The sequence below is a fragment of the Kitasatospora sp. NPDC057015 genome, assembly GCF_042673745.1.
In the GTDB taxonomy this organism is placed as follows: Bacteria; Actinomycetota; Actinomycetes; order Streptomycetales; family Streptomycetaceae; genus Kitasatospora.
Genome location: NZ_JBHUSG010000020.1, coordinates 1 through 56304 on the forward strand (window position 1 = coordinate 1; position 56304 = coordinate 56304).

Genomic DNA, 56304 nt, shown 5'->3' on the forward strand with positions numbered 1-56304 from the left:
TGGACGAGCGGGGGCGGGCCGTGGGGCTTCTCGGGGATCGGGACCTCCGTGAGTGGCGGGTGGTGGTCAGCGGGAGCGCCGCTGCTGGGGAGGGGACTGGGAGAGCGACGAGGCTAGCGACTGGGGACCTGTCCGGGGCGGGCCGGCCGTGCTGCGGGTCAGGGCGGCCTCCCGGCGGTCCGCAGGTTCGACGGTGATCCGATGTGCGTGGTGGGCGGGGATCTCGTCGGGCTGGCGCAGCGCGTGGCCGCCGGCCAGGGCGGTCGCCATTGCGGTGATCAGGGCCGGGGGCGTCTGGAGCGACATGGTGACGTTCCAGGCGAGGTCGCTTGTTGTCTCCAGCATCGAGAAGCTCAGGGGCCGCCAGGGCTGTTCCGGGTGGTACAGCACAGCGGTCTCGCCTCCGGGGGAGCCGATGGCGGTGCGGCAGGAATCGTGCTCGACTGTCCAGTCGGCGTCCGACAGCAGCTCGAGCACGTCCGTGGGCGGCCGCTCGGACAGGACGCTGTCCGGGTCGGCGATGAGGAGTTCGGCGGCGCCCAGGACGAAGGCGGTGGTGAGTTCGTAGGGCGTCCGGGGGCTGAAGGCGGCCCACCACTGGTCCTTGTCCCCCGGGCTCCGGCGGGCGGCGAGCACCAGGGCATCGTTGAGCCGGCGGTTGCCGATCGTGCGGTCGCCGCGCTCCAGGGTCATCCGCAGGCACGGGCTGACCAGCAGCGTGCGCGTCCCCGGGGCGGCGAGGGAGAACCAGCTGTGGTCCTCGGCGAAGCGGGCCGCCAGGTCGAACGGCGGCGTCCCGGGGCCGGCGAGTGCGAGCGGGCGGACGGTGACCAGCTCGGGTCGGGGTTCGTCGCTCATCGGGACCTGCCCGACGGCTCCGCCTCGGCGGCGACGCGCGCCGCGTCCGCCGACGGGGTGGTGGACCCGGTGGCTGCGGCAACCGGTGCGGGGACGGGGGTGGTGCTGCGACTGCGAGCGGCCTGTGCCGCGGGCGAGAGCTGCTCGCCGGTGTCCGGGACGAACGCGTTGATGGTGAAGAGCTTGGCGGAGAAGGTCAGCTCCCGGACGGCTGAGGTGCGCAGCAGCGGTTCGGGGGAGGCGAGTTCGCGGGTGAAGGCCGCGAGGACGCGGGAGGGGGTGCCGGCGGTGACGTGGGCTTCCCAGTAGCTGTTCGGGCCGTAGGAGGCGATGGTGGCGGCGGGTTTTCCGCGTAGCTCGTGCAGGGCGGAGGGCACGGTGACGTGGGCGTTGGCGTAGCGGTCGGGCGGGCGGAAGGTGACGGCTCCCCGGGGGGTGATGTCGTCCAGCCGGCCCGGGCGAGGGGGAGCAGTCCGAGGGCGAGGATGCCGCGGACGAACGGCTCGCGGGGGTCGGGGGCTTCGGCGAGTACGGCTTCCGCTTCGGCGATGGTGGCGGCGAGGATCTCCGGGGGGAGGGCCGCCTGGACGGTGAGGCTCCAGGCGACTTCGGCGCCCCGGTGCTGGGCACCCCACAGCGTCCACTCGTGTCGGGCGTTGTCCGGCCGGTGGAGGCCGAGGCGCCCGCAGTGCCGGGTGAGCCGGTCCTCGCTCTGGCGCCATCCGCGGTCGAGGAGGAACTGCGCGATGAGCTGCTCGGCGCCGGGCCCCGGGCCGACGACGTGCCGGGGGCCGACGGTCACCATGTCGGGCGGTTCGAACCAGTCCTGGCGCTCGATCAGATCACGGAGCAGGTCGGGCATGGAGGTCTCCGAAGGCAGGGGAAGGGGCGGTCAGCGGGCGCGCCGGGGCCGCGGGTCGAGAAGGCCGGAGGGTCTGTGGTCCTCGGCGGCGCGGGGTGCGGTGACGACGGTGGTGGCCGGGCTGCGGCTGCGTGATGCCCGGGCGGCCGGCGAGAGCGGGGCGTCGGCCGCCTCCAGGCGGACGGTGCCGAGGAACTGGGCCGGGACCCGGTCGACGCTGCGGGTGACGGGGGCCGGGTCGACGACGGCTGCGGAGAGTGCGCGGACGAGGTGCAAGGGAGTGTGGGGCGACACGGCTGCGCGCCAGCGGTGGCCGGGTGCTCCGGTGACGTCGACGGAGGCACCCCAGTGGGCGGTCCGCGTGCAGGCGTCGGCGGTCGTCGTGCCGGGGGTGAGCAGGCCGTGGGTGATCCGGGCGGTGGCGTGGCCGTCCGGCGAGACGAGGTGCAGGTCGGCGCCGTCGGTGTGGGTGACCCATCCGGCGGCGGTGAGCGGCTCGACGGCGTCGCCGATGCTCATGCCGGGCCCGGGGGTAAACGTGGCCCGGGTGCCGAGGTCGATGTCGGCGGCCACCGAGTCGGTGAGGCTGTCCAGCCAGGCACCGGTGATCTCGGGCGGCACGTCGCGGGTGAACTCGGCGCTCCAGCCGAGCCGGTGCTCGGGACCGGACGGCCCCGCGGTCACCAGCACGCCCAGGTCCGGCCCGGCCTCGACCCGCACCCGACCGCAGGAACTCTCCGCCCGGCCGCGCCTGGTCCGGTGCCACAGCGCCGAGACGTTCGCCAGCGGCGGTGCGGCGGGCTCGGCCGAGCCGGCCAGGTGGCGGGGCGAGACGAGCGCGCGGTGCACGGGCCGCGACGGCACCGCTTCGACCAGGATCCGCTCCCGATGCGTGGTGGGCAGGTCGTCGAGCGGCCGGACGGCGGGGCGCAGCAGGGTGGCGGCGGCGGCCTGGAGGAGGACAGCGGGGGTGCGGGAGCTGAAGGTGATGCTCCAGGTGCCGTGTTCGGCTGCGCCGGTCAGCACGGTGGGAGCGTCGTCGGAGGCGAGGGGTCGGGTGAGGGCGGCGAGACGGTCGGGGGCGAGCAGGACCTCGTGGCCGTCGCGCTGCTGGAAGGCCCAGCCGGCGTGGTGCAGCACGCCGAGGGCGGCGTCCTGGCTGGGCACCGGGTAGAGGAGTTGCAGCGGCGCGTGTTCCAGGCCGTGGGCGAGGGTGTAGAGGAAGGCGGCGGCGATCTCGGACGGCGCGTGGTCGTCGAAGGCCGCAGTCCAGCGGGAGCGGGGCCGGTGGTGTTCGGGTGCGGTGACCTCCCAGCGGGCCGGGGCCGCCCGCCAGGCCAGGTGGGCCTGCCGGTCAGGGCTGACGAGCAGGATCTCCTCGCCGGCGCCCGGTGGGGTGCTCCAGCCGAAGTAGGTGACGAGGTTCTGTGCGAAGTCGGAGGTGCCGCGGCCGGCCAGGTGCAGCGGGCGGACGAGGACGTGGTCGGCGGGGGCAGTGGGCAACACGGGGTCTCTCTGGTGGACGGCCTGGCGGGTCAACGCCCAGGCGCGGACGTGCGGGAGCTGAACGCAGACGGCTGTGTCGGCGGGGCGAGGGGGTGGTCGTGGTTCCGGTCAGCGGGCGCGGGTGCGGTCGGTGACCGGCGGCGGTGCGGCGGGTGTGGCGCCCACGACGGTGCCGGTCCCGGTGCCGCCCTGGGTTTGCTGGCGGGCGGCTGCCGCCTGGGCGCTGGGCGACGGGGCTACCTGCGGGAGGGGAGCGCTCGGGTCCTCGGCCCACGTGCGGGCGGTCTCGATGCTGGTGAAGTGGCCCTCGCGCAGGGTGTAGGTGTCGGCGTCGACCTGATGCTGTTCGTGGAAGACCCGTACCGGCCGGGCAGAGGTGTCGTTGTGGGTGTCGGTGGCGATGACCCAGGTGTCGTACGGCACATCGGCATAGGTGTAGTGGTCGTGGATGGCGTAGCGGTCCGGCTCGGCCTCGCGCAGCAGGCGCTCCACGCGCGTCGTTTCCTGGTCGGCCGCGGTGACGGGGGTGCGGTCGGTGAAGCGGTCCGGGGTGGCGCCGCGCCCGACGAGCCACTGCTGGGCCATCGCGACGAGCGGGTACCGGGCGAAGGCGATCTCGAACACGCCCTCGGCGAGGTCGCGTTCGACGTGCACGGCCAGGACGGACGACAGACCCGGAACGTCGTTCCACATGTGCGCAGTGTCGAACAGCACGTGGAAGCTGCTGATGAGAGCGGTGGTGTGCGGGTTGTCCGTGTGCTGGTCGGACAGCGGCAGCAACTCGTCGGCGATGACGGCCAGGTAGTCGGCGGCGTGTTCGCTGGACGAGCCGTCCGGCTCCAGCGAGCTGATGCCGAAGTCGACTGTTGCACGAATGGGTTGGTGAGGGATGGTGGGTGTCTCCGTTGGTCGGGTCAGCGCCGTCGGGCGGGACTTCTGGCCTGCTTGGTGGCGGCGCTGGGCACCACTTCGAGGGGGATCGGGCCGGTCCGCTGGCCGCTTGGGCGGCGAGCCAGGCCCGGCCTTCGGCGGCGCCGACGGCCCGGTGGAGGCGCACGGTGAAGGTGCCGGCCTTCTGGTCGCGGGAGACGCGGGCCGCCAGGACCGTCGAGGGGCCGGTGCCCAGGTAGCTGCTCGCGGCGAGGCCCATTTCGTGCTCGGCGTCGAACACCAGCTGGCAGTGGAGGAGGACCTGGGCGCCGACGGCGTCGTCCGCGGTGGCGGGCTCCAGCCCCGCCAGTCCGAAGTCGGTGCCGGGTTCGGGCTCGGTCATCGGCGGGGCAACTTGGGGGCGGGCGCCCCGCTGGTCGGCGCGGTGCACGCGGGGACCGCCGCGTCGGCGGCGGCCCGATCCCGGCCGCGGGCGGTGGAGGCAGCTGCCCGGCCGGAAGGGAAGTGGGCGCGGTGCCAGTCGCCGAGCGCGTCGTACACGCCGCCCAGGCGACTGAGCCCGACGATCGCGCCATAGGCGTCGTCGGTAGCTCTACCGTTTGCGTCGGCAGGCCCGAGCGGCAGGCCCGAGCGGCAGGTGAGCGGCAAGTTCCGTGGCGTCGGCGGCGTGGAGAGCGGCGGCAAGCGCCTGGCGGAAAGCCGGGCCGTCCCGCAGCTGGCGGGCCGCCGCGAAGGTGGAGGGGGCGGCGGCGAGATGCACGACCCGCTCGACGGTGATCGCGACGTTCTCAGGCCGCCGGTCTGGGCCGAGGCCGACGCCGAGGGAGCGGGCGGCCAGGACAGCAGAGGTCCAGACCGGCCATAGTTCGCGGCGGGCGTTGGTGCCGGCCTGCCGCTCGATGTCGTAGCTGCCCGTGTGGGCGAGAAGCCGGGCGCCCTGCAGACGGCGAAGGTGCTCCCGGACCGTGTCCTGCGGGATGTCCTCGATCGCGGGTCCGCCGTTCGGCCGGGCCTCGGGGTGCATCTCGTAGTAGCTGGAAGCGAGCAGGACCCGGATGGTGCCGGGCGGCGCCAGCATCTGCAGGGCGTGCTCGATGTGTGGGTCGGGTGTCGTAGTCAGGATGGGTTCCAGGGGTCGGGCCGGTGGCGGGATCAGCGGCCGCGTGCCGCGGGAGCAGTGGCGGGCGGACCCGTCGCCGTTTTCGCTGCCGGAGTAGAGGTGGTCGACGTAGCGACCGTGCGTGACAGCGCGGCCTGACGCCGCACCGTCTCGGCGGGGTGCTCGGCGGCCTGCCGGTACACGTGGATGGCCTAGCCGAGCTGTTCGACGGCGAGGTCGTAGCGGGCGGCGAGCGTCTCGATGTCACTGCCGAGGGTGCGCAGCACGCCCCAGGACTGGATGTCCCGGTGGTCACCGTCGCGGGTCCGGGCCAGGCGCCGGATCACGTGGTCGGCGGTGCGGCGCAGCTGTTCGTCGAAGTCGTCGACGCGCTGCGCCTGGCGGGAGAGCAGCCGGGCGAGGGTGCGCAGTTCACCCGGTTCAAGGTGGCGGTCGGCCAGGCCGTAGGTGTCGAGGCCGAGGCGTTCCAGGACGAGGAGACGTCCGGCGAAGGCGGGCGCGCCGTTGACCTGGCGCGCGGGTGCGGGGCCGGTGGCGGGGCCGTTGGTCATCGCTGTCCCGCGGTGGTGCGGGGCGGGTGGATGCTGACTGCCGCCGGCGGCTCGGAGACCGCCGGTGGCGTGCGGGGGGAGGACGCCTTCCCTGCCGGGGGGATGCCGGGGAGGGAGGCGTGCACGCGGGCGCCGGCGGCGGTGAGCCGGAGTTTCTGCCCGACGTACAGGCTTGTGCTGGTGTCGCGGTCGATGAGCTTGCGCTCGATCAGGGAGTTCACCGACGCGGTGCTGACCTGCACGCCCAGTGCGTAGATCTTCAGGCCGTTGTGGATGCTGCCCTCGTGGACGGTGACCCGGCCGCGGGCGACGGCGTCCAGGACCCGCTGCTGGGCGGAGCTGAGCTTCGTCGTCCGGGGCGGCGGCTCGGTGCCGCGGTGCTCGCTCGCGGTTTGCTCGGCCGTCGGGCCGACGGAGGCTGAGGCGGGGGCGGCGGCGAGGATCTTGTGCAGTTGGGTGAGGCCGTCCAGGTGTTGGTAGAGCTCTGCGCGGCGGGCGACGAGGAGGTCCAGCGACTGGGCGCTGCTGCCGAGCAGGCCGTGGGTCTGGGGCAGGTCGACGTCGTCGCCGGCGATGACGCGTTGCATGTCGCGCCGGATGCTGGTGGCCAGGGTGACGAGGCTCTGCTGGACGTGGTCCAGGCGCCGGGCGGTGCGGTGGACTTCGTCGGTGAGGCGCCCGAGCGGGGTGTCCTCGTCGTCGTGCCAGCCGGCGAGCACGCTGAGGCGTTCGACGCCGAGGGTCCGAAGGACCAGGGCGGTGCCGACCTTGGTCGGGTCCGCGGTCGGTCGGGCGACCGCCGGTGCGGGCGGCTGGGTCACGGGCGCGCTCCCACGCGTTCGGCGACGGCGGCGAGTCCGGCCTCGACGGCCTCCTCCAGGCTGCCGACGAGCGGTGCTCCGGCGGTCGCCAGGCGCCCGGGGCTGTGCAGGCCGCCGGTGTGCAGGACCGGGACGGCGCCGACCGCGCGCGGCGGTGGCGTCGTCGACACTGTCACCGATCACGATCACGGTGGCGGGGTCGATGCCAGGGCCGAGCGCGTGCAGGTGCGCGGCGAGCGCCGGCGCCTTGCTCGTGACCGACGGCCCGATCCGGCCGTCGACCCGCTCCATCAGGCCGGTGATGCCGACATGGCGGACCTCGTGCATCAGCTGCTCGTGCGGGGCGAGGGACAGCAGGGACTGGCCGACGCCCCGGGCCCGCAGGCCCATCATCAGCTGCCGGACACCCGAGCGCAGTCGGACCGGACGCTGGTGGAGGACGGACAGGAAGGCGGCGTCGTTGTCGCGCCACTCCTTGTTGCTGATCTCCCGGCCGAGGAGCTGGTCGTAGAAGGAGCGGATCGGGACGCGGTGCAGGGCGCGGTAGGTGTCCACGGTGACCGGGGTGCCGCCGAGGGCGGGGAGGGTGGCGTTGAGTGCGGCGACGTGGTCGTCGAGGTCATCGCGGACGGTTCCGTTCCAGTCCCAGACGACGCGGGCGGTGGTGGCGGGGTTGGTCAAGCGGTCTTCTCCGGGGGTGTGTTGGCGGGGGTGAGCAGGTCACGGCGCGCGAGCAGGACGAGGGCGGTGACGGCGGCGGAGACGGCGGGCAGGGCGGCGACGGCACCGGTGCCGAGGGAGGCGAGGGGGCCTGCCGCGGCTGATCCGAAGGCCTGGCCGGCGCCGATGACGGCGATCAGCCAGGCGCCGGCCTCGGTGGCGGTGCCGGGCGGGGTGAGCCGGTCGGTGAGGATGAACGAGCAGACCAGCAGGGGGGCCAGGAAGAGGCCGGGCAGGAAGCTGGTGGCGAGCGCGAGCGGCGCGGAGGTGACGTGCCCCAGAGGGATGAAGGCGAGCGCGTAGCAGGTGGTGGCGAAGAGGAGTTGGGTCGCCAGCGGTGCCGGCCAGCGGGCGCGGGCGTAGGCGATTCCGCCGACCACGCTGCCGAGCGAGTAGGCCGCGGGCACCAGCCCGGCGAGCCACCCGCTGTGGTGCAGGTCGCCCAGGGTGATGGCCAATACGTTGAAGGCGCCCAGGCTGACACCGAGGAAGAACAGGGAGGACAGCAGCAGGAGAAGACCGCGCGAGCGCAGCGGGCCCATCCAGTGCACCTGGCGGTGGACGGCCGTGCGCCAGCGGGCCGGGGCGGTAGTGACGACGACGAGGCAGCCGACGGCGCCGACCACCGCGCTGCCCGCCATCGCAACGGACGGGGACAGCAGTTGGGAGAGTGCGGTGGCCGCGAGCGGGCCGACCACGAACACCATCTGCTGGCTGATGCTGTCGAGGGCGAAGGCGGCGCGCTGCTCGTCGGGGTCCGGGAGCAGGCGGGGCCACATTGCTCTGAGGCCGGACTCCAGCGGAGGCGTGAAGGCGCCGGCGACCACGGCGAGGACGGCGGCGGTGAATGGGTGGGTGCTGCAGCCGAGCACCGCGAGCGCGGCGAAGGCGGCGGTGGCGACGGCGGCAGAGGCGGCGGCGACCGGGGCGAGGCAGGTGCGGTCCACCAGGCGGCCGAGCAGCGGCTGGCCGATGGCGCTGGCCACGGCGTACAGGGCGGCTAGGGCGCCGCCGAAGGCGATCGGCCCGCCTTCCGCCCGCACGGTGAGCAGCAGGGTGATGGGTGCCATCGCGGTGGGCAGGCGGCCGGTGAGGGTACCGGCGAGCAGCGGGGTGAGGTGGGGGGCGGCGAGGACACCGCGCAGGCCGGCAGGGCGTGGAGAGGTCAGGTGGCCTGCTCCGTATGCAGGAGCCGCATCAGGCGGGTCAGGCGCTCACTGCCGAGGCTGTAGCCGGCGGCGCGGACGGCGGACTCGACGACGGAACGGCTGGCGCGGCCGTGCGCGGCGACGGCCGGGCGTGCCACGGAGAGGAGCTGGCCCATGGTGGCGCCCGGCGGGCGACCGGTGCGCGCGCGCTGTGGCTGAGCGGGACGCGACTGGGGCTCCTGCTCCGTGCGCAACAGGCCGGCTGCGGCGCCCAGGTGGGCGGAGGCACTGGTGAGCAGGGCGGCGCCGCGCAGGCGGGCGCCCTGGACGAGGGCGGCGGCGTCGGTGACGTCGCCGCCGGAGGGGAGCTGATCGAGCACGGTGGCCATGGAGCCGCTCGCGGACAGCAGGCAGGACAGGGCCTCGCGGATGCGGGCGAGGGAACGCAGCCGGGGCGCGGTGACGGGATCCGCGAGGTCGACGATGGCTGCGGCCGAGGTGGTGGCACAGGCCAGGTGCACCAGTGTGCTCAGCAGGTGACGGCTGAGCAGCCGGGCGGGGTCGGGGGAGTGGAGCGGCAGGTCGAGGGACCGGGCGAGGGCCTGGACCTGCTCGCTCTCCTCCACCAGGCCAGCGACGAGGTCGCCTGCCCGGGCCCGAATGCCGATAGTGGGGGCGGGTGTCAACGGGGCCTCCGAGCAGGATGGTTGGCGGCGGGTGCCGGCGAGCTGAGGATCGGTGTGCCGGGCGGCGCGGCGCTTGCGGCGGCTGGCGGGCCGGTGGAGGTGCGCACGGCCGCGCCCGCGCGGGTGGCTTCCGGCGTGACGTCGAGGTGGTCGTACAGGCCGACGGGGACCTCGCGCAGACGGCGCCGTGCGGGGGCGGGGCTGGCGAGTGAGGCGAGCAGCGACTCCACCAGCAGGTCCGGGCAGGCGGCGCCGCCGAGTTCGGCGTCCCAGTAGTCGCCGCCCGCGCCCGCGAGGATGCGCAGGCTCGCTTCCCCGGTGTCCTGGTCCGGCCCCCACCGCAGTTCGGCCAACCCGTCGGGGGCGGTGGCCAGCACGGCGGCGTCCCGGCGCCGGGCCCCGTCCCACCCGGCCTCCGCCAGGCCCGCCAGCGCGGCGCCGAGGTCGGCCGTTCCGGGCCCTTCCTCGGCGTACTCGACCAGTGCCGCGGCGGCGTGGGCGAGGACCTCGTCCGGCGTCCGCGAACTGAGCCGCGCCTGCCAGGACGGGCCGCCGGCCACCAGGGCGTCCACGGTGCGGGCCGTGTCGGGCGCGCCGAGGAGTACCACGGTCGAGCGGTGGCGGAACTCTGTTCCGTCGGCGACGCGGCTGGGCGTCCACCCGGCCGCCCGCAGGATCCGGGCGGCCGGCACGGCGGAGCGGGCCGTGGGCGGAGCGAGGTAGGCGGGACGGACTGCCACGAACGTGTCGGCGAGAGCGGCCGGCACGCCGGCCAGCAGTCCCGGGTCAAGGCCCGGCGCCGCCTCGACGGCGGCGCGGGTGAGGGGACCGGGCAGGGAGGCCAGGGCGGCGGAGAGGGGATCCATGACGGGGTTCCTAGCGGTGGCGCGCGGGCGCGGAGGCGGCGAGCGGGGCGGGCTGCGCGGGCGCCTGGTGGCTGAAGGCGAGGGCGGCGGCGCTTGAGCGCACGGCCGCGGCCTGGGAGCGGGAGGCTGCCTGCTGGGCCGGGGAGGGTTGCGCGGTGGGCGCGGCGGCCGGCGGCGGGGTGACGGGAGAGGTCGCCGTGGCGGTCTCGATGCGGTGCGCTGCCGGTGCCTGCGGGTGGGCGGCAGGGTCCTTCACGTGGTGCTCGGCCCAGCGGGCGAGGGCCTCCAGCGGTTCGACCAGGGCCCGGCCGGCAGGGGTGAGGCTGTATATGTAGTTGCGGAACTCCCCTTCCCGCTCCACCAGCCCGGCCTCCTCCATCTGGGCGAGGCGCTGGTAGAGGGCGGAGGCGTGCGGGCCGTCGGCGGGCAGGATCAGGTCCTGGACCTCCGACGGGTACACGCTCTCGCTCTCGGCGGCCAGCGCCCACACGGTGGCGACGGTGTGGGCGCGGTTGAGTGAGGCGATGGCCTGCTCGGTGTAGGCGCCCATACCGGTCCCGGTCTCCGGGACGCCCTGGTAGGTGGAGGCCCAGCGGGTGAACGGTGCCTGCAGGCGCAGGGCCTGGCGGCCGGCCGCGGTCATCGACACGACGCTGGCCCGCCCGGACCGGGCGCGGGAGATGAGCCCCGCCCCCTCCATCGCGGCGAGCCGGGAGGTGAGCCTGGAGCCCATCCACGGCATCGCGTCGGCGAACCCGTAGGTCGGCAGCTCACCGCCGTTGCGGTCCAGCGTCCGCAGCACCGAGATGGTGTTCGGCGGGCTGAGAACGGACAGGGCCTGCTGCACCTGCGGGGCCTGGGCGGTGTCGCGCACGACGGAGGTAGTCATGATGGAGAAGTCCTTCGCGATGGTGGAGCGGATGGTGGGAAGTGCCTGCGGGCCGGCCGACGGCAGGTCAGGAGGATCGCGGCGCCCTGGCGGTGAGCAACTGCAGGCGGCGGGCGGCGATGTTGTAGACCTCGTGCCCGCGGCGCGCCCCGGCGGCGATCAGGTAGATCTCGCCGGTGTGCGGCGACAGGGGCCGGGCAAGGCGTTCCTGGTAGACCAGGCGCCACCGCTTGTCCGCATCGAGGCAGACCTTGCGGCAGCCGCTCAGGTCCCACAGCCCGCGTCGCTCCAGGTCCGCCCCGCGCACTTGCGCCCGCACGAGGTGGCGCAGGTGGGTGACGGCGGCCTGGTGGACGGCGGGCGGCAGGCGGTCGAGGTCGGCGAGCGCGTCCGGGTGGGCGTCGAAGCCGAGGAGCACGGCGGTGGGGGCGGTCACTGGCGGGCTCCTTCGGCAGGTCAGGCGGTGCTGAGCGAGGCGGGGTCGGTGAACGGGGGGTGGGGGAGCAGGCGGTGGTGCGGGTGGTCGGGGTTGGTGGTGCAGGCACCGAACGGGCCGTCGGGGGAGCGGAGTTTGAGCAGCAGCGGCTCCAGGTGGTCGCGCTGCCACACGCTCGGGCCGGTCGCCCCCGAGCGGGAGTCGGTCAGCTCCTGCCAGGCCAGCCAGCAGTGGTGGATCCGGGCGAGCGCCTCGTCGTGCCGCGGCCACCATGTGCACCAGGGCCACCCCGAGGTGATCTCCGCTCCGTACGCGCCCAGCAGGATGTGGTCCACCCAGGGCGTCATCGTGCGGATCTCCTCGGCGAGCGCGTCGTCGTCGAAGGCGAGGATCGTCAGCGACGCACCGGCCTCGCCGCCGTCGCCGTCTGCGCCGGTTACCTCGGGATCCGGGGGGTGCGGATCCTCCTCGTCGTCGTAGTCCTGGGCGAGCCGGTCGGCCACGATGGCGAGCGAGTCCCGCTCCGCCTGGAGCGCGGCGAGCGTGGCCCGCCACTCGGCCAGGGTCTCCGCCGTGACCGCCGAACCACTCGGAGGATCGTCGGGATTGGAAGGGGGCAAGGGCAACTCCGGAAGTCGGGGAAAGCGGGGCGACGTGCAGAACTCTGCCGGGCGCCCATGTCCTTGCCCGGGAGATATCGGGTGGTGTATGGGGGGTTAATTCTCGCGGTCAAGGAATTCGATGGTTTCCGCACAGGGGAATTCCGGGCGTCAGCAACGCCAGTGCGGCAGAGGCCTGTTGGGGGACGACGCCGTTTCCGAGTGCGGTGAGCTGGGCGGATCTGGAAAGTCCTGTGATCTGCGTCACCCAGCCTTTTTCGAGGCCCATGACCCATTCCACGAAAGCCGGTGAAAGGCGTCCCCGGAAATCCACGGGGTCCGGGGCGGGGCGCGTTTCGCGTTCCCAGCGGGCGATGGCCGGCCCGTACTCGCCCCAGCGGCTCAGGCCGTCGGCTGCGGCCACATCGGCAGGGGGTCCTGCGGGATCACCGGAGTGGCGGCGGCGGGCTTGCGCCGGCGGCCGGAGGGCCCGGGCGTCAGGCGGGCCGCCGCGCTCGGCAGCGTCAGGTCGCCCCTGCTGCCGCGCTGGTTCGGGCCGCCCTTCGTCCCGTCCGTCGCGCGAGGGGTCGGCAGCAGGTGCTCCACCAGGTCCGACAAATTCGGTCCGTGGCCGCCCTCCTTGCGCCGGTCCGGGTGCTGGGAGCCCCCGATGGACCCCAGGTTGGAGGTCGGGGTGAGCAGCAGTGTGACCACATGCCCGAGGTCCTCCCGTCCGGCGTCCGGGCCCTTGTGGTCCCGCGCCCGGGGTGTCGGCAGGCCAGGCGGTGAGGAAAACACGTTCGCGTCGGTGGGGTGCTCCGACGTCGGAGGCTCGTAGCACCTGCCAGCGTGCATCGAACCTCGCGAGGGCCAGGTCGCCGAGTACGGCACCGAGTGCCCGCAGATGATGTTCATCTCCGGTGTCTCCCAGACACCACGGGCACCGCTCCACGTCGCCATGGGCTGACGAGCGGGCGGGGGTGGAGAGCAGGCCGCGGACATTTTCCAGAACCACCAAGCAGGGTCGCAGAGTTGAGATGGCACGGGCGATGGTGTGCCACAGGCCCGAGCGGGTGCCCTCGGCGAGACCGGCCCGGTTGCCGGCCACCGAGACGTCGGTGCACGGGAACCCGGCGGTGAGGACGCAGACGGGCTCGACGGCGGAGAAGTCCACCTCGGTGATATCGCCCAAATTCGCCACACCGGGCCAGTGATGCTCAAGAATGGCCACGGCACCAGGGGCCGGGTCGGCGTGCCAGGCGACGGTGCCGCCGAGGACGGACTGCACACCGAGATCGAGGCCGCCGTAGCCGCTGCAGAGGCTGCCGATGCGTATGCCGGCCGGGTGCCCGGTCACCGCGCCCGTCCGCTCGCCGCCGCCGCAGCGGCTGTCACGTCCGGCGGCCGGACGCCGGTCGACAGGACCATGGGCGGGCGGGGCCGGGAGCGGGCGGCGCTGGTGGCCTTGGCCCCGGCGGGACGGGAGTTGAGGTCACGCAGGACCTTCGGCTCCGGACCGTGGAGGGCGCGCGAGACGACGCTCAGCGCCCGGGACGCCTCCAGCAGTGCGGCGGCGCAGTCCGTCAGCGCGGCGCGGAACGTCGACAGCTCCTGCGCCGTGGCCGGCTCCGCCCGTCCCTCCAGCTGGACGGCGCTCACCAGGGCCGGGGCGGCGAACAGGTTCGCCCGGGCGGTCAGCACGGCCGCCCAGGCGAAGGCCGCGGTCGCGCGGGCGTGGGCGAGGCTCTCGTCGGGCTGTCCGGGGTCGGGCGCGCCGGGGCCGGTCCGGGCCTCGCCGACGACGTGGGCGTGGGATTCCGCGAGGCCGGCCAGCAGGTCGCTGACGGCGTCGACGCGGGCGATGCCGGGGCTCCGGGCGAGGGAGGTGACCTGGTGACCGCGAGTGCGAAGCTCGGCGGCGGTGCTGGTCAGGCACTCGGCCTGCTGGGGAACGGAGAGGTACAGGAGGTGCTCCGGGGTGGGGGAGGGGTCGTTCGCGGCCGGTCAGCGGCGTGTCGTCGGCGGCGTGGCCCCGGGCGGCGCCGGGGGCAGGTCCATGGCGGTGGTCTTGCGGAAGGGCAGCCGCAGTGCGGTGCGCGGCCGGGCGGCGCCTTGGCGCTCCGTCCGGCCGGGCTCGGCGGCCGGGCGGCGGGTGCGGCCGGTGCGGGGCGGCTGGATGTGCTGGCGAAGGTGGCGCGACGCCGACGTCAGGGACCTGGCGGCGTCCTGGTACAGCCACTGGACGTGCGGCAGGGTGATCTGCGTCGGCGGCTGCTCCCGCCCGGCGAGGACGACTTCCAGGGCCTCGCCCACGCAGTGGTCGGCGAGGGCCGAGCGGGTGTAGGCGCGGGCGGCGGCCCGCGCGGCGCGGCGGGCTCCGGTGGCCTCGTCCGGGGCGGCGAAGGGGTCCATCGCGGCGGTGGAGGCGTGCAGCAGCGCGGTGCGCAGTCCCTGGAGGGAGGCCAGCTGCGCGGCGACGAGGTGAAGGGGTGGTAGCGGACCGATGGTGGGGATGGCCGGCCAGGAGGCGGCGGTGTCGTCCGCGAGGTCGGCCAGCGCCAGCAGGTCGGGACGGTGGGGAAGTTCAGGCAGGGGACACTCCGGGGGTCAGCGGTTGCGGCGCAGTGGGATGACGGGAGCGGTGGGGGGCGGCGGTGTCGTGGCGGGCGTCCGCGGTTGCGGGTTGGACGCTGACGACGCGGGAGCGGCCGAGCGCGGCAGTCGTCTGGGGACCGCGGTGGCGGGTGAGGTCGGCGACCGCGGCGGCGGGATGCGGGGTGAGCCGGTCGGCGGTGGCGGTCAGCTCGTGCGCCGCGGTCGTGAGGAGGTCGCGCGCGACGACGTGGGCGTGGCGGACCTCGGGCAGTGCGCTGCCGGGCGGGGCGGTGAGGAGGCGGTGCGCGGATTCGGCGACGAAGGCCAGCGCCTGGGCGGCGTGGGAGGCGGCGGCGGCGAACGCGGCGAGTACGGCCCGGTCGGCGGCGGGGTCCGCGGTGCGGAACAGGACCTCGTCGCTGGCGTCGGCGGCGATGGCCACCAGGTGGGTCATGGGCCACGCCGTCTCCGCCGGGTGGCTGGCCGCCGCGGGCAGCAGCGTGCGGCTCACGGCCTCCAGCCGGACGGCCAGGGAGCGCATCACCGCCGAGGTGTCGGTGTCGATCAGGGCACTCCGGTGATCAGGAAGGGTCTGGGGTCAGCGCCGGGCGGCGCTCGCGCCCCCGGGGGCGGTGCTGGATGCCGGTGCTGGCGCCGAGGACACGATCCGGGAGGTGCCGGAGCGGCGGGCCGCCGCGCTGGCGGTGGCCGCGGCCTCTTCGGCGAACCCGGTCGGCACGAGGACCAACGGCTCGCGCCGGTATTGGGCGCGCGCGGCCAGGAACCGTGCGGCTTTGCCGTTCGGATCGGCCAGAGCGTCCCGCTCGCGGTCGAGTTCGCGCTTGCGGATCTGGGCGATTCCCGAGCGAGACTTGCGCAGCACGCCGATGGTGTGGGCGAGGCTGGCGTCCGCGGCAGCGAACTTCCCGGCGACGCGCTGGTCGAGGCCGGGGGAGAAGAAGTGGCTTCGGGTCTGCTCCCTGGGCCGGGTCTGGTTAGCGAGGTCGCAGGCGTCGTCGAGGAGTTCGGTCAGCTTGTGCAGGACGGGGCTGGCACGGGTGGCCGCGAAGAACTGCCCCCACATCTCGCCCGCGCCCGGGGCGGAGGGGCCCGTGCGGTGGGACAGTTCGGCGCCGAGCCGGGCGGCGGCGGAGATGTAGTCGGCCAGGCTGGTGATGTCCTGTGCCAGCAGGTCCGGGATCTTCGCGGGCGGCTTCTTGGCGGTGTGCCGCAGGTCGCGTCGGATCTCGGCCAGGTTGTTGGCGAGGTCGGCGAGCCGCTGGATGTCCTCGGCGCTGATGTCGCTCACCGGCGCCGTCCACCGGCCGGCAGTGGCGCGCCCTGCCCGGCGGATGCGGCGGGCACCGGGCGGGACCGCCGGGCCGCGGGTGGCTGCTGCGGTGTGAGGGAAAGGAGTTCGTCGCGGATCGCGGTGATCTCCCGCCAGCCGGCCACGACGGCGTTGTAGGCGCGGGCAACCGAGGTGAGCACCTGGTAGCCCAGCGAGCGCTCGCGCTCCTCGACGCCCTGACCGGGGCTGCCTTCGAGGGTGACGGCGGTGTCCAGCGCGTGGGCCAGGTGGCGGCGTGCGTGTGCCCGGCGCGAAAGCCCCGGGCGGCTGTCTGCCGGGCTGGGTCCGGGGCTCCGGCGGCGAGGGCGCCGGCCCTGGCCGAGCAGTGACGCAGCACGGTCAGGGCGTTCTCGGCCTCGGCCGCCAGGGCGGCGGAGGTGGGGATGGCGAGGTGTCCGGGCATGGTGGGGGCCGCGTTGAGGACTTCGGCTACGTGGACGAGGACGTCCGCGAGCCGGGTCAGCTCGGTGGTGAAGTCGAGGGTGGCCGGTGTGGTGATGGCTCGCTCCGGGGGGCGGGTCGACGTCATCGGCGGGGGGCTGTGGGCGGGAGGGCTGCGGCTGGGGCCGCGGTGGCCGACGGGCCGGTGAGCACGGGCGTGGAGCGCGGGCCGGAGCTGCGGACGAGGGCGGCCCGGGGGCGGACGTGTGGCGGCTCGGTGACGTCTTGGCGGGCCCGTGCTTCCCGGCGCAGTCCGTCGCCGGCCTCGTTCAGGGCGAGCCGCGTGCGGGACAGCGACAGGTTCAGCTCGCGGCCGGCCCGCTCGCGCACGACCTCCGCGCGGGGGCCGTCGAGGCCGTCGACTTCGTGGATCCGTGCGGCCATCGCGCTCGCCCGGCTGACCGTGGCCAGAGCCTCGCCGACACGCGAGCCGGCATCGGCCAGCGCGCGGGCGAGAGCCCGCTGCGCGCTGTCGGCCAGCGGGGCGCCGCCCAGCGCTGCGGCGGTGCCCAGCAGCAACTGGTGCTGTTCCCCGATCCGCAGCGCCTGCCTCTGGAGCTCGCCGAGCGATGGCGGTCCCTGCTCGCGGTAGGCGCCGGGCACGGCGGTGCTCAGTGCGTCGATGGTGTCGGCGACGGACCGCAGCCGGGTGGCGTTCGGACTGGGCGGTCGGATGGCGGGCATGAGACTCCTTCGGGGTGACGGGGTGGGGCCGGGGGTTCAGTGCGTGCTCTTGATGGGCGTTCGCGCGCAGGCCGCCTGCTGCGAGGGCGAGGGCGGGGGCGTTGCGGCGGTGCCGGTGCTGGGGACGGGTGCGAGCGTGCGGGTACGGGCGGCGCCGCGGCGGGGCTCGCGTGTCTCTGCCTGGCTGTCGGCGGGCTCGTCGGTGCTGGTTGCGGTGGCGACGAGCCAGCGTTTCTGCACCGCCTCGGTGTCCCGCAGGGCGTGGAGGGCGGAGCCGAGCAGGCGCGCCGCGGGCAGTGAGGCGTCGAGGGAGAGCAGGCGCACCGTGCCAGCCGCGGCGGTGGCCGAGCGCAGCACGGAGGCTTGCAGGACCTGTTCGGCCCAGTAGCCCGGATCGCCGGTGAAGCCGGACCTGGTGATGGAGCGGACGGCATCGGCGGTGATGGTGCCCGAGGCCAGGGCGCCGCGGTGCTGGATCTCCCACAGCACGGTCAGCGCGTCGATGGGCTCGCCCCGGTGGCCGAGGGCCGCGAGCGCCCCGTACACGGCCTGGTGCCCGGGGTCGAGGAAGTCCGCCGGGTGCAGCCACCGGGTGATGTCCCGGACCTCGCGCGGCAGGGCGGTCAGGGACGCGAGCAGCGCCCTCTCCTCCTGCAGGCTCTCCTCGACGCCGCGCTGGGGCGGCTCCGGCGGCCACGGCCCGGTGGCGCGGCGTGCTCGGCTCTCCAGCGAACCCCAGGAGGACGCGAGTTCGCCGATCGCGTCCCGCAGGCCGGTGGTGAGCCGGAGCGTGCCGTCGACGGCGCCGGTGCGGGCGGCGTGCAGCAGCCGGTGGGCGTGCTCGTGCACCTGGCGGCGCACCGCGGTCTCCAGCACCATCCGGCCGTAGGCGGCGGCGTGGTCGGTGACGGGGCACGCCGCGATCAGCGTGTGCCCGTACCCGGGGCTGAAGCCAGGGACGGCCCCGGCCGCCGCGGCCATCGCCTGCGTCGCCCACGCGGACCTGTCCCCGGCCGCGGAGGAGGCGAGGGCGGGGAGTCCGGCTTCGTGCTGGGCGAGCAGCACCTCGAACAGGGCTGCGTGCGCGGGCCGGTAGAAGTGCCGGGCCTCCAGCCAGCCGGCGACGGCGTCGAGCTGGTCCGGCGCGAGGAGGAGCGCGCCGAGGAGGGCCTGCTCGGCCTCCATCTGCGGGTTCACCCCATCACCTCCTGCTTGTGGGGGAGTTGGGAAGGGCGTCGGTCCGCCGCCGTTGGCTTGCGCATCAGGCGACGGGGTCACCCGAGCGGCACGAGTACGGTGAGTAGCCGTCCTCGGGGCCGAACTCGGCCTCTTCGGCCGCCTGCTGCTCGTCGAGGGCGAGTTGCTCGCGGCGGGTGAGGCGGTCGATCGGGGCCTCGCCGAGCGGCACCCGGGAGCGGTGGAGGTAGGCCTGTCCGAGCAGGGGGCGGCCGTCCGCGTTCGCGCGGGCGTTGCCGGCGCGGATCTGCGCGTCGAACTCGACGACGTCGGCCCACTCCTCGGGGGTCTCGTCGCGGATCTGCCTCCATTGCGCGTTGCCGTGGAAAGGGCAGCCCAGGCATGAACTCTTGGGCGTCGACTGGAGTCCGTGTTCGGCGAGCAGCGAGAGGCAGTCGTCCCGCGACATGCCGAGTTCGAGGAGCGGGAAGCGGTTCCGCGCGTACCGGACGTCGGAATCCTTGGCCCGGTGGAATTCATCGGTGCTGATGCCGATCCACTGCTCCACGTGGACGTCGCGCGGAATGCGCGACGGGTAGGGATATCCGAGGAGACCCCGGACCTGGCGTTTAATGGGCTTTATTTTATATTCGCCCGTGCATTGGCGTCGGCTCATCCCGGGGGAGCCGTCCCGGTTGAGGATGTGGAGCGGCATGCTGGCGAAGCGGTGAGCGGGACCCAGGGCGTCTTTCCTGATATTTCCGGCCGAGACCCGAAGAATGGGTATTCCGGCGGGATCCGCGATTTCCCGCTCCACCCGGTCGAGGTGGGAGTATACCCGTGCCGGTTCCCAGCCGGTATCGGCGAAGATCGCGAAATCCAGCTTCGGAAGCTCGCCGAGCGCGGACAGCAGCAGCAGAACGGTCGACTGAACTCCGGCGCCTAGACTGAGGGTTCGCAGGGCAGGGGGAGTGGTGTCCGTCATGCGGCGGCCCCGGCCTTGGCGCGGGCGCGGTCGGTGATCGCCGCGGTCTGCACCGCTGACGCCTTGCCGATGGCGCCGGCGCCGGGCTCCTTGTACCAGGGGCGCAACTGGAGCATCGCGGGCCTGATCCCGGTGGCCAGGAGCAGGGCCGTTCCCTTTTTCAGGGCGCGGATCTGGTCGGGCGGGAGTATTCGCTCCTGGCGCATGCTGGTGGAGGTGGACCGGCCCGATTCCGAGGTGGAATGGGAGACGGTCTGGACGTCGTGCTCGCCCACCAGTCGGCTCAGCTTGTCGGCGAAATCGGCATCGTCGATTCCGCTGCCGATCATCTTGATGGTGGCGGCCGACCACATGGCGTCCATGCCCGCCTCGCCCCAGCATCTCTGGCCCTGCCGGTAGGACTGCAGGATGGTGATGGGGATGACGCCGCGGGAGCCGAGGTGGGAATACAGGTCGGGCAGGTCCGCGATTTTGCAGACGTTCGCGGCCTCGTCCAGGATCGCGAGCAGCGGCGGGTCGAGGCGGCCCCCGGCACGCTCCGCCTGGACGACGGCGGTGCGCATGACGCTGTCTGCCGCCGCCGCGATCAGCGCCGAGGCGCTGCCGCCGCCGTCCTTGGACAGCAGGTACAGGGTGTCCCGGGCGGTGACGAACTCGGTCGGACGGAACTGCGGCAGGGTGTCACTGGGGGTGACCCACACGGCGATCGTCGGGTCCAGGAGGCAGGCGGCGTACTGCCGGGCGGTCTCGTAGATGCCGTCCCGCGTCTCGACGGCGCCGGAGACGGTGCCCTGCAACTGGGCTGCGATGGCGGAGAGTTGGTTCTCCTTGAGGATGTCGATCGGGGTGCGGTCGGCGGGCTGGGCGAGCCAGCCGAGGACATCGGTGATCGGGCGCCCGTCCGCGCCGGCCGCCAGGAACAGGGCGGTCAGGGTGTTGGCGGCGGCGGTGCTCCAGAAGTCGTTCTGGCTGGAGGCGTCGACGGATGCGGTGACGAAGTGCCCGGCGAGGCGGCGGGCGCCGGGCAGGTCCCGGGCGTCCGCGAGCGGGTCCCACCACATCGCCTGCTCGGTGTGGGCGATCTGCTGCGGGTCCATCGTCCACACCCGGCCTACCGCGGAGCGGGCGTCGACGGTGACTGTGTAGGCGTCGCCGGCGGCTTTGTTCGAGGTGAGCAGGACGGGGCCGGGCGCGCGCAGGATGGAGGGGACCGCCAGCGAGGTGGTCTTGCCGGAGCGCGGCGCCATGATGGCGACCGCGACGTCCTCCCACGAGGTGCGGACCTCGGGGCCGCTCTCGCCGAGCGTGCCGAGCAGGATGCCGGTGTCGTCCGGCCGGATGCTGCCAGGCTTGGCGGAGGAGAGGCTCGGGCGCAGGCTCGTGGCCTTGCCGGTGATCTCCTTGGGCAGGAGGACGGCGAGGTCGCGGCTGGTGGCCAGGCCTGTGCCCGTGGAGCGGCGGTGCCTGAGCCACAGGCGCAGCCCGAGGCCGGCGGCGGTGGCGGCTACCAGGCCCGGGACGACGCGGGCGCCGACCAGGAGCGCGGTGGTGCCCAGGGCGGGCCACATCTCCCCGGGGTGCAGGGCGGCGGCGACCGGCTGGAACGGCGACCATGGCCCGTGACCGGCAAGGAGGTTGGTGGTGTTGCCGCCGATCCAGGCGAGGGATCCGAAGGCGGCGAGGGCGAGGCCGGCTCCGATGAGGGTGTAAAGGAGGGCGTCGGTGCCGGGGGTGGAGGACGGGGAGGTGGGGGAGGAAGCGGGCAGGGGGTAGGTCCTTGCGGGAAGCCGATCGCGAAGGCGCGGTGGGCGTGGGGAAGCCGGACCGCGGCCGGGGGCAGCACGGTTGGCGTGGGAAGACCGGCGTGTGCGACGGAAGTCCGCCGGTGCGGCGGTGCTCAGTGGCGGAGCGGCTCGGTTATCCGGGCGGGCGGGACGGCTGCGGCGGCAGGCGCTGCGGGGCCCTGGATGACGGAGTGCGGCTGGGCGGCCCTGGCCGCCGGCGACGTCGCGAGTGCGGCGGCCGGGCGCGGGGAGATGGCCGGGGGTGCGTCGAGGGCGGCGATGTGGTGGGCGACGGCGGAGACGCGGTAGGCACCGAGGGTGAGTTCGGCGGCCTCGCGGATCAGCGGCTCGTAGACCCGGGGGTTCTCCCAGCCGTCTGCCGCCCAGGCGCCGAAGCGGTGCAGGATGCCGGCGAGGGCGTGGGCGGGGCCGGGCGGCAGGAACAGGCCGTGGAGCACCTCGGCTGCCTCTTCCGGATCCAGGGCGTCGATGGACTCGGCCAGGTCGGCGAAGGCACGGGCGGCGCGCAGGGTGGCATCGTGGGCGAGGCCGGCCGCCTGGCGCGGTCGGGGTTCTGGCAAGGGTGGGTGCCTTTCGGCTAGCGGGGGCGGCGTCCGGGATGTGCGGTGGCGGGCGCCGCCCAGGGATGTGGCGGTCCGGACTGCTGGAGCCGGGCATCGGGTGGGCTGCTGCTGCTCGCGGTGGCGCCGCTGCGGCGGCCCGCACCGGGGCCGGTGTCGCGGTCGAGGAGCTGGCAGGCGGCCATGGCCCGGGAGGTGTCCCGGTCGACACGCGGTGGCAGGCCGTCGCGGCGGGCCAGCGGCGCGATGATGCGCACCTCGTGGCTGTCCACGCGCAGTGCGATCCACCGGCAGGCCATCGGGTCGTGGCCGGGTGCGATGCCGGTGGCCGCCAGGACCCGCCGGACGGCGTCCTCCCAGCGGGCGTCGCTCAGCGGCGCGGAGTCCGGGTGGGCTCGTAGCGTGCAGTGCCATACGTCCCGGGAGCGCCCGGGCCTTCGCTCCTGCTCCGGGCGCAGTCGTGCGAGGTCGGCGTCCAGGTCGGTGACGAGCATGTCCAGTTCGGCGGTGCCCGGTGGTGGAAGCTGCGGGACCGGGCGCCAGGCGGCGATGATCCGGGGCTGGGACCGGCCGGCCGCTCGCAGGGCGTGGTGCTGGGCGGAGACCAGCAGGTCGCGGGTGCTGGCGTAGCGGGTGATGGAAGGGATCAGGGCGGGACACGTTTCGTCAGCGCCCCGGGCGGGGCGGCGGTAGTTGGCGGCGACCGGAAGGGGTTACCGGGTGAGCGCGCCGGTGCGGGGCCGAAGCACGCCGGCGGCGGAAGCAGCTGCTGTCGGCGACGGCGAGGCTGCCGACGCGGTGCGGGCGTGGGCGGCGTCGGCGCGGGCGGAGTACGCGGACTCGGCCGTGTTGACGGCAGGGGTATCCGCCTCGGCGATGCGGTATCCGGCCTGCGTCAGGGTGCTGCTCGCGTCCTGCAGGGCCTGGGCCAGCGTGCGGGCGGAGGGGTCGTGATCGGCGAGTGCGGACAGGCGCTGGGCTGCGGTGTCCAGCAGCGCGGTGATCCGCTCCAGCACGCCGCCTTCGGGGTCCATCACCGGCATGACGGCATCCGAGATGTCGGCGGCGGTGGTGGCGCCGTAGGCCTCGGCGGTCGCGGTGACGAGCCTGGCCTGGAGGTAGGACCAGTCCCGGCCGGTCACGGGCGTCCGCTCGATCCGCTGCAGTGGCAGCGGCGGGACGATGCGGGTGGCGTACCCGGCGTCGGAGAGCATCCGCTCCGCGAGGCGGATGCGCTGGTGGACGTCGCTCTGGCCGTGGCCCTCGGCCGTGTAGACCGGGCTGGGGCCGCCCGGTTCGTCGGTGGAGAAGCCCGCGCGGACGAGGAGGGTGCGGCTGGCGAGGTCGGGGGCCTGGGCCCAGGCGCTCGCGGTGGTGCCGTCGGCGGCGGGGAAGCGGGCGATGGTGATCAGTTCGGTCAGGACAGGGCCCTTCTCTGGTCAGCGGCGGGGGTGGCCCTGGTTGGGGTGGCGGGGATCCGACCTGGCGAAGTCGGCCTCCACATGGCCGAAGGGGTTGGCCGAGCGGGGTGGCGCGGTGCGGGTGGCGGCAGCGGCGGCGCGGGTGGCGGCGCTGATCTGCTGGCGGGTCCGTACGACGGGCGCGGGGTTGGCGAGCGCGGAGGTGAGCATGTTCAGGTAGCGCACCGGGGTCCGGGCGGACAGGACCGCGGTCCACTGGTCTTCCCAGTCGGGGCCGAAGGTGGCGTCGATCATCCAGGGGCCGACGCCCTCGCCGAACAGGCGGTCCGGCTTGGGGGTGTGCTCCAGTGTCGTGGTGCCGTCGGGGGAGGTGACGCGGATGCCGTCGACGACGGTGCTGCCCGCCCCCGGGGAGGCGTGGACGGTGATGCTGCTGCCGTCCGGGTCCTGGAAGTACAGGGCGGTCAGGTTGGATGCGCTCCAGCCGGCCTTGAGGAGCGGTCGCCACGCGGTGGTCGGGTGGCCGGGCCACTCGGCGACGATCTCCTCGGGGGCGATGTGCCGGTCCGCGGCGAGGGCCTGGACGAGGGCACCGACGATCTCCACCGGCGTCTCCTTGGTGAACGTCGCCCACCACAGCAGCTGCGCATCCTGCGGCCGGGCCCGGACGGTGATCCGCCAGAGATGGAAGACGGCGTGCTCGGCGGCGACCTCGATCCGGCCGCACGGGCTGCTGGCCGCGAGCCGCCCGGTGGCGGGGTCGTTCTCGTGCGGCCAGCCGTGCACCTGGACCAGCGGCTGGAGGACGCGGCCGATCTCTCCGGCGCCCGCCAGGTAGCGGGGGCGGACGAGGAACTCGTCCTCTCTCGTCATCGGACTTTCTCTCCGTCCAGGTGCGTGTGAATCAGCGGCGGCGGTGCACGGAGGAGGCGGGCGGCGGCTTCGCGGTGGCGGGCGTCGTGGCGGCCTGGGCATGCGGGACGCTGGCGGAGCGGATCCGGGCCGCGCCGGTCGGCAGGGCACGCAGCTGGGTGGGAAGTTCGCCGAGTTCGGCGCCGGCTTCCCAGATCTCGTCCGCGGCGCGGCCGAGCGACTGCCACAGGTCCCCGCCGTCGGGCCGGGCCTCGACCCACCGGCTGGCGGTGGCGACCGCGTCGGAGAGGGCCTCCAGCGTGCCGCCGTTACGGGTGATCTCCTCGACCAGGGCGGCGACCTCCGCAGGGCCGGAGGCGGCGCGGATCCGGTCCGCGACCTCACGCAGAGCAGCGGTGGCGTCCCTCGGCCTGGATGAGCCGGTCACCGGGCCCGGCCCGTCGTCGTGGGGTAGACCGGGGCGCTCGGCTGGGCGCCTGCCTCGGGTACTCCGCCCGGGGGCACCAGCGTGCGGGAGGCGATCCGGGCGGCCTGTGCGCGGGGGAGGCTGTCGGCGTTGCCGGGCCTGCGGTAGTCCCACGGCCACTGGCCGCCGATTGCGTAGAGACCGCGGTCGTCGGGGACGACGTGCATCCGGCCGCCCTTGCCGTCATAGCCCTGGGGCCAGGTGTAGAGCAGCGACCCGTCGGGCTCGAACGCGGCCTGGAAGTCGGCGTTGTCGCCGAGCAGGTCGGCGATGACCTGCTCGGCGACCGCCCGCGTGAACAGGACACTCCCGTAGGGATCGACGTAGCCGCCATCGGCCTGCGCCAGGCCGAGCACCGGTGCGTGCGTCGAGCCGTCCGGCCAGAAGAGGTGCACCCGCTCGCCACCTCGGACCTGGGGCCCGTTCCACAGTCGCTGCTCCACCGCGAGGGCTGCTGCGGCGGCCGGGGCGGGGCCGGCGTGGTCGGCCATCAGGTACATCACCGACGGGAATTGCAGCGCGGCCTCCGTGAGAGCGTCGGCGATGGCGTCGTCGGCCTCGGCGATCCGGTGGCTGAGGTCGTACAGAGCTGAGCTGGACGGGTCGGGGCGCAGGGCCTCGTGCCAGCCGTCGAGGTCGGTGCGGACGGTGGCTGCCACCTCGCGGGTGAGTGGGAACAGCCCGTCGCGGGCTATGAGGATCTGGAGCAGAGCCTGGCCGGGCTGGGTGGGCCGGCCGTCCTGGTCGTGCTGGGCGTCGAGGCGGTCGGCGAGCGCCCGCAGGTGTTGGGCGTAGGACTGCGATGGCGTGGGCTGGGTCAAGCGCGGACTCTCCGGAGGTCGGGGGCGGGGTAGGTGGTTGCCGCGGTGGCGCTGATCGGCGCGCAGGTGGCGGTGCTGGCGGCCGGGGAGCAGGCGCGGGCGGCTTCCGCGCGCGTCGCGAACGGGTCGGCCGGCGGCGGGTAGGCGGTTCCGGAGGCGAGCGCCGCCATCCGGGCAGTGGCCTCTGCGCCGGCCTGGAACCAGTCGGCGATCCCCTCCCGCTCGAACGGGAAGCCGCTGATGCGCCGGACGGCCTGCGCTCCGGTCGTGAACGCGTCGCGGGCGGCGTCCACCGGGTTGCCCGGGCCGGTGACCATCTGCCCGGCGACGTCTGCCAGGTCGTGGACGTTGTCCATGTCGGCCAGCAGGTCGCCCAGTTCGCTGAGCCGCTCGCTCAGCTCGCCGAGGATCTCCAGCGCCTGCTCCGCGGCGGGGGAGAGCCGCAGCTGCGGGTCGACCTCGACGGCGTAGCCGGCCCGCTCCAGGCGGCGGGCGGCCTCGCCGATCAGGGAGAGCCGGGTGAGCGGCCCGTCGACGGTGTGGAGGGAGACCGGGCTCGGGGCGCGGCGCGGCGGGGCGAACCCGAGCGGGGCCAGCAGCGCGAGGGCCGCCTCGTCCGCTCCGTGCACTTCGGCGTAGCCGAAGGAGCCCGGGGTGATGCGGACCGGTTCGCTCACCGCCGCATCGCCACAACGGCGTTGACGCCGGCGCTCACCGCGGTGGCCGGCGCGGGGGCGGGCATCGAGGTGGAGCGCGGGTCGTGTCCGGCCCTGGGGGTGGTGCGCTGGGCGGCGGCGGCCCGCGGGGACAGTCCGGCGGTCTCGGTGGGGAAGTCCGTTCCGTAGCCGCGCAGTTGGGTGGTGATCTGCTCCAGGTGCAGGCGCAGCAGGACGGTGGTGGCACTGGCCTGCCCCAGCTGCTCGGCCGCGGCACGCGCCGGGGGGGTGGGGTTGGCGCCGAGGACTGACTCGGCGGCCAGGCGTAGGGTCTCCTCGACCTCGTGGAGCAGGGGCTCCAGCAGGGCGAGCGGGCGGGCGATGTCGCCGGGCAGCTCGCTGTCGGCGAGGGTGTCGCCCAGGCGGCGCACCGCCCAGGAGGCGATGCGCGAGCAGTCGGCGTCGTCGGGCTGGCTGAGGGAGAGAGCGGCGGTCGGACTCAAGTGGGCTGCGTGCCTTAGCTGTTAGTACGGGTTCTCGGTGCTGCGGTCGGCGTCGGTGGCGGCGGCCAGAAGCTCGGGCAGGTCACCGGGCGGTGCTTCGCGCTGGTCGATCCACCAGCCCGCGCGGTCGACGGTGCGGGCCTGCTCCTCGATCTCCTGCCAGGCGGCCTCGTCGAGGGAGCCCTCGACGACCAGGTCGCGGTAGGCGCCGGCCATCAGCTGGTGGCGGGAACGCTCGCCCCACGCGATGGCCTTCTCGGGGCCGTCCAGCAGCGGCATCCGGAACCGCGCGGCCCACTCGGCGGCGGCGCTCTGTTCCTCGGCGCGCTTGTTCTCCAGCCAGGCAGCGCGGTCGGCGGCGTTGCCGTCGCGGTGGGCGCGCCAGCAGTCGGTGCAGTCCCGCCCGGCGAGCCAGCGGGCGTAGCCAGCACGCCGGTCGGCCGGGCGGGCGGCCAGGTCGTGCTCGACCTCGTGCCCGCAGGCGTGCGTTGTTACCCATCGGGTTCGGACGGCCATGGTGCGGATCTCCTTCGAGGCGGTCAGCGGGTGTGGATGCTGTATTCGCGGCGCGGGTCGACGGGTTTGGTGGCGGCCTCGACGGGCTGCGCGGCGCTGACGCGGCCAAGACGCAGGCTGGTGGCGCGGGCGGCCTGCGCACGGGCGCCGAGTGTCGCGGTGGCGGCCGGCCGAGCGGCCGGCGCGCTCGCGCCGGTGCGGGTGCGGGTGCTGGCCGGTGTGGCGGCGGAGATCGTCTCCAGGTCCTGGCGCACCCCGCCGAGTGTGGTCTGGGCGTCGGAGAGAACGGCGGCTACCTGCGCGGGGTCCAGTGCCTGCGGGTCGTCACGCAGCTGCTGGGAGAGAGCGGAGAGGATCTGCTCGATCGCCGCGAGCGTGTCCTGCCGGTTGGTCACCAGTGCTGCCGTCCGGGCGTCCGGTGCGGGGCTCACGGCCGGGGCAGTGGGGTGCAGGCGGGTGTTGAAGCGGTCCGGCCCTTCGGGGTCGGCGGTCTTCGGTGCGGCGGGCGCCGCCTCGCCGGCCTTCTCCCGCGGGTCGGCGCGCACGACCTCGGTCAGGAACGGGTCGCCGGGGCCGGTGTGGGAGGGCGGCTTCGGGGCCTGCTCGTCGGCCTTGATGACGCGGGTGAGGAAGGGGTCCTCGGCCGTGGTGCGGGGCTCGTACGGGAGGTCGGCGGTGACGCTCAGTCCGGCCGCACGCAGTGCGGTGACTGCGTCCGTGGCCCGCCGAAGGCCGTCTCTGTCCGGCTGGGTCAGCGAGAACATCGTCGGGTGGTCCGGTGTGCGGTAGAAGCCGTGTCGGGCGAGGAGGCGGGCGGCGTCCGGGTTGTCGCGGTGGTTGGTGGCGACGATGCGGTGCTCCGGGTGGGCGCCGACGGCGATGTCGGCGCCGGCGGTGACGATGCGGGGGTCCGCGCCGGCGGTGACGGTGGCGGGGCTGGTGTGGCCGGGGTGCTGGTCGTAGTCGAACGCCGGGTCGGCATCCACGTGGGCGCCGGTGGAGCGCAGGGTCGCGACGGTCTGGCGGGCGTGGATGAAGATGTTGTCGGTCTGTCCGGTGAGGACCAGCTCGTCGCTGCCCTGGAGCGGGGTGAACCCGTAGTCGGCGAGCAGGCGGCGGTGCTGGTAGGTCGCGTGGTCGAGGCCGGTCACCGCGACGCCGTGCACCGGGTGCCGGACGATCCGTAGGGCGGGGAGGTCGGTGATATGTGGCTCCTAGAGAGAGGCGGCGGCGGGCCGGGTGACGGTGGAGGTGGCGGAGGCGGCCTGCAGGATCGGGCTGGGGTACGCGGCGTGGGCGGCGGCAGCCGTGGCGGCGGTGGCGGCGCTGGAGCGGGCCGAGCGCGCGGAGACGACGGAGGCGACGGGGGCGTCCACGGCCTCGTCGAGGTCAACGAGTTCGCGTTGCAGGTCGCTGAGGTCGGCGAGCAGCTCGGCGCTGGCCACGCGCACCTCGTTGATGCGGCCGCGGATCTGGCGGCCGGCGTCGGCGGGCAGTGCCGTGGTCCACTCGCCGATGTCCTCCAGCAGGCCGGTGAGGTGGTGCATCGCGCCGGTGCGCTCGTCGACGGCGGCGTCCAGCAGGTCGGCGATGTCGCGGCTGTCGGTGATCGAGCGCAGGTTCACCTGCTCGACGGCGAGGTCCTCGGCCGCCTCGGCGAGCCGGTCGGCGCTGGCCGGGGGCGTGGCGAGGCCGCGGGTGGCGACCTGGAAGCCGAGGCCCTGCAGGACCAGGCTCGCCCGGGCGGCGCTCACCAGCGCCTCATGCTCGCTCTGTCCGGCGGGGGGCAGGTAGATGTCCCGGTCGGGGGCGCTGCCGTCGTGCCCGAATCCGAAGCGGCGCAGGACGTCGGGGACCAGGCCCTCGGTGGAGTCCGTGGCGGTGGCGGCGACGATCCCGTCGGTGGGGTGGCGGGCGAAGACGACGTCCGCGCCGTCCACCGGGGCGACGGTGTGCTCGCGGGCGACGGGCCCCGTGTGGGTCTCGACGTCCAGCTCGCCGGCGTTCAGGAGGAACGCGGCGCGGGCGGCTCGGGCGACGGCGTCGGCTCCGGCGAACGTCCAGGTGTCGCCGCCGGGTTCGCGGACCGCGTCGTGGTCCTCCAGGAGTCGGCGGGCGCCGTCGGCGGTGCCCGGGGCGACGCGGGCGATGATCGCGCCGTCCGCGCCGGGAGTGAAGGTGATGTCGGCAGGCAAGGGACCTCGGGGGAGTGAAGAAGGAGAAGTGGAAGTGGGGATCTTCAGGGGCGCCGGACGGTGCGCGACGGCGGCCCGGCCGGCGGTTGCACCGGGGCGCCGGCCGATCGGTTCGCACGCAGGAGGGTGAGGGTGGTGCGGACGGCGGCGCGGGCTCGGGCGGACTTCGGAGGCCGGGTCTCGCGCAGGATGCTGACGCGGAAGTCGAGGCGCGCCTGTCCGGCGTACCACGGGGCGTAGTCGTCGGTGACGCCGAAGAAGCCGTTCCCGAGGACGTGCACCAGGCCGACGTAGTGGTCCGGCTCGCCGCGCGGCGTCGCGAGCAGCCACTCGGTGCCGTCGAGGGTGCGCCGGGCCTCCACCCGCAGCAGGCCCTGCGCGACCTCCTCGGTCGCCGCCCGCGAGACGGGGTCGAGGTCGTGGGCCGACAGCCGGATCCGGGCCTCGGCCGCCGCCGCGCGGGCGACCTCTTCGGAGTCGGGAAACGGACCCGTGTCGCGCAGCCACCGGAAGTGCCGTACGACGTCGGCAGGGCCCTGCTCAGGAGCGTGCCAGTTGCCGACCCGCTGCCCGGCCACGACCAGGAGGTCGACGGCGGTGGCGGCGGCCGTGATCTGCTGGTCCCTGTCGTAGTCGTAGTGGGCCAAGCCCCACGCGGCCAGCTCCGGGACCGGTTGCTCGAAGCCGCAGTGGTCGAGGATCGTGCGCACCACCGGCGCCGGCTCGCCTCCGGTGAAAGCGAACTCGCCGTGGTCGAAGTCCCAGCCGAAGGAGATGACGCTCAGGACGACTGCCCCCCGCCGCAGGGTGCGGTCATCGCCGCGGGCCGGTGGGCGGGGCCGCCGGGGCGGTCACCGCCGGGCGGGCAGCCGTCTCAGCCGGCGCTCCGGGCGGCATGTGGTCGCCGGTGGGGGAGGCCGACGCCGCGGCGGCCCTGCCGTGCTCGCGCGGTGGCGGCGGGAGTGCCAGCGGGTGGCCGAACGCCTCCTTCGCCCGGTCGAGGTCCGCGTAGTGGGTCGCGCCGAAGAAGCCGTTGCCCTCGGTCGTGAGGACGGCTGCCTCCCCGGTCGCCGGGTACTCGGCCAGCAGGTAGGTCCCGTCAGCCGCACTGGAGCGCGCGTGGACGACCAGCTGGCCCGATGCGATGTCGGCCGCGACGTGATGCATCCAGATCGTCCCCGGTTCGCGCGTCATGACCCGTTCCGGTTGAGCGCATGGCGCGAGCGCCTCCTGCTGCTCGGCCTCGGAGTACAGGCGAACGACGCGGTACCCGGCGCCGGTGAGCAGGCGGGTGGCGTCGGCGGCGATGCGGGTTCCCACGGCCGCGGAGGTGCTGCGGCGCAGGCGGTGCAGCCCGGTCGCGTCGTCGCGTACGAAGCCGGCCCGCTCCAGCAGCTGGCGGGTGGTGCGGTCGATGCCGACGGCGGCGAGAGTGCCGAGCGTGGGGTCAGCGGCGATGGTGATGAAGGGAGAGGGGGGCACGGACCTCCTTTCCTGATAATGGAGTTGGGCGCGGATGCGGCAACCGGCTACGCGACGTCGAGGTCCGGGTCGGCGTCGGGGTCGTGGACGTAGCCGAAGACGATCCTTTCCAGCTCGCCGAGCAGGAGCCCGGCGTGCAGGCGGAAGGCGTCGAGCCGCTCGGCGACGTAGTCCTGCCGCACGGTCTCGGCCTGCGCCACCCGGGCGAGGTTGCGGCTGGACAGCCGGCCCCATTCCAGGAGGTCGGTCGGCGTGGCGGAGTCCATCCACACCCACATCCCGGAGCCCAGCTTGAGGATGCCCTTGGGATGGAACATGCCGGCCTTGCGTCGCGGGTTGGGGCTGCGGCGCTCGCCCCAACCGCGCACCAGGCCGTGCGCGAGCTTGTCCATGGCCGCGGCCTGGACATGCAGGTCCAGGTCCTCGGCGGACAGCCGCCGGCGGACCTCGGCCTCGAAGGCGCCCTTGTGGAAGCGGCCGGTGTCGTCGGTGACGGCGCGGGCAGCCTCCTCGACGATCTCGTGCAGCCGGATGTCGGCGATCCCGCTCATGCGGCCTCACGCTCCCGCCACGCCTGGGCCATCTCGGCCAGGGCCGCCATCGCCTGCTCGATCACTTCGCCGGTGATCGCCCGGCCGGTCAGCATGAACTGCTGGTCGTAGAGCGCCACCGTGTCGGTGCCGCGGGACTGCGCGAGCGGCGGGACCACCTCGCACAGGAACTGGGTGGCGACCCGGCGCCGGCGGACCTCCTCCTCGGCGCGCTCCTTGCGCTCCGCCCAGGCGGCGGGAAGGCTGAGTTCACCCTCGACCACCTTGTCCGCCAGCTCCGGGTCCTCAGCGCGCAGCCGGGCGAGCTGCGACTCGCCGGATTCCGCCTGCGCCTTGGCCTCGCGGGCGGTCTTGTACGCCTCGTCCAGGCCGACAGCGCCGCTGATGACTTGGTCCACCAGGCCGGGAGCGTGGCGCACGACGGTCATGGCCTGGCCGAGCCGCCCGAGGGAGACCCCGGCCTGTTCAGCGGCTGAACGCGCGGACTGTTCGGACGCAGAACGGCCCTCTTGTTCAGCCGCTGAACGGGTCCGCGCGGTGACCATGGCGACCTGGCCCTTCGTCAGGCTGCGTCGGCGGATGTTGATCTGCAGGGCAAAGTTGGCCGGGTCGGGCCCGTCGTAGGTGGCGAACTCGGGCTCGACGCCGGCGATCTCGCAGGCCTTGAGGCGGTTGCGGCCATCGAGGAGCCGTCCCTGCACGTCGAGCATGATCGGCTGGTACTGGCCATGGGCTTTGATGTCCTCGGCGAGGGCGAGCAGTTCCTCGTCGTCGAGCATGGGGAACGTGTCGGCCGTGGGATGGAAGTCGATGATCGTGTCCTAGAGTTGAGGCGAAGGTGCGGTTGGTTCCGTGGGGTGACGGGGTGGTGGCTACGCCTTGGCGGCGGCCGGCATTTCAGGACCGGCCAGCATTCTGGAGTCGGTGTCGAACAGCTGCCGTTCGGCCGGGTGCAGGAGATGTTGGACGACGAACGACCGGCCGGCGATCTTGTAGAGGCCCCGGCCGCGGGTGAGGGCGGCGATGGCCTGGGTCTCGACGCCGGTCAGGCCGAGCAGGCTCGCGGTGGCGGCGAGTTGGTCGGGTTCCTGGCGGTAGATGATGCGGGTGGCGCAGTCGGTGAGCAGGCCTTCCGCCAGGGCTCGGCCGCGGGATCCGGCGTCACCGGCCGACAGCAGGTCGGAGAGGCGGTGGATCACCAGGAGGTTGGCGATGCCGAGGCCTCGCGACAGTTTCCACTGCTGCTGCATGCGCTCCAGCAGCGGCAGGTGGCGCATCAGGCGCCACGCCTCGTCGTAGACGATCCAGCGGCGTCCGCCGGACGGGTCGGACAGGGCGGCTTCCATCCAGGCTGAGGCGCAGGTCATGGCCAGGATCAGGCCGGTGTCGTCGCCGGCGGAGCCGAGCGTGGACAGGTCGATCGTGAGCATCGGCGCACCGGGGTCGAATTCGACGGTGCTGGGTGCGTCGAACATCGCGGCCAGGTCGCCCTGGACGAGTCGGCGCAGGGCGTGGGCGAGGTCTTCGGCGGCGGCGCCCAGGCGCCGGGCCGGGTCGCCGAGCGCGTCGTCGAGGCGGCGGGCGCTGCCGAGCATCGCGGCGACGTCACCGAGTAGGGGGACACGGCCGGTGCGCTCCGCGTCGGCGACGACCTCGTCGAGGGCAACGTCGAGGGCGGTGTGCTCCATCGGCGCCAGGTCGCGGTGCAGCACGGTGCGGGCCAGACTCGCGAGCAGCAGCAGGCGCCGCTTGCGGACCTCGCTCGCCCAGTCCGCCGGGTCGGATCCGGCGGGTGCGGTGGGCGCGTCCAGGGGGTTGAGCCTGCCGCTCATTCCGGGGCCGAGCGCGATGGTCCGCCCGCCGAGCGCCTCGGCCACGCCCGTCCACTCGCCCTTGGGGTCGCAGGGCACGTAGACCTTGTAGCCATGGGCGATGCTGCGCAGGGCAAGGGATTTGGCGAGCGCGCTCTTGCCCATGCCGATGACGCCAGCGAGCAGCAGGTTCGGATTCGTGAACCCTTCGATGCGCCCGTACAGCTCGAAGGGGTCGAAGCTGAATCCCGCCTCGGCGTGGACGTCGCGGCCGATGTATATGCCTCCGGCGCCGAGGCCTCCCTCCGCGAGGAAGGGGAACGCTCCGCCCGCGACGGCGGTGGTCATGCGGTGCGGGGGCAGGCGGAGCCTGCCGCCGCGGGCGGAGGCGGGGCCGGGTCGGCCGGCGGCGGGATAGACGGGGCGGGCGTCGAGTTCGTCGCCCTGGGCAGCGGTGCGACGGCGGGGCTGGTCGGCGAGGCGGGCCTCGCGCTGGGCCGCGGCGAGGTCTCGGCCGGCCTGGCGGCGAAGCGCCCGGCCGCTGCGGCTGGGCGTGAACAGGGCGCTGGCGCTGGTGCGCTTGCTCAAGGGCGGGCGGTCCTTCCGGGGCTCATCGGCGGATCAGGTCGGTGGGGGTGGTGAAGAGGCGGACCCGGCGCGATGCCTTGACGTGGCGCTGGCAGATCGTCAGGTCAGTTGCGCCCTCGGGAAGGCGCAGCGCGCAGGCTTCGCGGGTGGGTGTCCGGCCGTCGGCGCGCGGGGCGGCGTGGTAGGCGGCGTGCAGGTGTTCGCTGGCCTGCCAGGTCCGGATCCGGGCGTTGTGGAGCTGGTCGCCCTCGGCGGCTTCGTGGGCGCGGGTGCGGACGGTGCCCCGGTCGAGGAGCATGTGAAGTGCGACGGCGTGTTCGTGCAGGGCGTCGAGTTCGACGCGCGAGAGCGGCTGGTCGCAGGTCAGCTCGGTGTCGCCGTGGAAGGCGAGGGCGGTGGTGGCGAACCCGATCAGGGTCGTCTCGTCGTGCAAGAGAGGTGCCCTTCGGCGGTCAGAGGCGGGCCAGCGGGAGGGCGGCGGCGGTGAAGGCTTCGGCCTGCTGGAGGGTGAGGCGTCGCAGGTCGATCAGTGCGGCGACGGCGGCGGTCTCGACCTGCGCGCAGGCGCCGGAGAGATCCTCGGCGTCGTCGGCGGAGACGACGAGCAGGCCGGTCATGGCGACGTCGGAGTGGCCGGCGATCAGCTGCAGTTCGCGCCGTTTGACGTCGGCGTACTCCACGGAGTCGGCTTCCGAGTCGATCTGCCCGCGGCGCACGCGTTCGGCGGCGTCGGCCACGATGGTGGCCTTCTTGCGTTGGACGTCCTTGAGGGCGGCGTCCAGGCCCTGCGGGGTGTAGTGCAGGGAGAGGGTGCGCCGCACGCCGGACGAGTACAGCAGCTGGTGCAGGAAGCCGGCGCTGGTCTCGGTGCGGGGCCACTGCTCGATCCAGAAGACGGCGTGGTGGGCGGAGTCGGTACGGATCTTCTCCGGTTCCTCGACGAGGACGACCGGGCCGGCGGCGGCGATGTCGGCCTCCGGGCGGCCGGAGTCGGACCAGCGCTCCAGGGCGCCGAGGACGGCCGGGTCGTAGGCGGTGCGCACGACGGCGGCGATCTCGCCCGCGGTGAGCCAGCCGCCGGGGGTGAGGCCGGCGCCGCGCACGGACTGGTCGAGGGAGGCGGTGAGCTGGGCGAGGACGGCGAACGCGCCGGAGAGGCCGCCGCCGGCCTGGTTGATCAGGCGGCGGGCGACGCGCAGGTCCAGCGCGATGGCGATGTAGGCCTCGTGGGGGGCCGCGGCGGGGCCGGCGGCGGCGAGCAGGTCGGAGTAGATCGGCCCGGCCACCGGTGTGTTGGGCCGGCCGTGCTCCAGCCAGTACCGCTGGAGTGCGTCGCCGCTCTCGGGGACGGTACGCTCCAGGACCTGGATGCGTGCGATCTGCCCGGACCGGGACAGCGCCGCCAGGGCCCGGCCCCAGCCGGTGACGTTGCTGTTCTGCGTTCCCGGGTCGAGGAGCGCGAACGCCCGGGAGGAGACGCGGGTGACGGCGGTGAGGGTGCCCTGCGCCTGGTCGTGGACGGCGCCGAGGCGCCGGTCGGGGGAGGTGACGGCGCGCAGGGAGGCGGCGGTGCCAGGCAGATGCAGCAGGCCCTCGACACTGGGCCGGGTGGAGGGGCGGGCCAGCCACACGAGCTGCCTGCGGGTGCGGCGCAGCCAGTAGCGCACGCCGATCGGTGCCCACTCGGCCAGGGAACGTCCGCGCACACGCAGCACGACGGCGACGGCGAGCAGGATCCACAGCGGGGTGAGGGCGAACGCGCCGACGATGCCGACGGTCATCAAGGCGGCGAGCAGCAGAGCGCCGCCGAAGGCGGTCGCGATGAGCTGGGGGAGGGTCAGGCCGAGGAGGATGCCCCGGCGGGAGCGGGAGGGGAACTTGATCGTGGCGGGGGTCTCGCTGGTGCTCAGGAAGAAGTCTCCGGGTGCGGGGGCCGGCCCCGGCCCTCCCGGCGGGCAGGCCGGGAGGACTGGGCAGAAGCATCTCTGCGGCCGGGGAGGCCGGCGGGGGTGGGGAAGGCGCGGGCGGAGTCGGGCTGCGGGGCTGTCAGGCGGACGGCGGGCGCTGGGGGAACGTGAAGCGCTGACCGGAGCCGGAGCCGGAGCCGGCGGAGCCTGCGGGGCCGGCGGTCGGTGCGATCACGGGATCGAACGCCGGGCCGGACTCGGTGCTGCTGGGTGCGGTGCCCGGCGTCTTGATGGTGGGTGAGCCGCCCGAGGCACGGGCAGCCGGCGACCCGGCGCCGCCCGAGGGCGCCGAGGCCCCCTGGGATCCGGTGCGGGAGACGAGCGGGCTGCCCCGGTCGCCGTCGGCCCGGTCCGGGCGGCTGACCAGCGGAACGCCGCCGTCACCACCACCGCTGCGCTGCTGGCCGTACTTGAACGTGGTCGGGCTCGCCGCGGAAGGCGTGCCCGAGGCGGAACCGCCCGAGGGGTCGGCGCCGGAGGACTGGCCGCCGCTCTGCATGCCGGGAACCTCGGCGGGACCCTGGGGACTGGCCCCGCCGGCTGCTGCTCCGGCGCCTCCGCCGGAGGCTCTCATCGCCATCTGTCCGCCCTTCTTGGCGGTGGCGGTGGCGGTCTGCAGGCCGGCGGCGGTGGACCGGTGCAGGTCGTGTGCCTGGCCGTCGCCCGCCCAGTGGACGAACTTGTAGACCATGAACGGGCAGCACAGCACCAGGGCCATCACCACGAGGCCGGCGATGATGTCGGAGAGGGCCGTGAGGCCGTCCTTGGTGTCGCTGTTTCCGATCGCGGAGACGCCGACCAGCATGATGATGGTGATCACGAGCTTGGACATGACCACGGTCGCGGTGGCCTCGATCCACCGGCGCCGCCAGTCGCGGGTCGGCTCCCACGGTCCGCCCGCCGCGGCGAGCGGCGCGAGGACGACGAGGATCAGGATGCTGACCTTCCTGAAGATCATCATGCCCCAGTAGAGGATCGCGCCGACGGCGCAGCCGAGGGCGACCACCGCCGGAACCGCCCAGCCGAGGGGGGTCGTCACCGTGATCATCGAGACTTTGACCAGGCGGCGTACCGCGTCGTCCATCGAGGAGTTGGCCACCTCGAACAGGCCGCGGGACAGGGCTTCGACGACGGTGACCGCGACGCCTGTGAAGGTGATTGCGGTCATCGCGAAGAACACCGACGACACCGTGCTGGTGACGGCCTGGGCGAGGGCCTGGCCGTCGCGCCGCCAGGCCGCCCGGACGAGCGCGAAGATGAAAGTCATCACGATCATGACGAGCGCGATCGGCAGGACGATGCTGTAGTTGGTGCGGAACCAACCGGCGTTCAGGTCGACAGCGGTCGTCTGGTCGACAGCCCGGGAGGCCATGTCCACGGCGCTCTTGGCGAGGTCGCCGGCGCTCTTGGCGATCCAGTTGCCGATGCTGCTGGTGATGGAGTCCTCGACGCCGCCGGTGACGACGTCGCACAAAATGCCCGTTCCGGGCAAGTCGCAGAAACCGATGGGCTGTTCACCTCCTGGGGACCGTTGGGACGGTCACGGGTAGACGGTGGGGGCGATGGCGGCGAGCACGCAGTCCTGCTGCGGGCGGCACTGCACCGCGAGGGTGATCGCGCGGGCCTCGGCGCCCCGCCCGCCGCCCGTCCAGGCGACCTCGACCTTGCCGGTGACGGTGACGGCGTAGATGTAGGCCGCAGTCAGCGCACTGGGGTCCTTGGCGATGGCCCGCTCGTAGGCGGCGGGCAGGTGCGCCTCGGCGATGGCGGCGCTGGACGTCTGGGCGTGATCGCGCATCCGCGACCAGAGGACCGGGTCGGGGACCTGGGCCTCGACGGAGGCGCCGTCGGCGTACTGGCTCTCCGGGGTGAGCCACAGCCGCAGGCCGCTCACGAAGCTCTGCTGGTCGAGGGTGCGGGTGTCGTAGGACCAGAGGGTGCGGGCGAAGGCCTGGGCGAACTCGGTCGGGGAACTGGTGCCGGGCGGCCGGGCAACGCCCGCTCCGGTCTCGGCGCTGGCTGCGGTGGTGGCGGGGGGCGCCGTCGGGGGGGCGGCGCGGGTGGTGGCGGTAGCCGTGGGGGTGGCGGCGGGGCGGTCGCTGTGGCCGCCGCCCGACAGCCGGGCGGCGAGCCCGGCGGTCAGGGCGGCGGCCAGCAGCACGCCCAGCCCGATCAGCAGCCTTCGGTGAAACGCCGAATTGGTGCTGCGAAGCTGGGACTTGGGCATTTACTTGACCTGGGTCCCGAGGGCGGAGAAGAAGGCCACGAGGCCGTTGGCGGCGCCGAGGAGCAGGGCGACGCCGGCGGCGACGAGCGCTCCCTGCTTGCCCTTGGCCTCGGCGCCGTGGCTGCCGGTGTGGTGGCCCCAGGCCCAGACGATGCCGGCCACGCACAGCGCGCCGACGGTCGCGATGACGGCGAAGAGGTTGATCGAGGAGACGACCTGCTTCAGGACTGCCAGGCCCGGAAGGCCGCCTTCGGCCGGGGCGACACCCGGGTCGTAGGCAAGGTGGTTGAGTACCTCGGTGGCGAGGATCAAGGACAAACGTCTCTCCAGAGAGGTGATTTGGGCGTGCCGGGGCGCGGATCGGCGCCGCTGCGGCACGAGAGGAAGGGGGTGGCGAAGCTGTAGGTTCCGGCCCTGCTTGTCAGGGCACGTGCCGCCGACCTGCGGCTCCAACTGCTGTCCGATCGACTTGTCGTCGGACTTATCCGGACGAGCTGTCGCGGAAGGCGGCGCCGCGTAACCTGGACGGAAGGCCGCCGAGCAGATGACCTGAGACTTTCCGAACGATCTGTCGGAAAGGACAAGTTGATGACAGATTGACTGGAGCCTGACAGATCTGGCCGGAACCTACAGAAGCTCAGGCGACGACCCGGCGGATCGCGATCACGCCGGATTTCCAGGAACTGAACTCGGCGATGCGGACCACGTCACCGGTGTGCGGGGCGTGCACCACCAAGCCGGAGCCGATGTACATACCGACGTGCTCCGGGCCGCTGGCGCCGGGCTCGGTGAACAGCAGGTCGCCGGCCCGCAGGTCGGCCACCGCGACGGCGCTCCCGTCCCGGACCTGGTCGTAGGTGACGCGGTCGAGGGTGACGCCGGCGGCCTTGTACGACTGCTGCGTCAGGCTGGAGCAGTCGCAGCGGCCCATCGGGTCCGGCCCGTGGCTGGCCGTACAGGAACCACCCCACTGGTACGGGGTGTTGAGCTGCCCGAGCGCCCACCGGATCGCGGACTGCACCGCGGGCGGGACGTCGGTGGGAATCTGGTAGCCGGGCGGGAGGGAACCCGCCGGGATGATGCCCCAGTCGGTGTCGGTACCCGAGGGGGTGCAGGATCCAGGCGACGCGGGAGCAGGCGCAGTCGCGCTGGCCGACGGTGCGCCGAGCGCTGTGCCGATCGCCTGCCGAAGGGCGCTCGCAAGCAGTTCCCACTGGGCGTAGGCGTCCGGGAAGCCGCTGCGCTGGACCGCCTGCGCGGCGACGGTGAGCGGCAGTTCCTGCCACCCGGCCACCTGCAGCAGCGCCTTGTAGAAGGCGGTGCTCGCGTACACCGGATCCTGCAGCTGGGCGGGTGTACCCCAGCCCTGGGAGGGCCGCTGCTGGAACAACCCGAGCGAGTCCCGGTCACCACCGGAAAGGTTGCGCAGCCGCGACTCCTGCATCGCCGTGGCGAGGGCGATGACCTGACCCCGGGCGGGCACCTGCAGGGCGATACCGGTGGCCACGATCGCCTCGGCCATCGGAATCTGCACGGTCGGCAGGTCCAGCCCCTCCACCGCGTCGGTGGGAGCGGCGGCCCCGGCGAGGATGGCCTTCACCGCGGCCTCCACGGCCGCGCTGTCCACAGCCTGTGAACCACCGGAGGGGCAGGCCGCCGACGCCTTGCCGGCGGAGACGACCATCAGCGGAAGGATCACAAGGAACGGGGCGAGCAGCGCTGCGGCGCCGAGGGCAGCGACGAGCTTCTTCACAGGCTCCGCCGGCGGCCCGGACCTCCTCGGTGCGGGCCCGGACAGCGGGCGGACAATGTGGGCAGGGGAATTCCCGTCACGTAGCGGGCTCCGATCGTGTAGGCAGCGGCGCGGGATACTCGTCCCAGGGCGTCCACGCGCGGCCGGGGTGCGGAAGAAAAGGCCGGTGCAGCGGCCCCGTGGCTCCGAAGAAAGTTCCAGCTTCCGTCGGTGCAGGTCAGGGGGAGTGTCTCCCGGCGCTGTTGAAGACAGTAATCGCCGGGATATCCCCCCGGCAAGAAACTCATGGATATCCACGAGAATTATTGGATTCCTTGCCGGGGGGATATCCCGGCGATTAGTCTCCTATCAGGCCCAGCGGCGAAGTGCGCAGCGGGCCCTCTCCGCGCGCCCTGTCCACCGGGCCTCGCGGCCCGCCGCTCCCATCCGTGCGGCCGAGCCCCGCGCCGACCGGCGCCACCACCCAACCTGTGCGAGGACATGCCCACTTGACCAAATACACCCTCTACCGGGGCGACGCCCTGACCCGCCTCACCGAGCTGCCGAGCGGCACGGTCGACTGCGTCATCTGCGACCCGCCCTACAACTCCGGAGGCCGGACCACGCAGGAGCGCACCGGCCGCTCCGCCCGCGACAAGTACACGACCGCGGGCAGCAAGAAGGTCCTCCCCGACTTCCCCGGCGAGAACAAGGACCAGCGCTCCTACGGCTTCTGGCTGTCCCAGCTGCTCACCGAGGCGCACCGCCTCAGCGTCGACGGCGCCACCGCCTGCGTCTTCACCGACTGGCGGCAACTGCCGACCACCACCGACGCCCTGCAGGCCGGCGGCTGGCTGTGGCGCGGCATCGTGCCCTGGTACAAGCCCGCCGCCCGCCCGCAGAAGGGGCGGATCACCCAGAACTGCGAGTTCGTGGTCTGGGGTTCCAGGGGTGCAATGGACCCCGAGCGCAACCCCGTCTACCTGCGCGGCCTGCTGGAGGGCAGCCAGCCGTCCGGCTCCAAGCGGGAGCACATCACGCAGAAGCCGGTCACGATGATGCGCGACCTGGTGAAGATCTGCCCACCCGGCGGCACGGTCCTCGACTTCACCGCCGGCTCCGGGTCCACCGGGGTCGCGGCCCTGCTGGAAGGCCGCAGCTTCCTCGGGATCGAGCTCACCGACCACTACGCCGACATCGCCGAGCGGCGCCTGGCCGAGGCCCAGCAGGCCGCCGACGACGAACGCGCCCCGGCCTAGCGGCTCCAGGCCGACCCTGCCCTCCCGCCCCGCCAGTCCAAGGAGCCACCCTGCCCACACCCTGCCCCGCCTCACCCGCCACTGACGCCGACTGCCACGGTGCGGACGCCAGTCACCACTCCTGCGCCGCCGACTGGACCATGCACGAACTGGCGTCAGGCGACGAAGTGCTCGTCAGCCCCTGCCAGCGCGTGCGGGTCGAGGAGGACCTCGGCGCGACGTGGGAACCGGCGCTCACCGTCGCCGCCTACTCCGGCCCCACGGGCGACGCCCTGTGGCGCGCGCGTTTCAGCGGCGACGCCCCCGACGAGGTACTCCAGTCGTTCATGTGCGCGCTCGCCTGCGACCTCGCGGAGCCCGATCCGCGCGACCAGCAGCGGGCCCTTCGCGGACCAGCGGCCGAGAACGCCTCCGACTGCCTGCCGGACCTCAGCTGGTGCCCCGCCGCCGGCAGCGGAACGTTCTGCGGCTGCCGCAGGACCTTCGGCCTCGACCACACCTACCGTGCTGAGCGCGGCTGGGTCCTGTGGGGGATCGCCGACGGCGGGCGCTGGCGCGTCACTTTCGACGACGTCACACCCGCCCACCTGATCACCGCTGCCTGCCGGCCTCTGGCAGCGTCGGTGGTCTGCGGACTCACCGGGACCGCACGCCTCACCGGGTCGCCCGACGATCCTGACGGCTCCGACGGCTTCGGTGACCTCGTCGAGGCCGGGACCGCACCGGCCGGTGAGCCGGCGGAGCCGTCCGCCCGCTCTCGCCGCTCCCGCGCCAAGGGCGCCCCGCTGGAGACCGTCCTTCAGATCGCCCGCGAAAGCCTGCAGGGCGGCGGCGGCCTGAGCGCGACCACCGTCGCGAAGGCCGTGCGCGAACGCGGCGTCGGCATCGGCACCACCCGGGCCGAGCAGGTCGCCGCGATCCTGAAGGCCGAGCGGGCCGCAGCCGCCGGCCAGTAGCCCTTCCCTCCCGTGTTCCGGCAGTGGCCCGGGCGCCCGCCCGGGCCACCGCCGACCCCTCACCCAGGAGCCAGCACCCATGGCGCTCGACCGCGCGCTCACCCACGACCTGCCGATGACCGTCTTCCCCGGATACCTCGCCGGTCCCGGCGAAGCAGAGATGGCACTGGCCGCCTTCCTCGACGGCCGCGAGGAGTGGAACCACCACCACCCGGACGCCCACAGCACCGTGGCCGTCCACGAGGACACGACGACGCTCATCACCCTCGACATCGACCCGACAGCCGTATCCCGATGGGCCATCGCCTCCTACCGCAGCCCGCGCGGCCTGCTGGAATGGACAGCGACGTTCAGCTCGAACGCGCCGGCCGAGGCCGCACTCGCCGTGGCACGGCGCCTGTCCTGGGCCCTCGCCCAGCCCACGGACGAGCAGCGCGACACCCACCTGTGGGGCACCGAAGAACAGGACACCGACGAGCAGATCCAGGCCGAGGCAGCGCGGGCGGGCTGGACCAGCACCGGCGACACCAGCACGACGATGACCCACGAGAGCGCGGACCGGACCGCCGGCCTCACTATCCGCGGGTATTACGAGCGGCCCGCCAGCGCCGATACCGACCAGGTCTTCACCCTGTGGGCCGGCCCCGCAGGACGCCAGGACCCCCACTGGCGAGCACAGTTCACCCGCTTCGCCCCGCCCGCCCTCATCCTCGCCGCCCTCCACACGCTCACCCGCCCCGCCCCCTACCAGCGCCGCGCTTCCGAGATCCCCATGTACCACCGCTCCTATCTGCGTACCCACCCCGTCACCCGCCCGCGCCCGGAGGCAACCCCTGCCCGCTGACACAACCGGCCCCGGCCCGCAGCACGACGAGGAGCAGGTCGTCGTCGAACACGGCTTCCTCGCCGGCCCCGGAGATCCGGACGCCGCCCTCGCGGAGTTCCTGGCGGGCTGACGTCGACCTCCATACCCCGCACGAGATCGTCCTGGCCGTCGCCGACACCCTCTCCCACGCCATGGCGTACACCGGCGTCGCCTGGGAGGAAGTCCTGTGGGGCCGCCGCCCGACCCGTACCCTGCTGGCTGAACAGTCGCGCGAGGCCGGCTGGCGGGACGTCAGCACCGAGCGGGAGATGGCCTTCCAGAACACCGACGCGACGGCGGCCCTGATCCGCTGGGACGGCGGCGCCCACCACGGCGACCCGGACAGCCAGGACCACCCAGCCAGGGTCGTCCTGTGGGGACAGCCACCCGGCGGACAGAGGTGGTACGCAACATTCGCCGCCCACACCCCGACCCGGCTGATCACCGCCGCCCTCGGCCACCTCACCGACCCGGTACCCGCCCTGCGCCGACGCGCCGAGATGCCCGCCGGCCACCACGAGGCGATCACCGTCCGGCCCAGCCCCCTGGCGCCCCGCGCCCAGGCCGCGACCCGGCGTACCCCGCTCGCCGCCATCCCCGCCGAGCGATGGGACGCCGCTGCCCGGACAGTCGCTGCCGCCCATGCCAACCGCCCACCACGGACGAGGACCTGACCACCATCACGGCTCAGGCCGGCAGAGCCCGCACCAGAGCGAACCAACCCGGTGACCCCAGGCCAGCCGCGACCGTCCCTGCGGGCACCACCATCGGCCTGCCCCGCACACCGTGGCCGAACTCCCGCGGCGTGCCGCCACGGCCACCACCTGGAGACCCATGGCCCCCGACGACCCCCTGCTGGCCGTCTCCCCCCGCCACCTCGCCGGCGCCGGGCGACACCGACGACGCCCTCGACTTTCTCACCAAGAAGCGCAACTGGCCGCACCATAGCGATCCCGACACCGGCACCCCGCCGCCAACCTGCCCCACCTCACCATCACCGACCCGGCCAAGGCCGTCACCCGGTCGGACGCCGCTCGCGCCCTCTCGCCCGCCGCCGCAGGCCGCGCGACACCCGTCACTACGTCCTCGCGCGCCGCCCGGCCGCAACCGGAGCACAGCCGGGCCGCCCGATAGCCAAGGCACCGCGGCAGCCGCCAGCGACGACCTAACAGCCACCATCCATCCGGATCCGGCCCATGCTCGGCCGCCTGCCCGCAGCCAGAAGGGACCACGCCCATCCCCGACCTGACACAGCCCTTTCGGATCAGCCGGTCGCCGCACACCGGCACCGTCGCCGAGGGCCCCTGGAGCCAGTTCGCGATCGGCCTCCTGGAGCGCGCCGGATTCGCGCGGATCGACATGATGTCGCGCGAGTACTACGCCAGACTGCCCCTCCACCTGGACGAGCGCGCCCAGAACCGGGCCGCCAGCGCGGCGGCCAACATGCTGAGCGCCGCCGGCTTCACCGTCGACCTCGATCCCGGCCTCGGCGGGCCGCCGCAGCCGGGCCCGTTCGTCCCCAGGCCGGTGCCCGACGCTGTGGGCGCGGTGAAGGACCTGACGGTGCGGCTGCACTGGGAGGCCGGACACCACGAGGCCGCCACGCTGACCGACGAGGCCTTCGGCCCCGCCGGCGTCATCGTCGGCCTCAGGAACTTCGCCGAGGAGGCGGCGGCGTGGTGCGCGCGGCTGGGCCATGTGCCCGGCGACGAGCTGGCCGACCGCCTCACCGGGGTGGCCCGGGACCTCGCCGCGCTGGCCGGCCGCGTCGAGGACGTCGGCTCCGGCATCGCCGCGATCGGCTCCTCCTGGGACCGGCTCGCACCGAGTCCCCGCAGCACCGCCGCGCGCACCACCTCGACCACCTCGACGGCCGCGCCCGCAGCTGAGCCGCCCGCCGGTCCGGCCCCGCCGCCCGCCGACCCTCCGCCCCGGGGCCGAACCCGCTGACCCCACACCCCCATCCCACGGCGCCGCCGCCACCAGTCCCGGCGCCGAACTGAATCCCGGAGAGCCGTATCAGCCCCGCCACCCCGGTCGCGAAGCCGGACCTAATGATCGACGTCACCCCCGCTTACCTGGCCGGCCGCGACTACAGCGACCAAGTCTTCGACCGGCTGTCCGGCGAATGGGCGTGGGGCCGCAGCAGCTCCCGCGAGCTGAGCCAGGACTTCGCGTGGAGCCCCGACCACCGCTTCCGGATCGGCGCCGGACAGCTCGACCCCGGCGCCTGGTGGCACATCGCCGCCGCCCGCGAGCCCCTCGGACCGCCGCAGTGGCAGGCCGCCTTCTCCCAGGAGACCCCGCCCGAGATCGTCACCGCCGTCACGGAGGAGCTGGCCCGCACCGGCTCAGCCGTCGACTGGACCGGCGAGGGACACCCCGCGCTCAAGGAACCCACCGACCGCCGGACCCTGATCCGGGCACTGCGCGACGCCGGCTGGCGCAGCGTCCTGCGCGACGGAACCCTCACCCTGGAAGCCCCCGACGAACACGCCCGCCTCCACATCCGGCTCGACCCGCCGGGCGACCCCCTCGACCTGATGGCCCGCCCCCACGTGCACTTCGAGGCCGGCCCCCGCAGCAACGGCGGATACCCGCCGTACTGGCAGGCGATGCTGACCACCGCGGCACCGACCGTCGTCGTCGAAGCCCTCGCCCACGCCCTCACCGACACCGCCCCGCTGCGGCGCGACCCGGACTGGATGGACGAGCGGCTCCTGGCCCACCTCACCCGACCGGAACCCGACAGCGCCACCACAGGCGCGAGCACGCCGGCGTTCACAGACGAGGACGTCCGGCGGGTCACCGCGCTCAGCATCGCCAACGTCCTGGAATGGGTCAGTTACGGCCCCGCCGAGGAGGTCGCGGTGATGTTCGCCGAGCAGACCATCCCCAGCACACGCGGCCCCGCTGGCGCCGTCACCTGGGGACAGCTGCCGCAGGAGCAGCTCGACCTTGCCACCGCCCTGGTCACCGACCTCGTCCTCGACGCGGCCTGGCGCAGCGAACTCCTCGTCGGCCTGCAGCCCGAACCCGGCCGCCGGAACTGGAGCGCCGCGCCCACGAGCCTGCCGCGAACCGACCTGGCGCTGTCGGACCTGGTGTTCACCAACGACGACCTGTACGAAGCGGCGGCCGTCGTGTGCACGCAATGGATCCACTGGGGCGACGACGAGTCCGGCCTCGGCGACGTCATGGACGACGAGGTCATCGCGAGCACCGCCCACGGCCCCGACCGGCGCACCTGGAAAGACCTCGACCCGGACACCCGCGAGAAGGCCGACCAGGCGGTCCGCGCGCTCTACGCCACGACCGCAACCGCCACACCCACCCTGTTCGCCCCTCAGTGGCTGCCCGACCCGCCGCCCCTGGTGCGCGCCGGCCCCGTCTACCTCGCCGGCCCCGGGCACAACCCCGGCACCGCTGCCCGGCCGCTGCTCGACCGCGGCTGGACCGTCGCCGAGGGCGACGGCGAAACCCTGTACACCAGCCACTGCGGGCGCCTTCGGGCCCAGGCCCGCACCACGGCCGTGGGCACGACCTGGGTGACCACGTCCAACTCCCCACTCAGCGGCGCGGAACGCTGGCGGGCGGAGTTCGACCCACTCACCCCGCCCGAGATCGTCGCAGCACTCCACACCTCGATCGCCGAGAGGCTGACGAGCGACCCCCGCTCCCTCTTCAACCCCGTCCAGCTCCCGGACACGGGCCTGCAACCCCTGATCGAGGCAGGCTGGCACGACTACTACAGCACGCCCGCCACGATCGCCTGGACCGAACCGGACACCGAGATGGCCACGATCGGCCGCAACATCGACCCCACCCGGGACCCCCGCGGCCAGGACACCGACTGGGTGCTCAGCGGCGGCTCCCTCGGCCCCGGCGCCAAGGAAGGCTGGTACGCCAAGCTCTCCCTGCAGACCCCCGCTCCGCTCCTCGCCGCCGTGACCGGCGCGGTGGTCGACCGGGCCCCGGTGGAACGCCTGGGCAGGGACCTGACGCCGGAGCACCGGATCCACCTCGACGTGACGCCGCTGCCAGCCAGCCGTCCCGTACGGTCGACGGCCCGCCGCATCGAGGCGGCACGCAGCCGGACGACCAGGGCGACACCCGAGCCGGTACCGCGGGCCGCCGACGCCGGCACCGCAACCCCTGGCCCGGCGGGCCGGTCCCGCTGACCGCCGCCCGGGGCATTCCATCACCGCACCCGACACGAGCACCCGAAGGACCAGTTGACCACCCCACCGCCCGTCACCCTCTCCATGGGCCTCGCCCACCTGGCACGAGACCCCCAGCAGGACAGCGGTGCGAACCGGCTCGTCCTCAAGGGCCTCCTCGACCACCCCGACCTCGAGGCCACGCTGACCCACGCCATGTCCCGCGAGGAACTGCGCCCGGCCGCGCTCGCTGTCGCCCGAGCCCACGTGGAGACCCTGATCGACGACAGCCTGCCGTGGACCCACACCGCCGCGTCCTGGCTCAGCCGGGCGGGCGCCAACTGGCGGACCTCGGCCCGATTCTGCAACGCGGTGGCCTGGAAGGCCCGCACCCAGCACAACAGCGCCGGCACCCACCTGTACGGCAACAGCCACCTGCACCGCCCCGGCACCGACCACGTCCACGCCCGCGCCCTGCGCCACCTCCAACTCGTCGGCCTGAGATACGACTTCCGCTGCCGGAGCATCACCAACCTGCTCGCCGGCATCCCGGTCGGCCAGCGCTCGCAGTGGGATCCCTACACCCGGGCCCTGCAGGCGTTCGCCCTGCTCGGCCAGTCCAGGACCGAGGGCATCACCGCGATGCGGAGCAGCCTCGACGAGGCCGGCGACGAGCCGGCCGTCGTGCACGCCCTGCTGCACGGCCTGTGGCTGGGCGACGCCCTCCCAGACCAGGCCGAGGAGATCCTGCGGCTCGCCGCCTGGCCGACCTTCACCGACGACGACCCCGTCATGCTGTTCCGCTCCGCCGGCGCGCTGCGCATGCTCGGCCGCCGCGACGAGGCCCTGGCCGCCGTCGAAAACGCGATGGAGGTGCTGGGCCCGAACGACGCCCAATTCCACGCCGACCTCGTGCGCGAGCGCAGCCTGATCACCCAACTGCCCCGCGCACCCCGGAGCTGAGCACCCCGCCGCCGAGCAGCGCCGCAACGGCCACGGGCCGACAGGGAGAACATCCCCCACCGGCCCGTCACTTCGCCCGCATCCGTACACGCCGCCAGGCGGCCCAAGCAGTGCTACGCCACCACGTCGTAGCTGGCCTGCAGCAACGGCGCCGCCCGGTCGAGGTCCGCCGCCGAGGCGATCCGAACCTCCAGGTCCCCGGTGCCCAGATGCCCCAACGAGGAGAGGTCCCGGGTGAACCCCTTCTCCAGCACCACCGACCGCGGGTCCAGGTGCAGGAACACCCGCAGACCGCTGGCCAGGACCGTCACCGTCGCGAAGTTCGCCCCGCGGCGGTAGGCGAAGTAGTGCCGCAGCTCGACACTGTGCGCGTCGCCGAGAGCCAGCAGCCGCCCGTCGAGGTCGGCGTACAGGTCCCGGACCGACTCCGGCGCACCGGCCAGCCGCTGCGCCACCGTCTTGCGGCCGGCCTGCGCGAGGGCGGTCGTACCGCCCCCTGCCCGGGCGCTCGACCCGGCAGTGGAGGCCACCAGGTCCAGCGTCAACAGATCGGCCCCGAAGTACCGGTAGCGCACCAAGTCGATGCGGCGATCGATCTCACCGACGGCGTGGCGGTCGTACTTGCTGTACCCGGCAGCTACGCAGATGATCCGCGGGCTCGTCCAGTCGACCTGCTCCACAGCCACCGGACCGAGCCGTCGCGCGACCAGGTCCTCGAAGTCGCGCCGGTGGTCCCGCAGCCAGGCGAGGTAGTACAGGGCCTGGCTGATGACGTTCTCGTCGCGACCGCGCTTGTACTCCACGACCACGGGCGAGCCGTCCGAGTCGAGGGCGAGCGAGTCGATGCGTCCGGCGTGCACCGGGCCGGTTGACACCTCGGTGGCCACGAAGCGCACACCGAGCAGCGTCTCCATGTTCCGCTCGACGTAGGTCTGCAGGTGCCGCTCCAACTGGGCCGCCGAGCCCGCCAGCTCGTGCGCCTCGCTGCCGCCCACGCGGAAGATCCTCAGTGCCACGGTCCCCCTCGGACTTCCCTGCCGGGCTGTTCCGGCGGATGGACCGGCCAACCTACCTGCACCAAACAACCGGGAACAACGACATGTTGCGCATGTCTCATCGGAGTTGGCAGGGAATAGACCGTGAACTTCGGTTTTCAGTTTCGCTCTCACGCGCCGACTCCCTGCCATCTGATTCCGCGACTACGACCTGCTGGTGTCCATCATCAGGAACTAACTCACCAAGGAGAAGCCATCGGAGAGCGCTCAGTCATCATCCAAACGGAAGGCAAAGCGACGGTGCCCGCAGTCGCCGTGGAGCTGCCCGGTGAACCACCTCTGGTGGATTCGTCCGTGGCGAAAGCCTTGCTTGACCTAATCATTGAAGTCAGCAGAAATGCTGAGATCTACGTCACCGGGAAGGGAGTGGACTAGTTCCCGACGTGGGAGTACTTGTTGGCGCAGGGCAGCGGTTGCCCGTTCACGTTCAAGGAAAGGACGGCTGATTGATCTCCTTCGCCTTCGCAGGTCGATGCTCGACGGAGGACCAGCAGGACCCGGAATCCTCCCGGGAATGGCAACTGTCCCGAGCCAAGGCCCTCATCGCGCCGAAGGGCGGGGAGATCGTCACCCAGTTCTTCGATGTCGGCATGTCCAGGTCGATCCCCTGGCGGCGTCGTCCCCGGACCAGTGATCTCCTCGAAGCCCTCAAGGACCCCAACCGGGGCTTCGACGCCGTCGTCATCGGCGAGCCCCATCGAGCCTTCTACGGAAATCAGTTCGGCAACACCTTCCCTCTTTTCACCCACTATGGGGTTCCCCTGTGGGTGCCTGAGGTAGGCGGGGCCATTGATCCCGAGAATGAAGGCCACGATCTGATCATGTCGGTATTCGCCGGCATGTCTAAGGGCGAGCGAACCCGCATCAAGATCCGTGTCCGCGCCTCGATGGAGGCTCAGACCAAGATTGAGGGTCGTTACCTCGGCGGGCGCCCGCCATACGGATACATGGTAGTGCCGTACGCGCCGCATCCCAACCCGGCTAAGGCAGCCGACGGCAAGATGCTCAAGCGCCTGGAGGTGGACCCGATTGCCGCAGAAGTGGTGCGGCGGATCTTTCGCGACTTCCTGCGAGGACTGGGGATCTACGCTATCGCCGAGGCATTGACCCGCGATGGCATCCCTTGTCCCTCCGCCCATGACCCAGCCCGAAACCCGCACCGCGTCGGCATCGCTTGGGCGAAGAGTGCTGTCCGGGTGATCCTCACCAATCCTCGCTATACCGGCCATCAGGTATGGGCCAAGCAACGGAAGGATGAAGTCCTCTTCGACACCGAAGACGTGACGCTTGGTCACATGCCAGTGATGCGCTGGAATCCCAGCGACAAGTGGATCCACTCCAGTGAACCCGTCCACGAGGCCATCATCGACCAGGAGACGTTCGAGCAGGCACAGGCCGTTCTCGCCTCCCGTGGCCGTGGCCCGAAGAAGCAGACGGGCTACCGCACCACGAACCACTACGCCTTCAAGAGCGCCCTCCGCTGCGGGTTGTGCAACCGCAAGATGCAAGGTCAGCAAAGTCACGGCGAGCCGTACTACCGCTGCCGCTTCCCCGACGAGTACGCGCTCGCGAACCACGTTCAGCACCCGCGCAACGTCTATGTTCGCGAAGCGGACCTCGTCGGGCCGCTGGACGCCTGGATCGCCCGGGCCTTCGCTCCCGGCCGCCTTGAGCGCACCCTGGCAGCCATGGTTGACGCCCAGCGGGACGACTTGTCGACGGCGACGGACGGCTCGGCGGCCGAGGACGCTCGACGAGTCATCAAGACGAGCGACGAGAAGATCGCTCAGTACCGGAGCGTGCTCGAAGCCGGCGGAGACGCAAAGCTGGTTGCCCTCTGGACCAACGAGGTCCAGGTGGCCAAGGCTGAGGCGCAGATCCGCCTGAAGGCCCTGCCCCGGCCAGGGGCACCTGTCTCGGGGAAGCAGATCAAGGCTCTGGTCGCCAAGATCGCCGACATGGCAGCCGCGATCAGCCACGCGAGGATCGAGGTGAAGACACCCGTCTACCAGGCCTTGGGGCTGCGAGGCACCTACTACCCGGGGGAAAACAAGGTGCGGGTCGAGGCGAACCTCGACCCGCACCTTCTGAGTACTAGATCTCCCCGTGGGGAAATGGTTGGTGTCCGAGGGGGGACTTGAACCCCCACGCCCGATAAAGGGCACTAGCACCTCAAGCTAGCGCGTCTGCCATTCCGCCACCCGGACAGGGTGTGTGCCTCGGGGTTTCTCCTGCTGTTCCCCTTGGCGACAGAGAGAACACTACCAGGGTTCTGGAGCGCTTCTCACCTGCGTTTCTGTGCCCGCCCGGTTGGCCGGCCGCCGGCGCCGGCGGGCCGGGCGGGCCGGCCCCCGGGTGGCTGGGTCCGACCGGGAGGCCGGGTGTGCCCGGGGTCCCCGGTGCGGGTGGGGGCACCGAGGAGGCGGCTTCCGGGAGGCGACCGGTGAGATGAACGATCCGGCTGTCCCTGGTGAATCTTTCTGGCAGATGTACGACAAGAAGCGGTCGGAATCGGGCGTGAGCGGTCCGACACGGGCAAGTTGTCGACGCTACCGTGGTGTCCGCCGCCGCTCTCCTAGCCTCTGTGGACCAAGGGAGCCATGAGTGGAACGCCTGATTCCCGACGTCGGCGGCAGCCGGTGAAGCCTCCCGTCACCAGCACGAAGGGCGGCTTGACGTGGAACAGATCAGCGGGGCGGCCGAGCCCGGGGCGAGACGGCCGGGTGCCGGTCCCGTCGAGGGCGCCTGGCGGATCTCCGTCCTGGCCCAGGAGTCGTCGGTTCCCAGGACCAGGCACGCGGTACGGGACAGACTCCTCGCCCAGGGGATGTCCGGCTGGCGCTATCAGGAACTCATCGACGACCTGCTCCTGATCGTCTCCGAGCTGGTGAGCAACGCGGTGACGCACGCGGCGGTGCTGTCGCCCCAGGTCACCACCGAGCTCACGATCGGCGGGGGCACCGTGCGGATCGCGGTCGAGGACGGCCACCCGTACCGCCCGAAGGCCCTGGAGAGCGATCTGGGGCAGCTCGGCGGGCGCGGGCTGCTGCTGGTCAAGAGCGTCACCCTGCAGGCCGGCGGGGTCTGCGACGTCGAGCGGACGCCGGACGGCGGCAAGGTCATCTGGGCGGCGCTGCCGCTGCCGCCGGCCGCCGCCGAGGAGTCCGCGCAGGGTTCGGGCGACCCGGCCCTGCGCGCCCACGTCCCGGAGCCGGCGCGGATCCCGCGGGCCACCGCCGTCGTGCAGGTGCTGAGCTCGCTGCAGCCGCTGACCGGCCCGCAGCCCCCGGTCGCGCCGCAGGGCGACGGCGGGACGCCGGCCCGCACCTGACGGGCACCGGCGGGGCCCGGGCCCAGCCCGGCCGGCCGGCGCCGGGCCCGGAGACGGGCCCTGGACGCCTGCCGTCGGTCCTGCTACCAGTCGCGTCCGGCGATCTCGCGGATCCCCGGCAGGGCGGCCTCGAAGACCGTCCGGAACCAGACCGAGAACGGCCGCTCCGACTCCAGCTCCTTGAGCTCCTCGGCGCTGACGAAGGCGAAGTCGTCCACCTCGTCGGGGTTGGGCAGCACGGGGGCGGTGACCAGGCCGACGAACAGGTGGTTCCACTCGCGCTCGATCAGGCCGGAGGCCTCGTCGGGCAGGTCGTAGCGGACGGTGCCGGCCTCGCAGAGCAGGGCGGGCGCGACGCCCAGCTCCTCCGCGGTGCGGCGGGCGGCGGCCACGAAGGGCGGCTCGTCCGGGTAGGGGTGGCCGCAGCAGGTGTTGGACCAGACCCCGGGCGAGTGGTACTTGCCGAGCGCGCGGCGCTGGAGCAGCATCCGGCCTTGGCGGTCGAAGAGGAACACCGAGAAGGCGCGGTGCAGCCGGCCGGGCTGCTGGTGCGCCCAGAGCTTCTCGGCCGTCCCGATCGTGACGCCCTCGTCGTCGACCAGCTCCAGGAGGATCTCCGGCCCGCCGGTCTCGTCGGCGGGTTCGTCGACGTCGGTCTCGACGTCGAGACCGGTGTCGATCTCGGAGCTGAAGTGCGTCGGGTTGGTCGGGGGACTCTGCGGCATGAGGCCTCTTTCGGGAGCACCGGTGGCGTCGCGCCCCAGTCTGCCGCATGGGTGGGGTGGATTCCCGCCCGACGCATTGTTGGCCGCTCCTGCGCTTTCGAATAGGAAACCCGTTCGATCGGAGTCCGGGTCCGATCACTTTCGATCATGAGTCCGGGGCCGGCCGCCCCCGGACGCCGCCGCCGCGGGCCGCCGCCGTCCGCCGTCCGCAGCCGCCCCGGGCGCGTTCGGGCTGGTGGTCGCGGTCGCCTACCATCACTAACACGGCGTACCGCCCCCGCGGCGGTACCGGAGCGCCACCCCACGTGGCCGGCGCGGGCATCCGGTGGGCAGGTGGCCGGGTGGTACGGGATCACTCCCGTGAGGCCGTCCCGCGCGGTCGCTCGCACGCCCACCTCCGTGCGCGGCGCTCGAACAGCGGAGCACGACGGATCAGGAGACACCGCATGATCGGCCTCGTTCTGGCAGCCGGCGCCGGCCGCCGGCTGCGCCCGTACACCGACACCCTGCCCAAGGCACTGGTGCCGGTCGACGGCGAGCGGACCGTCCTGGACCTCACCCTCGGCAACTTCGCCGAGGTCGGTCTGCGGGAGGCGGCCATCGTGGTCGGCTACCGCAAGGAGGCGGTGTACGACCGCAAGGACGCCCTGGAGCAGAAGTACGGCGTCAAGCTCACCCTGGTCGAGAACGACAAGGCCGAGGAGTGGAACAACGCCTACTCCCTCTGGTGCGCCCGGGACCTCTTCGGCGAGGGCCTGCTGCTCGCCAACGGCGACACCGTGCACCCGGCGTCGGTGCAGCGCACCATGCTGGACGGCAACGACCGCCTCGCCAAGGAGGGCCGCGCCCCCGGCATCCTGCTCGCCCTCGACACGGTGAAGAAGCTCGCCGACGAGGAGATGAAGGTCGTCGTCGACCCGGCCACGGGCGTGCGCCGGATCACCAAGCTGATGGAGCCGGTCGAGGCGACCGGCGAGTACATCGGCGTGACGGTCATCAACCCCTCGGCGGCCGAGCAGCTCGCCGACGCCCTGCGGACCACCTTCGAGCGCGACCCGCAGCTGTACTACGAGGACGGCTACCAGGAGATGGTGAACCGCGGCCTGCGGATCGACGTGCAGCCGATCGGCGAGGTCTCCTGGGTCGAGGTGGACAACCACGACGACCTGACCAAGGCGCGGGAGATCGCGTGCCGGTACTGACCCGCCTGGTCCCGTCGCCGGTCTTCGTGGAGATCCGCTCGGGGGCCCTGGACGCGCTGGCCGGCATCCTCGCCGACCAGCGGCTGTCGGCCGCCGGGCGGATCGCCATCGCGATCAGCAACGGGTCCGGTGCGGTGCTCCGCGCGCGCCTGGAGCCGGCGCTGCCCGGCGCCGACTGGTACAGCGTGGACGACGGGAGCCTGGACAGCGCGGTGCGGCTGGCGGACCGGATGCGGGCCGGCCACTACGACGCCATGGTGGGCCTCGGCGGCGGCAAGATCATCGACGCCGCGAAGTACGCCGCCGCCCGGGTCGGCCTGCCGCTGGTCGCGGTCGCCACCAACCTGGCCCACGACGGCATCTGCTCGCCCGTCTCGACCCTCGACAACGACGCCGGGCGCGGCTCGTACGGGGTCCCGAGCCCGATCGGCATCGTGGTCGACCTGGACGTGATCCGCGAGGCGCCGCAGCGTTTCGTGGCGGCCGGGATCGGCGACGTCATCTCCAACATCTCGGCCTGCGCGGACTGGGAGCTCTCCCAGGCCGTGACCGGCGAGAAGGTCGACGGACTCGCCGTCGCGATGGCGCGCTCGGCCGGCGAGAACCTGCTGCGCCACCCGGGAAACCTCCAGGACAAGGACCTCCTTACGGTGCTGGCGGAAGCCCTGGTACTGTCCGGCATCGCGATGAATATCGCGGGCAGTACCCGGCCCTCCTCCGGTGCCTGTCACGAGATCTCGCATGCCCTGGACGTGCTGTACCCCAAGCGATCCGCCCAGCACGGCGAACAGGTGGGCCTCGGGGCCGCCTTCGCCAGCTTCCTGCGGGGCGAGCGCGAGCTGACCGGTCTGATCGTGGAGCGCCTGGCGCGCCACGGCCTGCCGGTGACCGCAGCTCAGATCGGTTTCACCGAGGCGGAGTTCACCGAGGCGGTGCACTACGCTCCGAACACCCGTCCGGGTCGCTTCACCATCCTTGAGCACCTAGACCTCTCCCCATCAGCAATCAGGGACGCGTACGCCGACTATGTCCAAGCCGTCAACGACTGACCGCCCTCCGGTCGACCTCACGGTCCGCCCCTCGATCGAGGAGCTCCGGGCCGTCATCCATCCGGAGGGCATGCTCCAGCGCCGCAGCGCCGAGCACTGGGCGGGACGCCTCTACATGCGCAGCATCTCGCTGCGGATCACCCGGGTGCTGGCGCCGGTCACCTTCATCACGCCCAACGGCCTCACCTACCTGATGATGCTCACCGGCGTCCTCGCCGGTGCGGCCCTGGTCGTGCCCGGCCTGGCCGGGGCGGTGCTGGGCGCGCTGCTGATCCAGCTCTACCTGCTGCTGGACTGCGTGGACGGCGAGGTGGCCCGCTGGCGCCGCCAGACCTCCCTCACCGGGGTGTACCTGGACCGGGTCGGCCACTACATGTCCGAGGCGGCGCTGCTCACCGGCCTCGGGCTGCGGGCCACCGACCTGTTCCACCGCGAGGGCGCCGCCTCCCACTGGGAGTGGGCGTTCCTGGGCACGCTGGCCGCGCTCGGCGCGATCCTGATCAAGTCGGAGACCGACCTGGTGGACGTGGCGCGGGCCCGCAGCGGCCTGACCGCCGTCGAGGACAGCGCCTCGGTCCCGCGCTCCTCGGGCGTGGCCAGGGCGCGCAAGGCCGCGGCCTTCCTGAAGTTCCACCGGCTGGTCGGCGCGGTGGAGGCCTCGCTGTTCGTCCTGGCCGCCGGCGTCGCGGACGCGGTGCACGGCGGGCTGCTCTTCACCCGCCTCGCGGTGGTCGTGCTGGCCGCGATCGCCATGCTGCAGACCGTCCTGCACCTGCTCAGCATCGTCCTCTCCAGCAGGCTCCGATGAGCGCCCCGGCCGCCGCCGCCGGCGCCGCCACGACCCGCCCCGAGGACTTCCGGCTCGGTGCGGTGATCATCACCATGGGCAACCGCCCGGCCGAGCTGACCGCCCTGATCGACTCGGTGCTCGCCCAGCAGGGCCCCGCCGTGGAGCTGGCGGTGGTCGGCCAGGGCGCCGCGCTGCCGCCGCTGCCGGCGGGGGTGCGTTCGGTCGAGCTGCCGGAGAACGTCGGCATCCCCGGCGGGCGCAACGTCGGCATCGAGCTCTTCGGCCCGAACGGCCGGGACGTCGACGCCGTGCTGTTCCTGGACGACGACGGCCGGCTGCCCGGCACGGACTCGGCCCGTCTGCTGCGCGAGGCCTTCGCCGCCGATCCGGAGCTGGGCATCGTGAGCTTCCGGATCGCCGACCCGGACACCGGTGTCACCCAGCGGCGGCACGTCCCGCGGCTGCGGGCCAGCGACCCGCTGCGCTCCTCCCGGGTGACGACCTTCCTGGGCGGTGCCAGCGCGGTGCGCTGCACGGTCTTCGAGCAGGCCGGCCAGCTGCCCGCGGAGTTCTTCTACGCCCACGAGGAG

The 56304-nt window shown here is 73.4% G+C and carries 60 protein-coding genes, 1 tRNA gene and 2 pseudogenes (1 of these 63 only partly in view); 13 read left to right on the forward strand and 50 right to left on the reverse strand.

What is annotated here, in order from left to right:
* Window positions 1–66: 66 nt before the first annotated feature.
* The 47 genes and pseudogenes from ACFTWP_RS19945 to ACFTWP_RS20175 form a co-directional block, all read right to left on the reverse strand.
* A complete protein-coding gene (locus tag ACFTWP_RS19945) occupies window positions 67–858 on the reverse strand; it encodes a hypothetical protein (protein WP_380265924.1) in 792 nt (263 codons plus the stop codon).
* Window positions 855–1235 (reverse strand): DUF317 domain-containing protein, encoded by a 381-nt coding sequence (locus ACFTWP_RS19950; RefSeq protein WP_380265925.1) that lies wholly within the window; start codon window positions 1233–1235, stop codon window positions 855–857. The genes ACFTWP_RS19945 and ACFTWP_RS19950 overlap by 4 nt, the downstream gene beginning before the upstream one ends.
* 515 nt (window positions 1236–1750) lie before the next feature.
* The gene (locus ACFTWP_RS19955) at window positions 1751–3223 is read right to left on the reverse strand and encodes a DUF317 domain-containing protein (RefSeq protein WP_380265926.1); all 1473 of its coding nucleotides are present in this window, start codon (window positions 3221–3223) and stop codon (window positions 1751–1753) included.
* Between the two features lie 111 nt (window positions 3224–3334).
* Window positions 3335–4006, reverse strand: a complete 672-nt coding sequence (locus tag ACFTWP_RS19960) for a hypothetical protein (RefSeq protein ID WP_380265927.1) — start codon at window positions 4004–4006, stop codon at window positions 3335–3337.
* 703 nt (window positions 4007–4709) lie between these two features.
* The gene (locus ACFTWP_RS19965) at window positions 4710–5195 is read right to left on the reverse strand and encodes a hypothetical protein (protein WP_380265928.1); all 486 of its coding nucleotides are present in this window, start codon (window positions 5193–5195) and stop codon (window positions 4710–4712) included.
* Between the two features lie 233 nt (window positions 5196–5428).
* On the reverse strand, window positions 5429–5788 hold the full coding sequence (locus ACFTWP_RS19970) for a hypothetical protein (protein WP_380265929.1): 360 nt from the start codon (window positions 5786–5788) through the stop codon (window positions 5429–5431).
* Window positions 5785–7290, reverse strand: a complete 1506-nt coding sequence (locus tag ACFTWP_RS19975) for an HAD family hydrolase (protein ID WP_380265930.1) — start codon at window positions 7288–7290, stop codon at window positions 5785–5787. The genes ACFTWP_RS19970 and ACFTWP_RS19975 overlap by 4 nt, the downstream gene beginning before the upstream one ends.
* On the reverse strand, window positions 7287–8399 hold the full coding sequence (locus ACFTWP_RS19980) for an MFS transporter (protein WP_380265931.1): 1113 nt from the start codon (window positions 8397–8399) through the stop codon (window positions 7287–7289). Before ACFTWP_RS19980 ends, ACFTWP_RS19975 begins: the two co-directional genes overlap by 4 nt.
* Window positions 8400–8494: 95 nt before the next feature.
* A complete protein-coding gene (locus ACFTWP_RS19985; protein ID WP_380265932.1) occupies window positions 8495–9163 on the reverse strand; it encodes a hypothetical protein in 669 nt (222 codons plus the stop codon).
* On the reverse strand, window positions 9160–10029 hold the full coding sequence (locus tag ACFTWP_RS19990; RefSeq protein ID WP_380265933.1) for a hypothetical protein: 870 nt from the start codon (window positions 10027–10029) through the stop codon (window positions 9160–9162). The genes ACFTWP_RS19985 and ACFTWP_RS19990 overlap by 4 nt, the downstream gene beginning before the upstream one ends.
* Window positions 10030–10039: 10 nt before the next feature.
* On the reverse strand, window positions 10040–10918 hold the full coding sequence (locus ACFTWP_RS19995; protein ID WP_380265934.1) for a winged helix-turn-helix transcriptional regulator: 879 nt from the start codon (window positions 10916–10918) through the stop codon (window positions 10040–10042).
* A gap of 67 nt (window positions 10919–10985) precedes the next feature.
* Window positions 10986–11354 carry a hypothetical protein gene (locus ACFTWP_RS20000; RefSeq protein WP_380265935.1) on the reverse strand — a complete coding sequence of 123 codons (369 nt, stop codon included), beginning with the start codon at window positions 11352–11354 and terminating at the stop codon, window positions 10986–10988.
* Between the two features lie 20 nt (window positions 11355–11374).
* A complete protein-coding gene (locus ACFTWP_RS20005; protein ID WP_380265936.1) occupies window positions 11375–11974 on the reverse strand; it encodes a DUF4913 domain-containing protein in 600 nt (199 codons plus the stop codon).
* 109 nt (window positions 11975–12083) lie between these two features.
* A complete protein-coding gene (locus ACFTWP_RS20010; RefSeq protein WP_380266056.1) occupies window positions 12084–12377 on the reverse strand; it encodes a hypothetical protein in 294 nt (97 codons plus the stop codon).
* Complete coding sequence (locus ACFTWP_RS20015) at window positions 12356–12667, reverse strand: hypothetical protein (protein WP_380266057.1); 312 nt, start codon at window positions 12665–12667, stop codon at window positions 12356–12358. Before ACFTWP_RS20015 ends, ACFTWP_RS20010 begins: the two co-directional genes overlap by 22 nt.
* Before the next feature lie 121 nt (window positions 12668–12788).
* Window positions 12789–13310: pseudogene (locus ACFTWP_RS20020) on the reverse strand (DNA cytosine methyltransferase); the annotation flags it as partial.
* Entirely contained in the window at window positions 13307–13654 is a 348-nt protein-coding gene (locus ACFTWP_RS20025) for a hypothetical protein (RefSeq protein ID WP_380265937.1), read from the reverse strand. The pseudogene ACFTWP_RS20020 and the gene ACFTWP_RS20025, both read right to left, overlap by 4 nt.
* A 303-nt stretch (window positions 13655–13957) precedes the next feature.
* On the reverse strand, window positions 13958–14365 hold the full coding sequence (locus tag ACFTWP_RS20030; protein WP_380265938.1) for a hypothetical protein: 408 nt from the start codon (window positions 14363–14365) through the stop codon (window positions 13958–13960).
* A gap of 172 nt (window positions 14366–14537) precedes the next feature.
* A complete protein-coding gene (locus tag ACFTWP_RS20035; protein WP_380265939.1) occupies window positions 14538–15092 on the reverse strand; it encodes a hypothetical protein in 555 nt (184 codons plus the stop codon).
* Between the two features lie 54 nt (window positions 15093–15146).
* Complete coding sequence (locus tag ACFTWP_RS20040; protein ID WP_380265940.1) at window positions 15147–15857, reverse strand: hypothetical protein; 711 nt, start codon at window positions 15855–15857, stop codon at window positions 15147–15149.
* The gene (locus ACFTWP_RS20045; RefSeq protein WP_380265941.1) at window positions 15854–16039 is read right to left on the reverse strand and encodes a hypothetical protein; all 186 of its coding nucleotides are present in this window, start codon (window positions 16037–16039) and stop codon (window positions 15854–15856) included. Before ACFTWP_RS20045 ends, ACFTWP_RS20040 begins: the two co-directional genes overlap by 4 nt.
* 385 nt (window positions 16040–16424) lie before the next feature.
* Window positions 16425–17024, reverse strand: a complete 600-nt coding sequence (locus ACFTWP_RS20050; protein WP_380265942.1) for a hypothetical protein — start codon at window positions 17022–17024, stop codon at window positions 16425–16427.
* 36 nt (window positions 17025–17060) lie between these two features.
* Window positions 17061–18221: a DnaB-like helicase N-terminal domain-containing protein gene (locus ACFTWP_RS20055; RefSeq protein WP_380265943.1), complete on the reverse strand. Its 1161-nt coding sequence runs from the start codon at window positions 18219–18221 to the stop codon at window positions 17061–17063.
* A 64-nt stretch (window positions 18222–18285) separates the two neighbouring features.
* Window positions 18286–19119 carry a hypothetical protein gene (locus ACFTWP_RS20060; protein WP_380266046.1) on the reverse strand — a complete coding sequence of 278 codons (834 nt, stop codon included), beginning with the start codon at window positions 19117–19119 and terminating at the stop codon, window positions 18286–18288.
* A gap of 62 nt (window positions 19120–19181) precedes the next feature.
* On the reverse strand, window positions 19182–20951 hold the full coding sequence (locus tag ACFTWP_RS20065; protein WP_380266047.1) for a type IV secretory system conjugative DNA transfer family protein: 1770 nt from the start codon (window positions 20949–20951) through the stop codon (window positions 19182–19184).
* Window positions 20952–21082: 131 nt separating this feature from the next.
* Window positions 21083–21550 (reverse strand): hypothetical protein, encoded by a 468-nt coding sequence (locus ACFTWP_RS20070; RefSeq protein ID WP_380266058.1) that lies wholly within the window; start codon window positions 21548–21550, stop codon window positions 21083–21085.
* 17 nt (window positions 21551–21567) lie between these two features.
* Window positions 21568–22044 (reverse strand): hypothetical protein, encoded by a 477-nt coding sequence (locus ACFTWP_RS20075; RefSeq protein WP_380265944.1) that lies wholly within the window; start codon window positions 22042–22044, stop codon window positions 21568–21570.
* 219 nt (window positions 22045–22263) lie between these two features.
* Complete coding sequence (locus ACFTWP_RS20080; RefSeq protein WP_380265945.1) at window positions 22264–22764, reverse strand: hypothetical protein; 501 nt, start codon at window positions 22762–22764, stop codon at window positions 22264–22266.
* A gap of 225 nt (window positions 22765–22989) precedes the next feature.
* Window positions 22990–23844 carry a DUF317 domain-containing protein gene (locus tag ACFTWP_RS20085; protein ID WP_380265946.1) on the reverse strand — a complete coding sequence of 285 codons (855 nt, stop codon included), beginning with the start codon at window positions 23842–23844 and terminating at the stop codon, window positions 22990–22992.
* Between the two features lie 31 nt (window positions 23845–23875).
* A complete protein-coding gene (locus tag ACFTWP_RS20090; protein WP_380265947.1) occupies window positions 23876–24271 on the reverse strand; it encodes a hypothetical protein in 396 nt (131 codons plus the stop codon).
* A complete protein-coding gene (locus ACFTWP_RS20095; protein WP_380265948.1) occupies window positions 24268–25131 on the reverse strand; it encodes a hypothetical protein in 864 nt (287 codons plus the stop codon). Before ACFTWP_RS20095 ends, ACFTWP_RS20090 begins: the two co-directional genes overlap by 4 nt.
* Complete coding sequence (locus ACFTWP_RS20100) at window positions 25128–25808, reverse strand: hypothetical protein (protein ID WP_380265949.1); 681 nt, start codon at window positions 25806–25808, stop codon at window positions 25128–25130. The genes ACFTWP_RS20095 and ACFTWP_RS20100 overlap by 4 nt, the downstream gene beginning before the upstream one ends.
* Window positions 25805–26290 (reverse strand): hypothetical protein, encoded by a 486-nt coding sequence (locus tag ACFTWP_RS20105; RefSeq protein WP_380265950.1) that lies wholly within the window; start codon window positions 26288–26290, stop codon window positions 25805–25807. The genes ACFTWP_RS20100 and ACFTWP_RS20105 overlap by 4 nt, the downstream gene beginning before the upstream one ends.
* Before the next feature lie 21 nt (window positions 26291–26311).
* Window positions 26312–26806 carry a hypothetical protein gene (locus ACFTWP_RS20110; protein WP_380265951.1) on the reverse strand — a complete coding sequence of 165 codons (495 nt, stop codon included), beginning with the start codon at window positions 26804–26806 and terminating at the stop codon, window positions 26312–26314.
* Between the two features lie 23 nt (window positions 26807–26829).
* Window positions 26830–27972, reverse strand: a complete 1143-nt coding sequence (locus ACFTWP_RS20115; protein ID WP_380265952.1) for a hypothetical protein — start codon at window positions 27970–27972, stop codon at window positions 26830–26832.
* A gap of 48 nt (window positions 27973–28020) precedes the next feature.
* Window positions 28021–29001 carry a hypothetical protein gene (locus ACFTWP_RS20120; protein ID WP_380265953.1) on the reverse strand — a complete coding sequence of 327 codons (981 nt, stop codon included), beginning with the start codon at window positions 28999–29001 and terminating at the stop codon, window positions 28021–28023.
* A gap of 44 nt (window positions 29002–29045) precedes the next feature.
* Complete coding sequence (locus ACFTWP_RS20125) at window positions 29046–29714, reverse strand: hypothetical protein (RefSeq protein WP_380265954.1); 669 nt, start codon at window positions 29712–29714, stop codon at window positions 29046–29048.
* Window positions 29715–29814: 100 nt separating this feature from the next.
* The gene (locus ACFTWP_RS20130) at window positions 29815–30483 is read right to left on the reverse strand and encodes a hypothetical protein (RefSeq protein WP_380265955.1); all 669 of its coding nucleotides are present in this window, start codon (window positions 30481–30483) and stop codon (window positions 29815–29817) included.
* Window positions 30484–30530: 47 nt separating this feature from the next.
* Window positions 30531–31034 carry a hypothetical protein gene (locus ACFTWP_RS20135; RefSeq protein WP_380265956.1) on the reverse strand — a complete coding sequence of 168 codons (504 nt, stop codon included), beginning with the start codon at window positions 31032–31034 and terminating at the stop codon, window positions 30531–30533.
* On the reverse strand, window positions 31031–31813 hold the full coding sequence (locus ACFTWP_RS20140) for a ParB N-terminal domain-containing protein (RefSeq protein ID WP_380265957.1): 783 nt from the start codon (window positions 31811–31813) through the stop codon (window positions 31031–31033). The genes ACFTWP_RS20135 and ACFTWP_RS20140 overlap by 4 nt, the downstream gene beginning before the upstream one ends.
* Window positions 31814–31906: 93 nt before the next feature.
* Window positions 31907–33433 (reverse strand): ATP-binding protein, encoded by a 1527-nt coding sequence (locus ACFTWP_RS20145; RefSeq protein ID WP_380265958.1) that lies wholly within the window; start codon window positions 33431–33433, stop codon window positions 31907–31909.
* Window positions 33434–33455: 22 nt separating this feature from the next.
* Window positions 33456–33866 carry a DUF6238 family protein gene (locus ACFTWP_RS20150; RefSeq protein WP_380265959.1) on the reverse strand — a complete coding sequence of 137 codons (411 nt, stop codon included), beginning with the start codon at window positions 33864–33866 and terminating at the stop codon, window positions 33456–33458.
* A gap of 19 nt (window positions 33867–33885) precedes the next feature.
* Window positions 33886–35343, reverse strand: a complete 1458-nt coding sequence (locus tag ACFTWP_RS20155) for an SCO6880 family protein (protein ID WP_380266048.1) — start codon at window positions 35341–35343, stop codon at window positions 33886–33888.
* A gap of 136 nt (window positions 35344–35479) precedes the next feature.
* Window positions 35480–36874 carry a conjugal transfer protein TrbL family protein gene (locus tag ACFTWP_RS20160; protein ID WP_380265960.1) on the reverse strand — a complete coding sequence of 465 codons (1395 nt, stop codon included), beginning with the start codon at window positions 36872–36874 and terminating at the stop codon, window positions 35480–35482.
* Between the two features lie 66 nt (window positions 36875–36940).
* Complete coding sequence (locus ACFTWP_RS20165) at window positions 36941–37627, reverse strand: hypothetical protein (protein WP_380265961.1); 687 nt, start codon at window positions 37625–37627, stop codon at window positions 36941–36943.
* On the reverse strand, window positions 37628–37936 hold the full coding sequence (locus ACFTWP_RS20170) for a DUF6112 family protein (protein ID WP_380266049.1): 309 nt from the start codon (window positions 37934–37936) through the stop codon (window positions 37628–37630).
* 328 nt (window positions 37937–38264) lie between these two features.
* Window positions 38265–39380 carry a C40 family peptidase gene (locus tag ACFTWP_RS20175; RefSeq protein WP_380265962.1) on the reverse strand — a complete coding sequence of 372 codons (1116 nt, stop codon included), beginning with the start codon at window positions 39378–39380 and terminating at the stop codon, window positions 38265–38267.
* Window positions 39381–39868: 488 nt separating this feature from the next.
* Between ACFTWP_RS20175 and ACFTWP_RS20180 the strand changes: the two genes are divergently transcribed.
* The 7 genes from ACFTWP_RS20180 (at window position 39869) to ACFTWP_RS20210 (ending at window position 47562) form a co-directional block, all read left to right on the forward strand.
* The gene (locus tag ACFTWP_RS20180; RefSeq protein ID WP_380265963.1) at window positions 39869–40618 is read left to right on the forward strand and encodes a DNA-methyltransferase; all 750 of its coding nucleotides are present in this window, start codon (window positions 39869–39871) and stop codon (window positions 40616–40618) included.
* Window positions 40619–40785: 167 nt separating this feature from the next.
* The gene (locus ACFTWP_RS20185; RefSeq protein ID WP_380265964.1) at window positions 40786–41574 is read left to right on the forward strand and encodes a DUF317 domain-containing protein; all 789 of its coding nucleotides are present in this window, start codon (window positions 40786–40788) and stop codon (window positions 41572–41574) included.
* Window positions 41575–41653: 79 nt separating this feature from the next.
* Entirely contained in the window at window positions 41654–42418 is a 765-nt protein-coding gene (locus ACFTWP_RS20190; protein WP_380265965.1) for a DUF317 domain-containing protein, read from the forward strand.
* 173 nt (window positions 42419–42591) lie between these two features.
* On the forward strand, window positions 42592–43113 hold the full coding sequence (locus ACFTWP_RS20195; protein ID WP_380265966.1) for a DUF317 domain-containing protein: 522 nt from the start codon (window positions 42592–42594) through the stop codon (window positions 43111–43113).
* Window positions 43114–43798: 685 nt separating this feature from the next.
* The gene (locus tag ACFTWP_RS20200; protein WP_380265967.1) at window positions 43799–44389 is read left to right on the forward strand and encodes a hypothetical protein; all 591 of its coding nucleotides are present in this window, start codon (window positions 43799–43801) and stop codon (window positions 44387–44389) included.
* A gap of 104 nt (window positions 44390–44493) precedes the next feature.
* Window positions 44494–46620 (forward strand): DUF317 domain-containing protein, encoded by a 2127-nt coding sequence (locus ACFTWP_RS20205; protein WP_380265968.1) that lies wholly within the window; start codon window positions 44494–44496, stop codon window positions 46618–46620.
* A 54-nt stretch (window positions 46621–46674) separates the two neighbouring features.
* Window positions 46675–47562, forward strand: a complete 888-nt coding sequence (locus ACFTWP_RS20210) for a hypothetical protein (RefSeq protein ID WP_380265969.1) — start codon at window positions 46675–46677, stop codon at window positions 47560–47562.
* 113 nt (window positions 47563–47675) lie between these two features.
* On the opposite strand, the gene ACFTWP_RS20215 is transcribed toward ACFTWP_RS20210, so the two are convergent.
* Window positions 47676–48578, reverse strand: a complete 903-nt coding sequence (locus ACFTWP_RS20215; RefSeq protein WP_380265970.1) for a DUF5655 domain-containing protein — start codon at window positions 48576–48578, stop codon at window positions 47676–47678.
* A gap of 485 nt (window positions 48579–49063) precedes the next feature.
* Between ACFTWP_RS20215 and ACFTWP_RS20220 the strand changes: the two genes are divergently transcribed.
* Entirely contained in the window at window positions 49064–50758 is a 1695-nt protein-coding gene (locus ACFTWP_RS20220; RefSeq protein WP_380265971.1) for a recombinase family protein, read from the forward strand.
* On the opposite strand, the gene ACFTWP_RS20225 is transcribed toward ACFTWP_RS20220, so the two are convergent.
* A tRNA-Leu gene (locus tag ACFTWP_RS20225) sits at window positions 50737–50824 on the reverse strand. The genes ACFTWP_RS20220 and ACFTWP_RS20225 overlap by 22 nt on opposite strands.
* A 470-nt stretch (window positions 50825–51294) precedes the next feature.
* Here ACFTWP_RS20225 and ACFTWP_RS20230 point away from each other — a divergent pair.
* Window positions 51295–51768 (forward strand): annotated as a pseudogene (locus ACFTWP_RS20230) (ATP-binding protein); the annotation flags it as partial.
* Window positions 51769–52031: 263 nt separating this feature from the next.
* Here the strand turns inward: ACFTWP_RS20230 and idi are convergent.
* Window positions 52032–52673, reverse strand: coding sequence for an isopentenyl-diphosphate Delta-isomerase (idi, locus tag ACFTWP_RS20235; protein ID WP_380265972.1), 642 nt, complete (start codon window positions 52671–52673; stop codon window positions 52032–52034).
* Window positions 52674–53119: 446 nt separating this feature from the next.
* Between idi and ACFTWP_RS20240 the strand changes: the two genes are divergently transcribed.
* From ACFTWP_RS20240 to ACFTWP_RS20255, 4 genes are all read left to right on the forward strand, one after another.
* Window positions 53120–53875: a sugar phosphate nucleotidyltransferase gene (locus tag ACFTWP_RS20240; RefSeq protein WP_380265973.1), complete on the forward strand. Its 756-nt coding sequence runs from the start codon at window positions 53120–53122 to the stop codon at window positions 53873–53875.
* A complete protein-coding gene (locus tag ACFTWP_RS20245) occupies window positions 53863–54924 on the forward strand; it encodes an iron-containing alcohol dehydrogenase family protein (protein WP_380265974.1) in 1062 nt (353 codons plus the stop codon). The genes ACFTWP_RS20240 and ACFTWP_RS20245 overlap by 13 nt, the downstream gene beginning before the upstream one ends.
* Window positions 54925–54994: 70 nt before the next feature.
* Window positions 54995–55732 (forward strand): CDP-alcohol phosphatidyltransferase family protein, encoded by a 738-nt coding sequence (locus tag ACFTWP_RS20250; protein WP_380266050.1) that lies wholly within the window; start codon window positions 54995–54997, stop codon window positions 55730–55732.
* Window positions 55729–56304, forward strand: partial view of a glycosyltransferase family 2 protein gene (locus tag ACFTWP_RS20255; protein ID WP_380265975.1) — the 5' portion only. 348 nt of this gene lie beyond the right edge of the window; the window shows 576 of its 924 coding nt (coding positions 1–576); its start codon is at window positions 55729–55731; its stop codon lies beyond the right edge, outside the window. The genes ACFTWP_RS20250 and ACFTWP_RS20255 overlap by 4 nt, the downstream gene beginning before the upstream one ends.

Bases quoted from the DNA above. Each gene is read 5' to 3' on its own strand.
- ACFTWP_RS20030 (WP_380265938.1), bottom strand. From the start codon at position 14,365: ATGGACCCCTTCGCCGCCCCGGACGAGGCCACCGGAGCCCGCCGCGCC.
- ACFTWP_RS19990 (WP_380265933.1), bottom strand. From the start codon at position 10,029: ATGGATCCCCTCTCCGCCGCCCTGGCCTCCCTGCCCGGTCCCCTCACC.
- ACFTWP_RS20140 (WP_380265957.1), bottom strand. From the start codon at position 31,813: ATGCTCGACGACGAGGAACTGCTCGCCCTCGCCGAGGACATCAAAGCC.
- ACFTWP_RS20050 (WP_380265942.1), bottom strand. From the start codon at position 17,024: ATGCCCGCCATCCGACCGCCCAGTCCGAACGCCACCCGGCTGCGGTCC.
- ACFTWP_RS20190 (WP_380265965.1), top strand. From the start codon at position 41,654: ATGGCGCTCGACCGCGCGCTCACCCACGACCTGCCGATGACCGTCTTC.
- ACFTWP_RS20075 (WP_380265944.1), bottom strand. From the start codon at position 22,044: ATGCTCGTCACCGACCTGGACGCCGACCTCGCACGACTGCGCCCGGAG.
- ACFTWP_RS19980 (WP_380265931.1), bottom strand. From the start codon at position 8,399: ATGGCACCCATCACCCTGCTGCTCACCGTGCGGGCGGAAGGCGGGCCG.
- ACFTWP_RS20165 (WP_380265961.1), bottom strand. From the start codon at position 37,627: ATGCCCAAGTCCCAGCTTCGCAGCACCAATTCGGCGTTTCACCGAAGG.
- ACFTWP_RS19970 (WP_380265929.1), bottom strand. From the start codon at position 5,788: ATGACCAACGGCCCCGCCACCGGCCCCGCACCCGCGCGCCAGGTCAAC.
- ACFTWP_RS20205 (WP_380265968.1), top strand. From the start codon at position 44,494: ATGATCGACGTCACCCCCGCTTACCTGGCCGGCCGCGACTACAGCGAC.
- ACFTWP_RS20135 (WP_380265956.1), bottom strand. From the start codon at position 31,034: ATGAGCGGGATCGCCGACATCCGGCTGCACGAGATCGTCGAGGAGGCT.
- idi (WP_380265972.1), bottom strand. From the start codon at position 52,673: ATGCCGCAGAGTCCCCCGACCAACCCGACGCACTTCAGCTCCGAGATC.
- ACFTWP_RS20240 (WP_380265973.1), top strand. From the start codon at position 53,120: ATGATCGGCCTCGTTCTGGCAGCCGGCGCCGGCCGCCGGCTGCGCCCG.
- ACFTWP_RS19965 (WP_380265928.1), bottom strand. From the start codon at position 5,195: ATGCTGGCGCCGCCCGGCACCATCCGGGTCCTGCTCGCTTCCAGCTAC.
- ACFTWP_RS20195 (WP_380265966.1), top strand. From the start codon at position 42,592: ATGGCGTACACCGGCGTCGCCTGGGAGGAAGTCCTGTGGGGCCGCCGC.
- ACFTWP_RS20085 (WP_380265946.1), bottom strand. From the start codon at position 23,844: ATGACGAGAGAGGACGAGTTCCTCGTCCGCCCCCGCTACCTGGCGGGC.
- ACFTWP_RS19995 (WP_380265934.1), bottom strand. From the start codon at position 10,918: ATGACTACCTCCGTCGTGCGCGACACCGCCCAGGCCCCGCAGGTGCAG.
- ACFTWP_RS20200 (WP_380265967.1), top strand. From the start codon at position 43,799: ATGATGTCGCGCGAGTACTACGCCAGACTGCCCCTCCACCTGGACGAG.
- ACFTWP_RS19945 (WP_380265924.1), bottom strand. From the start codon at position 858: ATGAGCGACGAACCCCGACCCGAGCTGGTCACCGTCCGCCCGCTCGCA.
- ACFTWP_RS20250 (WP_380266050.1), top strand. From the start codon at position 54,995: ATGCTCCAGCGCCGCAGCGCCGAGCACTGGGCGGGACGCCTCTACATG.
- ACFTWP_RS20110 (WP_380265951.1), bottom strand. From the start codon at position 26,806: ATGGCCGTCCGAACCCGATGGGTAACAACGCACGCCTGCGGGCACGAG.
- ACFTWP_RS20080 (WP_380265945.1), bottom strand. From the start codon at position 22,764: ATGCTCTCCGACGCCGGGTACGCCACCCGCATCGTCCCGCCGCTGCCA.